This window comes from Paenibacillus glycanilyticus, assembly GCF_023715145.1.
Lineage (GTDB): Bacteria > Bacillota > Bacilli > Paenibacillales > Paenibacillaceae > Pristimantibacillus > Pristimantibacillus glycanilyticus_A.
In genome coordinates this window covers 1-40,761 of record NZ_JAMBNP010000023.1, presented here as the reverse complement: position 1 = coordinate 40,761, position 40,761 = coordinate 1, and the positions used below count along the sequence as shown (strand labels likewise).

At 48.7% G+C, this 40,761-nt stretch carries 37 protein-coding genes, 3 pseudogenes and 1 riboswitch; of the genes and pseudogenes, 31 read left to right on the top strand and 9 right to left on the bottom strand.

Annotated elements, in window-relative coordinates; genetic code table 11:
- The first annotated feature begins 175 nt into the window (after window positions 1–175).
- The 3 genes from M3194_RS30560 to M3194_RS30550 all read left to right on the top strand — a co-directional run bounded on the left by M3194_RS30560 (window position 176) and on the right by M3194_RS30550 (window position 1,276).
- Window positions 176–460, top strand: coding sequence for a hypothetical protein (locus M3194_RS30560; protein WP_251657915.1), 285 nt, complete (start codon window positions 176–178; stop codon window positions 458–460).
- A gap of 108 nt (window positions 461–568) precedes the next feature.
- Window positions 569–826: a DUF1871 family protein gene (locus tag M3194_RS30555; protein WP_251657914.1), complete on the top strand. Its 258-nt coding sequence runs from the start codon at window positions 569–571 to the stop codon at window positions 824–826.
- Between the two features lie 126 nt (window positions 827–952).
- A complete protein-coding gene (locus tag M3194_RS30550) occupies window positions 953–1,276 on the top strand; it encodes a hypothetical protein (protein ID WP_251657913.1) in 324 nt (107 codons plus the stop codon).
- Between the two features lie 403 nt (window positions 1,277–1,679).
- On the opposite strand, the gene M3194_RS30545 is transcribed toward M3194_RS30550, so the two are convergent.
- A complete protein-coding gene (locus M3194_RS30545) occupies window positions 1,680–2,135 on the bottom strand; it encodes a MarR family winged helix-turn-helix transcriptional regulator (protein WP_251657912.1) in 456 nt (151 codons plus the stop codon).
- 108 nt (window positions 2,136–2,243) lie between these two features.
- Between M3194_RS30545 and M3194_RS30540 the strand changes: the two genes are divergently transcribed.
- The 6 genes from M3194_RS30540 (at window position 2,244) to M3194_RS30515 (ending at window position 8,224) form a co-directional block, all read left to right on the top strand.
- Window positions 2,244–3,164, top strand: coding sequence for an alpha/beta hydrolase family protein (locus M3194_RS30540; RefSeq protein ID WP_251657911.1), 921 nt, complete (start codon window positions 2,244–2,246; stop codon window positions 3,162–3,164).
- A gap of 73 nt (window positions 3,165–3,237) precedes the next feature.
- Window positions 3,238–4,230 (top strand): alpha/beta hydrolase family protein, encoded by a 993-nt coding sequence (locus tag M3194_RS30535; RefSeq protein ID WP_251657910.1) that lies wholly within the window; start codon window positions 3,238–3,240, stop codon window positions 4,228–4,230.
- A 151-nt stretch (window positions 4,231–4,381) separates the two neighbouring features.
- Window positions 4,382–4,645 (top strand): group II intron maturase-specific domain-containing protein, encoded by a 264-nt coding sequence (locus M3194_RS30530; RefSeq protein ID WP_311292457.1) that lies wholly within the window; start codon window positions 4,382–4,384, stop codon window positions 4,643–4,645.
- 540 nt (window positions 4,646–5,185) lie between these two features.
- Window positions 5,186–6,865 (top strand): S-layer homology domain-containing protein, encoded by a 1,680-nt coding sequence (locus M3194_RS30525; protein WP_251657909.1) that lies wholly within the window; start codon window positions 5,186–5,188, stop codon window positions 6,863–6,865.
- Between the two features lie 326 nt (window positions 6,866–7,191).
- Window positions 7,192–7,581 carry an IS110 family transposase gene (locus M3194_RS30520; protein ID WP_251657908.1) on the top strand — a complete coding sequence of 130 codons (390 nt, stop codon included), beginning with the start codon at window positions 7,192–7,194 and terminating at the stop codon, window positions 7,579–7,581.
- A 34-nt stretch (window positions 7,582–7,615) separates the two neighbouring features.
- The gene (locus M3194_RS30515) at window positions 7,616–8,224 is read left to right on the top strand and encodes a transposase (protein WP_251657907.1); all 609 of its coding nucleotides are present in this window, start codon (window positions 7,616–7,618) and stop codon (window positions 8,222–8,224) included.
- A 504-nt stretch (window positions 8,225–8,728) separates the two neighbouring features.
- Here the strand turns inward: M3194_RS30515 and M3194_RS30510 are convergent.
- Together M3194_RS30510 and M3194_RS30505 are read right to left on the bottom strand one after the other, a co-directional pair.
- Window positions 8,729–10,270 carry an MDR family MFS transporter gene (locus M3194_RS30510; protein WP_251657906.1) on the bottom strand — a complete coding sequence of 514 codons (1,542 nt, stop codon included), beginning with the start codon at window positions 10,268–10,270 and terminating at the stop codon, window positions 8,729–8,731.
- 65 nt (window positions 10,271–10,335) lie between these two features.
- Window positions 10,336–10,857, bottom strand: a complete 522-nt coding sequence (locus M3194_RS30505) for a PadR family transcriptional regulator (RefSeq protein ID WP_251657905.1) — start codon at window positions 10,855–10,857, stop codon at window positions 10,336–10,338.
- A gap of 237 nt (window positions 10,858–11,094) precedes the next feature.
- Window positions 11,095–11,175: riboswitch (ZMP/ZTP riboswitch) on the top strand.
- Between the two features lie 143 nt (window positions 11,176–11,318).
- Between M3194_RS30505 and M3194_RS30500 the strand changes: the two genes are divergently transcribed.
- The 8 genes and pseudogenes from M3194_RS30500 to M3194_RS30465 all read left to right on the top strand — a co-directional run bounded on the left by M3194_RS30500 (window position 11,319) and on the right by M3194_RS30465 (window position 16,416).
- Entirely contained in the window at window positions 11,319–11,453 is a 135-nt protein-coding gene (locus M3194_RS30500) for a heavy-metal-associated domain-containing protein (RefSeq protein ID WP_397334397.1), read from the top strand.
- Window positions 11,454–11,601: 148 nt separating this feature from the next.
- A complete protein-coding gene (locus M3194_RS30495; RefSeq protein ID WP_311292456.1) occupies window positions 11,602–11,793 on the top strand; it encodes a heavy metal-associated domain-containing protein in 192 nt (63 codons plus the stop codon).
- Window positions 11,780–12,580 (top strand): annotated as a pseudogene (locus M3194_RS30490) (HAD-IC family P-type ATPase); the annotation flags it as partial. The gene M3194_RS30495 and the pseudogene M3194_RS30490, both read left to right, overlap by 14 nt.
- A gap of 17 nt (window positions 12,581–12,597) precedes the next feature.
- Complete coding sequence (locus M3194_RS30485; RefSeq protein WP_251657904.1) at window positions 12,598–13,221, top strand: NAD(P)/FAD-dependent oxidoreductase; 624 nt, start codon at window positions 12,598–12,600, stop codon at window positions 13,219–13,221.
- 15 nt (window positions 13,222–13,236) lie between these two features.
- Window positions 13,237–13,851: a TVP38/TMEM64 family protein gene (locus M3194_RS30480; RefSeq protein WP_251657903.1), complete on the top strand. Its 615-nt coding sequence runs from the start codon at window positions 13,237–13,239 to the stop codon at window positions 13,849–13,851.
- Window positions 13,852–13,889: 38 nt separating this feature from the next.
- The gene (locus M3194_RS30475; RefSeq protein ID WP_251657902.1) at window positions 13,890–14,585 is read left to right on the top strand and encodes a response regulator transcription factor; all 696 of its coding nucleotides are present in this window, start codon (window positions 13,890–13,892) and stop codon (window positions 14,583–14,585) included.
- Window positions 14,578–15,660, top strand: a complete 1,083-nt coding sequence (locus M3194_RS30470) for a sensor histidine kinase (RefSeq protein WP_251657901.1) — start codon at window positions 14,578–14,580, stop codon at window positions 15,658–15,660. The genes M3194_RS30475 and M3194_RS30470 overlap by 8 nt, the downstream gene beginning before the upstream one ends.
- A gap of 162 nt (window positions 15,661–15,822) precedes the next feature.
- Complete coding sequence (locus M3194_RS30465; RefSeq protein WP_251657900.1) at window positions 15,823–16,416, top strand: YdhK family protein; 594 nt, start codon at window positions 15,823–15,825, stop codon at window positions 16,414–16,416.
- Window positions 16,417–16,659: 243 nt separating this feature from the next.
- Here the strand turns inward: M3194_RS30465 and M3194_RS30460 are convergent.
- Both M3194_RS30460 and M3194_RS30455 read right to left on the bottom strand, forming a co-directional pair.
- Window positions 16,660–16,944, bottom strand: a pseudogene (locus tag M3194_RS30460) (multicopper oxidase domain-containing protein); the annotation flags it as partial.
- Window positions 16,945–16,985: 41 nt separating this feature from the next.
- A complete protein-coding gene (locus M3194_RS30455; RefSeq protein WP_251657899.1) occupies window positions 16,986–17,825 on the bottom strand; it encodes a helix-turn-helix domain-containing protein in 840 nt (279 codons plus the stop codon).
- Window positions 17,826–17,966: 141 nt separating this feature from the next.
- Here M3194_RS30455 and M3194_RS30450 point away from each other — a divergent pair, with 141 nt between their 5' ends.
- Both M3194_RS30450 and M3194_RS30445 read left to right on the top strand, forming a co-directional pair.
- Window positions 17,967–21,068: a glycoside hydrolase family 2 TIM barrel-domain containing protein gene (locus M3194_RS30450; RefSeq protein ID WP_251657898.1), complete on the top strand. Its 3,102-nt coding sequence runs from the start codon at window positions 17,967–17,969 to the stop codon at window positions 21,066–21,068.
- A gap of 451 nt (window positions 21,069–21,519) precedes the next feature.
- The gene (locus M3194_RS30445) at window positions 21,520–21,741 is read left to right on the top strand and encodes a hypothetical protein (RefSeq protein WP_251657897.1); all 222 of its coding nucleotides are present in this window, start codon (window positions 21,520–21,522) and stop codon (window positions 21,739–21,741) included.
- 221 nt (window positions 21,742–21,962) lie between these two features.
- Here the strand turns inward: M3194_RS30445 and M3194_RS30440 are convergent, their stop codons facing one another.
- Both M3194_RS30440 and M3194_RS30435 read right to left on the bottom strand, forming a co-directional pair.
- Entirely contained in the window at window positions 21,963–22,652 is a 690-nt protein-coding gene (locus tag M3194_RS30440; protein WP_251657896.1) for a glycosyltransferase family 2 protein, read from the bottom strand.
- Window positions 22,653–22,919 (bottom strand): hypothetical protein, encoded by a 267-nt coding sequence (locus tag M3194_RS30435; protein ID WP_251657895.1) that lies wholly within the window; start codon window positions 22,917–22,919, stop codon window positions 22,653–22,655.
- A 329-nt stretch (window positions 22,920–23,248) separates the two neighbouring features.
- Between M3194_RS30435 and M3194_RS31755 the strand changes: the two are divergent.
- The 5 genes and pseudogenes from M3194_RS31755 to M3194_RS30415 all read left to right on the top strand — a co-directional run.
- Window positions 23,249–23,323: pseudogene (locus tag M3194_RS31755) on the top strand (hypothetical protein); the annotation flags it as partial.
- Window positions 23,324–23,633: 310 nt separating this feature from the next.
- Entirely contained in the window at window positions 23,634–24,707 is a 1,074-nt protein-coding gene (locus M3194_RS30430) for a substrate-binding domain-containing protein (protein WP_251657894.1), read from the top strand.
- A 76-nt stretch (window positions 24,708–24,783) separates the two neighbouring features.
- Window positions 24,784–26,307 carry a sugar ABC transporter ATP-binding protein gene (locus tag M3194_RS30425; RefSeq protein ID WP_251657893.1) on the top strand — a complete coding sequence of 508 codons (1,524 nt, stop codon included), beginning with the start codon at window positions 24,784–24,786 and terminating at the stop codon, window positions 26,305–26,307.
- Window positions 26,291–27,262: an ABC transporter permease gene (locus M3194_RS30420; RefSeq protein WP_251657892.1), complete on the top strand. Its 972-nt coding sequence runs from the start codon at window positions 26,291–26,293 to the stop codon at window positions 27,260–27,262. Before M3194_RS30425 ends, M3194_RS30420 begins: the two co-directional genes overlap by 17 nt.
- Before the next feature lie 158 nt (window positions 27,263–27,420).
- Window positions 27,421–27,762: a hypothetical protein gene (locus M3194_RS30415; protein WP_251657891.1), complete on the top strand. Its 342-nt coding sequence runs from the start codon at window positions 27,421–27,423 to the stop codon at window positions 27,760–27,762.
- A 377-nt stretch (window positions 27,763–28,139) separates the two neighbouring features.
- Here M3194_RS30415 and M3194_RS30410 read toward each other — a convergent pair whose 3' ends face one another.
- Window positions 28,140–29,648 carry a response regulator transcription factor gene (locus M3194_RS30410; protein WP_251657890.1) on the bottom strand — a complete coding sequence of 503 codons (1,509 nt, stop codon included), beginning with the start codon at window positions 29,646–29,648 and terminating at the stop codon, window positions 28,140–28,142.
- 31 nt (window positions 29,649–29,679) lie between these two features.
- Complete coding sequence (locus M3194_RS30405) at window positions 29,680–31,428, bottom strand: sensor histidine kinase (RefSeq protein WP_311292455.1); 1,749 nt, start codon at window positions 31,426–31,428, stop codon at window positions 29,680–29,682.
- Between the two features lie 176 nt (window positions 31,429–31,604).
- Here M3194_RS30405 and M3194_RS30400 point away from each other — a divergent pair, with 176 nt between their 5' ends.
- From M3194_RS30400 to M3194_RS30370, 7 genes are all read left to right on the top strand, one after another.
- Window positions 31,605–32,927 carry an ABC transporter substrate-binding protein gene (locus M3194_RS30400; protein WP_251657889.1) on the top strand — a complete coding sequence of 441 codons (1,323 nt, stop codon included), beginning with the start codon at window positions 31,605–31,607 and terminating at the stop codon, window positions 32,925–32,927.
- Between the two features lie 37 nt (window positions 32,928–32,964).
- Complete coding sequence (locus tag M3194_RS30395; RefSeq protein WP_251657888.1) at window positions 32,965–33,636, top strand: beta-galactosidase trimerization domain-containing protein; 672 nt, start codon at window positions 32,965–32,967, stop codon at window positions 33,634–33,636.
- Between the two features lie 5 nt (window positions 33,637–33,641).
- A complete protein-coding gene (locus tag M3194_RS30390) occupies window positions 33,642–33,854 on the top strand; it encodes a Beta-galactosidase C-terminal domain (RefSeq protein WP_251657887.1) in 213 nt (70 codons plus the stop codon).
- Window positions 33,855–33,872: 18 nt separating this feature from the next.
- Window positions 33,873–34,838 carry an ABC transporter permease gene (locus tag M3194_RS30385; protein WP_311292454.1) on the top strand — a complete coding sequence of 322 codons (966 nt, stop codon included), beginning with the start codon at window positions 33,873–33,875 and terminating at the stop codon, window positions 34,836–34,838.
- Between the two features lie 24 nt (window positions 34,839–34,862).
- Window positions 34,863–35,759 (top strand): carbohydrate ABC transporter permease, encoded by an 897-nt coding sequence (locus M3194_RS30380; protein WP_251657886.1) that lies wholly within the window; start codon window positions 34,863–34,865, stop codon window positions 35,757–35,759.
- Window positions 35,760–35,874: 115 nt separating this feature from the next.
- Window positions 35,875–37,653, top strand: a complete 1,779-nt coding sequence (locus M3194_RS30375; RefSeq protein ID WP_251657885.1) for a type 2 periplasmic-binding domain-containing protein — start codon at window positions 35,875–35,877, stop codon at window positions 37,651–37,653.
- A 326-nt stretch (window positions 37,654–37,979) separates the two neighbouring features.
- Entirely contained in the window at window positions 37,980–39,626 is a 1,647-nt protein-coding gene (locus M3194_RS30370; RefSeq protein WP_311292453.1) for a glycoside hydrolase family 2 protein, read from the top strand.
- Window positions 39,627–40,761: the final 1,135 nt, after the last annotated feature.

Here is a 40,761-nt window from a genome sequence, read left to right as displayed (position 1 = left end):
TTCGCCCCATATTCTACATCTTCTACAACCTTATTCCATTCAGCGGTTGTCTGTCACGAAAGAAAAAGGTTCAAAACCTACGAAAACAAGCGAATTTAAGAGAATAACGATTCTCCATAGAGGGAGGTTAGTTCCAATATATGGTATTATGAGAGTGTGTCAGGAGGTGTGTTACATGACTGTACCAATTGAATTAGATGGAGCAAAAGTTCTGTATTATACTGATAATCAAATTACAAATGACTATGGCTACGTTTTCTATCAAGAACATGAGGAAAAGGTTACTGTAACGGCTTTGGCAATAGCTCAATATGATGGAGACAATCGTTTTTATCTATTTTCATGTGATGTTGATTGGAATGTTATCAGCGATACACTTCACGACTCATTACAAGAAGCAATTGATTGTGTTATCCATTCAAATAACTCGATTATATTATGGAATGCCTCAGATGGTTGAGTTAACGGCGAACAATATTTGAATAGTCGAGTAACAAACTTTATTACATAGTATATTCGGTTGTCTAATGCTTCAAATAAAATGAATTTGAAGAACAGGATGATTACAATGATAGATGATAATATCAAGACAGTTGTAACAAATGCTATTAATTTGTGGAATCCATACGGTTTGTTGCCGCACGCACCAGATGATGAATTTGAAAGTGAAATTAAAAAAGTAATTGAAAGTATTCACGACGTAACCTCTGTTGATGAATTAGGTCATCGGATACAAATGATTTTTGAGAAAAGTTTTGGTGAACCATTTAAAATAGAAAATTGTATGGAGGTTGCCAGGCAAATTTGGTCTAAAACAAAAAGTTGATTGTTGAATTAAATATTACTGAGCTGACGGGAAACGTTAGTTCAGAACAAGGCAAGGATGCCATGTGTTTCTACACAGCAAGCATCGTTGCTGTAGGAGGCGATTATAGTTAAGCCAAAAGAGTTATTGGAAACTTACGACTTACACGATAGCATTGTAGAGCAAATTGAATACTTGCACGATGAGAAAAAGGTTCAATTAAAGCTGGAATTATGCCAGTGGAGAAAAAAACATGATACTACCGAGACCGAAATACAGGAAGGAATAATGACATTTAGTGTTGTAGAATTACTTCAAATTGAACCGCCATCGTTTTTGATTAACAGTAATGAAATTCTTGAGGTAAGAATAAATGCTGAAGATGGGAGTATAGAGTTTATACTTATGGGTTCTCATGATGTGGGAAAGGTCAAAATTCTGTCTCAAGATGTTACTTGGGAAGGGCGCTAAAAGTTCAGCATTTAAAGTTGGCTGAGGAGATTAAGCTATCGGGAGACGTTATTAGATTATGACCATGAGAAAGTTGCCTGCTCTGATTGTCAGCTATATTACGTTTATTACAGCCAGTTATCTTCAATAACCACATAGGAACAAAGGAATTTGTCTACATCTGAAACGCCCATATTGGGCGTTATTTACGTTCTATTTCTCGCCACCTTACGGAACTTGAAGCGTGTATTATAAATTTTCTAAGAGCACCTGCTTGCTTTTAAAGTCAGAGAATGTTGAGGTACCTTGAGGGGGTTGTTTGCTTTTGGAAAACAAAAACCCCTCCATCGTTTTGGTGGAAGGGGCCGGTTTAATTCACGTTTAATATATCTGCTTAGAAATACGTGGTCATGGCGTCGGGACATTATAAGATGCTGCTGGACCCTTTTTTTGTTCTATCTGCCAGCTTCGTAATCGACTCCACGTCTTGAGCGGTTAAGTGATCAAGAAAATGCTTGCGTATGGCCATGGAGACGATGGGACGGGCATCATTTAAAGCTGATTTGCCAATGGGAGTGATGATGACTTGAACACCGCGATCTGTGTCCAGTGGCTTCCTCATCACAAGCTTGCGTTTCTCCATCCGCGTCAGATGATGTGATAATCGACTCTTATCCCAGTCCATGGATTCGGTCAGCTCTTGTTGGCGAAGGCTGCCGTTCCCCAGAAGGTCTAACCGATCCAGTACTCCATAATCGCCCTCTGATAGTCCCGTGTGATCGGACATCTCTTTTATTACGCGACCGAAGATGTTGTGAAAGGAGCCTTTCCACTTATACCATAATTGAATTTCTTCTTCGTTAAGTTTGCTTTTATCCATGTAATCATCATAGCATAGTTGACGCGTCAACTTCAATGTGTTACTGTTGCTAAAGGTTGACATGTCAACCAAACTAATATTGAGAAGACCAAGAAAGGAACATCTATTATGGAAATGAACGTAAGTACGTCTACTCCAGTTATCTCGTTTAAGCCGATAGTGCTGTCAGCCCCAGACCGAGGGGAAGACTTACAAGTGCGGGTATCAGCGCCAGCGACGGGTAGCCAATTGCCAATTATTATTTTCTCGCACGGCTTTGGTTGGTCGATGGACGGCTACGGTCCGTTAGTCGACTACTGGGCTGCTCACGGCTTCGTGGTCATTCAACCTACCCATCTCGACTCGAGGACGCTGAATCTTCCTCCTGACGATTCCCGTACACCACTGGTCTGGCGTTTCCGCGTCGAAGACCTGAAGCTCATCCTTGACCAACTTGATCTTATTGAAGTTTCCGTTCCAGGCCTCAGCGGTCGTCTCGACCGAAGCCGCATCGCCGCATCCGGACACTCCTGGGGAGGCCAAACGGTGAGCATGCTGCTTGGTGCACGAGTCCTCGATGCCCATGGCGAACCGGGAGAGGACATGTCTGACTCGCGGATAAAGGCGGGCGTATTGCTTTCCACGACTGGCCTTGGTGGAGCTGACTTGAGTCCGTTCGCGGCAGAGCGCTTCCCATTCATGAACCCGAGCTTCTCTGATATGAGGACGCCGACTCTTGTGGTCGCCGGGGATCATGACCAATCCCATCTGTCCACTCGGGGGCCGGACTGGTTCACAGATCCCTACTTCCTGAGCCCGGGCAGCAAGAGCCTACTCACCCTCTTCGGGGCAGAACATATGCTTGGCGGAATCTCCGGGTATAACGTAGCGGAAACGACGGACGAGAACCCCAAACGAGTTGCTTTTCTCCGGCAACTCACTTGGTCGTACCTTCGCGATGCGCTCGACCTCGACAATTCCAGCTGGCTGGAAGCCCGCAAAGCTCTGGAGCAGAGTACCAATCCGTTAGGTCGGATTGAATCCAAGTAAGATTGATCAAAACGATCTCAAAGAAGGGACCATCCTAAAAAAAGGATGGTCTTTAAAAAGGAGAGTGTTACTAATGCAGTCGAACCCAAAAGGAAAGCGTTCCATGAGAAATCCGTTCAATGAAGCTGTCGGTATTCTTGTCAACGATCCCACTTCTGTTATAACCTTCAGCCCCGTTGTACTGTCGGTCCCGGGGCGGATTGTGGATTTGCAGATCAAGGTCTCCGCGCCCTCGATGGGGAGTGGCCTGCCCGTGATTCTTCTGTCGCACGGCCACGGGCCTTCGAACTTCGTCTCTTCCCTACACGGCTACGGGCCTCTCGCAAACTTCTGGGCAGCTCACGGCTTTGTCGTTATCCAGCCTACTCATTTGGACTCGAAGGCGCTGGGCCTGCGTGAATCGGATAACCAAGAGGCACCGTTGTTTTGGCGGTCCCGAGCCGAGGACATGCGCTACATTCTCGATTACCTCGACCAAATCGAGGCTGCTGTTCCAGGGCTGGGTGGGCGCCTAGACCGGAGCCGGATCGCCGCAGTCGGGCATTCAATGGGCGGGCATACGGTAGGCATGTTGTGTGGTCAGGGGGTTACTGATCCGGCAGACGGAACGGAAGTGAATTTAGCCGACCCTCGGATCAAGGCTGGTGTACTATTGGCTGCGCCAGGCAAAGGTGAGGACCTCGCCGTGTTCGCAACAGAGCACTACCCGGTCTTGAGGACAACTAGCTTCGCCACAATGACAACGCCAGCCCTCGTCGTCGTTGGTGAGAACGATTGGAGCCCCGCCTTTTCCGATCGCAAGAATTGGCGTTCTGATGCGTATTTCCTGAGCCCCGGCCCCAAATGCCTGCTGACGCTGTTCGGAGCGGAGCACGGGCTAGGTGGGGTGGCTGCGTACGACGCGAAGGAAACGACCGACGAAAATCCCGAACGCGTGGCTACGCTGCGAGCGCTCGTCTGGTCCTATCTCCGCACCGCACTCTACCCTGAAGACACCGCTTGGCCCACAGCGTGTGCCGCCTTGATGGATACGCCTAATCCGCTTGGTATTATCGAATGCAAATGAAGCTTTATGAAGCTCTTGTATTCATTCCCGATTTAGGATAAGAACTTGCATTGATTGCTTCCGTAAAACCAAAGCGGAAACGTCTAAAGCACAAGTTTACTACACGACAAAGCAATGGCTAACAACAAAAGCGGAAGCGCGAATTCGTGAAGTGGTGAAAGAACGACTTGCACCGCCTAGCATGAGAAAGTACTCCTTTAAAGAGCATGTTACATGGTTAAATCCTAAGATCCAAGGCTGGCGGAATTACTACTACACGGCCCATAGCCAAAAGAAACTGGCGAAGTTGGACTGGTACATCTTACAGCGAATAACAAGATGGTATGCCAAGAAACGGCAACGAGCGAGATGGCAAGCATCCTATCCAGAGGTAAAACATCTGGCAACAATGCATAGATTAAAGACGCTCTTGTAATCTGTATGCACATGAAAGACGTTGCGCGGGGGTCTAGAAATGCATCTTGCAAAGGGAAGTCATGTGAGTAGTTACAATGGAAGTGGTTATTCAATGGGAGCAAGTTATTGGGGCAATCAGACAGGAAGTTGTCAAATCAGAGCATCAGGGGCAGTTAATCATCTTAGTGAGTTTATATCAGCGTGGGCTTGAATGCAGCATTGCTCCTTGTAAAGCAGCATCACCTCCAACATTTCAAGTTCAACTATCAAATATATTAAATAGGGGACAATGTTAAATAAGGACAGAAAAACAATGAGATTGCGACGAATAAGATGACCTCAAGAGAATCCGTCAATCTAAGTAAAGAAACTGAATTTTATTAATAAAACTTCTTCTTCTGATCTAGTTACAGTTATTTATTCGAAATGTATAGATAATATAAAGATAGTAATAAATCATTCATCCATTTAAAGGAAATTATATTTTCTGAAACCTTTGTAGTATATATCACGTCTATGGGAATGTAACTGCAAGAATATACTCCAAGAGGTGAAAAAAATGAAAAACTCTTTAAAGATGATTGCCCTATCCACCACCACTGCTGCTCTGTTGTTCGGATTTGCCGGACAAAACATTACATCCGCTGCTTCTCTGAAAGGAACGGCTAAAGAGCAAAACGCAGCTCAAACAGCTGCATTGCTTCAAAATAACCTGTTCGCAGGAACGTCCGGTGCCCAGCTTGAACAATTGCTTCATTCGTTTGGCTTGGACCTGAACTCGTTGCTCAATACTCAGTACTCGAACAATAACGCATGGTACACCAATTTACTTGCCGGGTTCAATAACCCTCATCACCAAATGACCCGCGAGCAGTTCACATACAAGCTCGTAACAGCGATGGAGGCACAAGGAAAGCTGCCTTTGATCAAGCCGGTTGTAACCAAATTTAAAGATCAGGATAAAGTTTCGCCACAATACGCTGCTGCCATCCAACGCGCTTTGTCCTATAAAATCATCAAATTGGATGCTCACGGAAAATTTAATCCGAAAGCCTCTATTTCGAAAGCCGACGCACAGTCAGCTGTCGGCAATGCTCAGAATTATTTGAAAACACATTCTTCTCCGGTGAATCAGGGCAAGAAGATTACGGGAGAGCAAGCCGTTCAATTAATTAAAGAGCTTGTTGGTCCAGAAGCTTCGCTGCAAATCAAGATCGATCCAAAGGCAGCCGTAACTCGTGAATCGTTCACTTATTTGCTGGTGCACACTCTTCAGACGAGTGGTCAATTGCCGATGATTAAAGTCGTTCCAGTCAACGTGAAAGATGCATCTGCAATCGACGCATCGAAATCAGGTGCTATTCAAATGGCACTGTCTCTTGGATTCCTTACCTTGGATAAGAATGGTAAATTCAATCCAAAAGCTTCGCTTTCCTTAGAAGACGCCAGCAATATTACAGCCAGAGCGAAAGCCTACTTGAACAGTCATGGATTAACGCCTAACGATCAAACGTCGATCAAACCGGAGCAAGCTGCTCAGCTGATCAAGCAAGTTGTCGGTTCGTCTCTGCAAATCAAAATCGATACAAACTCTATCGTAACTCGCGAGTCGTTCACCTACCTATTGGTACACACTCTCCAAACGAGCGGCCAACTGCCGATGATTAATGTCGTTCCCGTTGACGTGAAAGATGCATCTGCAATGGATGTTTCGAAATCAGGTGCTATTCAAATGGCGCTGGCTCTTGGCTTCATCAGCTTGGACCAAGCCGGTAACTTTAATCCGAACGCTCAGTTGTCTGTTGCCGAGGCCAAAGAGATCGCAGATAAAGCTACAGCCTACCTAAAGAATCACCAGGTGCCGACCGATGATCGTACGGCGATTACTGCGGAGCAAGCCGTTCAATTGATTAAGCAAGCCGCAGGGTCGAATCTGCAAATCAAAATTAACCCAGAAGCTGTCGTGAACCGTCAGTCGTTCACGTACCTCCTGATTCACACGCTCCAATCGAGCGGTCAGCTGCCGAATTTCAATCTGATTCCGGTGGAGGTCAAAGACGGCAGCAACATCGATATCTTGAACCAAGGCGCAATCCAAACTGCACTGGCTTTGAACATTGTGCAATTGGACGAGCAAGGTATGTTTAATCCGAATGGAGCCCTTCCTCTTGAGGATGCGCAAGCCATGGTCAACCGCGCTATCGAAGTCGTGAAAAAGTTCTCCAACCCAAAAGCATAAGATAGCTCATTAAGTTTTGTTTTTTTTCGGTAAGGGATCCGTTCTTCAACGCACGGCTCGATACACAACCGGCATTTTGGGAACAGCTTTATCAAAAACCTGCTTTATTCACTTTTTGGACAGTTCTAGTTTTCTTTCTGATTTGCTTATTGCTCTCAAGAGAATTTATTAAGTTAGAGAGAATTGGAATGGAAAATAAGTAAGAGTTCCTGACTTGGAAAGTTAAGCTAAACATTCCTGTAGAGCCTAAGAAATGGGCTTTGTAAAAAAAGGAGCGCCTCGTTATGATGGGTTTGTCGACAACACATCAAGGAGGCGCTCTTACTATGAAGTTTAAGCAATCAGATGCTCAAAATCAACGCATTCAACAAATTACCACCTCGCATCTTGTCATAGGAATCGACATGGCCAAAGAAACGCATGTGGCACAAGCTACGAACTTCCGAGGAGTCGTGGTTTCCAAACGACATCTCTCATTCTCAAATAGCATTGAAGGCTTTGAAAAATTGAACCGTTGGATGACAGAGTTACTGCAAAAACAACGATTAAAGAGGCTCATAATCGGTATGGAGCCAACCGGTCATTACTGGTTTAACCTAGCCAACTGGTTATCGGATAAGGGGTTACACGTGGTTATGGTGAATCCAGCCACAACAAAGAGAAACAAAGAAAACCGAGATAACCTTTCCATGCCCACAGGATCTCGAGAACTATAGAGTAGCGGATGTCATTGACGCCTGGAGAGTGCATATGCAGCGAGCTGGTGGCTCAACAGGGATCGAGAAGGCTGCACAACTTATCGCACGAGCAAAATGTAGTGTCGGAGAACAAGCCGCTGCAGAGGAAGCAAAAGCAGATTTAAGACGGCTCATTGAAGAATTTGAGCGTGTAACTACGATGCTTGAACAGATTGAAATGGACATCGAAGTACTGCTTTCAGAGATTCCTATGGCGCAGCAACTTCGTACCTTAAAGGGACTTGGGAAGATCTTCACTGCGGCTATTTTAGCTGGTACTGGGGACCTGAGGCAATATGCGCATGGACGTCAGGTAATGCGTAAGGCTGGTTTAAATCTGGCTGAAAGTTCAACTGGTAGGTGTAAAGGTAAAATTGTTCTTTCAAAGCGAGGAGACTCTGCCTTGCGAAAATATCTCTATCTCGCAACTGTTCAACTCGTTTGGAATAACCCTGTTTTCCGCCATCTGCATGAGCATAATATACAAGAAAAGAAGATAAAAAAGCAGCAATCCATATTTAAGCTCATAGGGATGTTGGCAAGAATTCTAGTCGGTATTGTTCAACGAGGAGAAAAGTTCACGCCAGAGAAAACCGTCTTGACCTGGTCAGAAGCAGCTTAAGTTAGAAGTATCACGTATATTGACTCATTCGCGGGATTTCACAAAGAAAGCACGAGGACCGAGTTCGTTCTCCATAAGGGCTACGACCCGTCCGCTAAACGCTATCGGTCTCCACACCTTGGACAAGTATAACGAAGGAATGTAAGGGCATTGACCCGCATGCCCAGCCAACCACCTCATACGGCATCAACTGCGTTGTTTCCTGAGATGGAGATGATCCAAGGTGACGAAATCCTGCGAATGAGTGAGTATATGTGAGATAAACCTTTAAAAACGAGGGACTGGGAACGTTAGTTTAATGAGAACAGCGGCAGTCTAAGACTTTATTTTTCAGTCTTGGTCCGCCGCTGTTTGATTTTTTGTTCCAGTCTATTACTTAATTTCTGAAGCTAACTATTTTTGACCTCATAAGCCCCGTTAAAATCAAGTTGTTAAGTCTAAAACTTTATTTTCACTGGACAGCAGGGATTTTTCGACATATAGCTGATGAAGCGAAAGCAGGCGTTACGCCGAATGGGTCACGGCAGGCTGCTCTCCGTCCATTTCGGGTTTCTTCTGCAGTCGTGCGCCGCCAACGGTCAAGGCGATAAGCGTGCCGGCGGCCATGACGATGAGCGACAGGATGAACCCGTGACTGATGGCGTTCCCGATGCCGTGTCGCATAAAGGCAAGGAGATCGGCAGGCATTTGGGAAGAGCCACGTAGCACTGTTTCCGGATTGGTCAAGTTCGCCGCCTGTTCAGCGGGAATCTTGAATTTGTCGATAGCCTCTCTCGAAGAGTCTTTCAGGCTCGTGTTGACGAGAACCGCCATGATGGAAGCGCCAATGACCCCGCCGATATTGCGCCAGAAGCCGACAACGGAGGATGAGATGCCGATGTATTTTCGGTCGACGGACATCGCGATAGCGTTCTGTGCCATGCTCATCAGAGGGCCAATGACGCCGAGGCCGAGCAAAATCATGATGCCAATCACCTGCCAGTATGGCATGTGGGGCGAAAGGTTCATGAGCAGCGCGGAGGCGATGACGCCGAGCGTCATGTTGACGGCCATAATCGTTCGAAAGCGGAACTTTGCCGCGAAGAAGCCGGCCAGGATAGCGCCGCCAATTAAAGAAGCCATCATCGGCGTCAGCACGCCGTTGGAATTTGTTTTGCCGAGCACGCTTGTCGCGTACAGCGGCAGGTATGTGATGGCCGAGAACATGATGAACCCTTGGCAGAAGCAGAGGAGACTGGTGCCGAGAACAAGCCTGTTTTTAAAAATCGCGAGCGGCAGCATCGGTTCCTCGGCCTTCGATTCGACCCTCAGGAACAGGATCGCACCGACCGCGCCAAGCGCAAAGAGGCTGATGATTTGCCACGAAGCCCAAGTGTAGTCTTTGCCTCCCAGCTCCAGCGCGAGCAGAACAGAGACGGTTGTTACGACCAGCAGCAACGCGCCGAGGTAGTCGATTCGCGGCTTGCGCTCGGCTTTCGATTCGCGAAGGGCAAGTAGTAGCACGGTCATGGACGCGAGGCCGATCGGCAGGTTGACATAGAAACACCAGCGCCAGCTGAAATGCTCCGAGATGAGGGTACCAAGCTGCGGACCGGCGACGGAAGACAGGCCGAACACAGCGCCCATGACACCGGACAGCTTGGCGGCTTGTTTAGGGTCGCCGAACAAGGTAAAGATAATCGAAAAGGAAATCGGAAACACGGACCCGGATCCGATGCCTTGGATGACGCGGAACCAGATCAATTGATCAATTGATTGCGCCATCCCGCATAGAGCCGAGCCGATCAGGAACAGGGCGATGCCGATGAGATAAAACTTTTTTCGTCCGAACAGGTCGGACAGCTTGCCGAAAATGAGCATCGTGCTTGTTGCCGCAAGCATATAGGCGGTGAATACCCACGAAATTTTATCGAAGCCACCGATGTTGGCGATGACCTTGTTGACGCTGGCGGACACGATGGTGTTGTCGAGCGACGCCATCAGCAGGCCAAGCGCCATGGACAGGACGATCAGTCCCGTATGTCTGGATGCTTTGGATACGGACAATTTTCTCGCTCCTTCGTTTGATTTTTTAATCGGGTCATTGTCTCCTGCGCGTAGCCGCGCCAGTGTTAGCTTTGCTCCGTCAGCTTTCGCAGCGTTTCCTGCAGCGTTCGGGTTTTGGCCGCGTTCAACTCGGCACCGATGTCCAGGCAGAGCGTCTTCGCCGGCGGAAGGCCTGGGGGCAGCTGCTCTTGCATTTGGCGAATCTTCTCGCCGTCCTCCTCCGACTTACGGATCTCGTCGCGGACCCAATCGATCAGCGTGTCGCCGTCCAAGTACTCGCCAAAGAATATCCGAACGAGAAAATCCGAGCGAAACACGTCCTTCTCTATCGGCGATTCCAAATAGGCCTGAAATTGCGCTCTCCCGGCATCGGTTAGCGAATAGACGTTTTTGTTCGGACGTCCTTCCTGAATTACGCTTTCCTTAACGATGAAGCCTTGCGTCTCCAGCTTCGCGAGCGTCGGATAAATCGTGCCGAAGCTGGCGTCGAAGAAAAAGGAAAGCGGCATTTCTAGCATTTGTTTGATTTCGTAGCCGGATCGCGGCTGGCGGTGCAGCAGTCCCAAAATGACATCCTGACTGTTCATGAGTTGTATCGGCCTCCCTGAATATGACGAGTGTATGTTTTGATGGAACTAATATATCGTATTAGTATATATCGAGTCAATATATATTGAGTTGATATATAAAGGGATATTAGTTCAATAATCCAGAAGCAGTTTGCCGCCGCGGCAGATGCTCTTTTTGTCGCTAAGCTGATGGGCAAGATAACCAAAATATCATCTTTACTTCAGTGAATATTCTAACTATAATTACAGTGAACATTTGGTATGTGTGTCTGGCGTAAACGTGGAGACCCACGAGGGAGCACATATTGGCATATGCCGTACGCCTGGGCAGAGGTAAGGGAGAGGTATCCCTTACCTCTGTGTGTTTTAGGAGGTAAGTATGATGGTCCAGAGAGAATGCGCTCGATCTGATTTTTAAAAAGTCGAAATAGATGTGTGCTGGATTACCAATCGGATTCATTCAGTTGGAGGGATTAATAATGAAAGAAGCAACACTGAATGTTAACGGAATGTCTTGCCAGCATTGTATGAATTCTATTGAGAAAGAAATCAAGGAAATCGGTGCTTCTGCTCAGGTAGACTTGAAAAATAACAGTTACAGTGAATTACGATGAAAATACATTGTCGATCGATAAAATAAAAGCATCTATCGAAGAGCAAGGGTATGATGTTGCAGGTTAATTAACTTGGCCACCGCCGGTGGCCTTTATTTTTACCACTTAACATACCCTATGGGGGTATAATAAATATGAGGTGAGAATCATGCAAAGTACAGATGCGCAGCAAAACAAACAAACGACATTGCAAATATCGGGTATGACATGCGCTGCATGTGCAAATCGAATAGAAAAAGGTTTAAGTAAAATGGAAGGCATTACAGATGCCAACGTAAACTTTGCCCTTGAAAAAGCATCAGTAATTTACAATCCCGATAAAGTGAGTATTCTTGGATAAAACAGGAACGGTAACGAAAGGCAAACCTGAGCTTACCGATGTGATCATAACGTCAACCATTTCGGAAGAAGAGTTTCTTATTATCGTAGCTACAGCCGAGAAGAACTCAGAACACCCGCTTGCAGAAGCCATCGTTACTGGTGTACAGGAACGGAACCTAGCGCTATTAGATCCAGAAGCATTCGAAGCTGTGCCGGGATTTGGTATTCGTTCTGTCGTGAGTGGGAAAGAGGTGCTTATCGGAACACGAAAATGGATGGTCTATAATCAGATACAGGCAGATGCGGCTTTTGAGCAAATGTATGCTCTAGAAGAGTCAGGAAAAACGGCAATGCTGGTTGCGATAGATGAGCAATCGCCAAACAGGTTGGGATTGAGCAGGTGCTCGCGGAGGTCTTGCCAGAAGGGAAGGCAGTAGAAATTAAGAAACTGCAGCAGGCTGGCAAAAAAGTAGCTATGGTTGGGGACGGCATCAATGATGCCCCTGCACTGGCAACAGCGGATGTAGGTATGGCCATTGGTACTGGAATTGACATTGCTATGGAAGCAGCTGATGTGACGCTGATGCGAGGTGACTTAAAACAGCATTCCGGACGCTATCTTGATGAGCCAAAAAACGATGACCAATATAAAGCAGAATCTTTTTTGGGCACTTACTTATAACGTGATCGGTATCCCGATTGCAGCAGCTGGTTTTTTGGCTCCGTGGCTGGCAGGGGCAGCGATGGCCTTCAGCTCCGTATCTGTAGTGCTTAATGCACTCCGTCTGCAACGAATGAAATTATAAGAGGGGCGTGGATAAGTTTGGCGTATAAGAAATTTGCAGTATCTCCGGGCTTTGAGGAAGGTGGCTCCCTCTTTAAACCAGAACAACTCGCTATGCTTGGTTCTATAGTTGGAGCTGATGCCAAGATCGAACTAACCACTTTTAAGCAATTGTATATCGAAATGGATGAAAATCGAATTGAGGACGTACAAGTACAATTGAGGCTGGTTGGTTTGGACATTCAACCAGCTGGATTCTATACCAAAAATTTAAATACCTGCAATTTTTGCAGAGGTGCTGCAGATGCCGGATTAGATCTGGCAAAAAGACTGGATCAAGCTATTGCTGGAAAAGAAGTGCCAAGTCCATTAAAAATCGGATATGCTGGATGTGCACTCGGTACCAGTGAACCTTTGCTTAAAGACATCTCAGTTGTGAAAATGAACAAGGTGTATGATGTTTATGTCGGCGGCGAAGCCAAGGGGATAAAAGCCCGTCTTGGAGAGCTTTTCGTTTCGGGAATTCCTGAGGAACAAGTCATTTCTCTTGTTACTCGCCTGATTACGGTCTTTCAAGAGCAGGGCAAAAAGAAAGAAAAGTTTTCAAAATTCGTCGAGCGGATTACAAAAGAAGAATTACAGAAAGTAACTGGACATGGCTAGGAGGCCAAATTGCTTATGAAGAAATGGCTTCTAATTCTCAGTTATATTTTCATGATTATCTTAATCATCCTGTACAAAGAGCAGATTCTTCGATGGCTGCAAGGCGATCATGCCGACCACCTTGCTTTGTTATTTAGTGGGGCTGTATTGCTCGCCTTAATACCTGTCATACCGTATGGCTTAATTGCTGGTATTATTGGAGTTAAATATGGCCCCGTTTGGGGAGGATTTTTCAATGTATTAAGTTCTAGTCTTGCAGCTGCACTCCAATTTATTATGGTGAGGTTCGTGTTCCAGGAACAAGGAAACCGGCTATTGGTTAAATTCAAGCGTATTGACCATTTTACCAAGCTTGTAGAAAAAAATGCGTTTATCGCGGTTTTACTTGCTCGACTACTTCCGTTTGTTCCTGCAGCTTTAGTAAACGTTTATTCAGCAATAAGCCGCATGCGTTTTAGTACCTTTGTAGCAGCAACTTTGATTGGTAAAATACCTGTCATGTTCGTATTTGCTTTCGTCGGCGATCAGTTATTTACCAACCTGGGGAATGTAATATGGACAGTCCTTATTTATATGTTCTTTCTGATAATCGTTTATCTTTTGTATCGGGTTCGAAAGCGTGAAGAGTGAACCGTTTGGAGATCCTTCTTTTTAAGGGGTAAATAAGTTTGAAAACAATTTTGGTAGTGGATGATGAAAGTAAAATTCGTGATGTTGTTGTGTCTTATCTGCAAAAAGAGGGTTTCCGGACGATGGAAGCTGCAACGGGGAGTGAGGCCTTGCAGGCACTGCAACGCACATCTGTTCATCTTGTAATATTGGATCTCATGCTTCCGGATATGGAAGGGGAACAGGTCTGCCTGAAGATCAGGAAGATGAATTCGATTCCTATTCTGATGCTTACTGCAAAGGTCTCAGAAAACAACCGGATAAAAGGATTGTCGGTTGGCGCTGATGATTATTTAACAAAACCGTTTGATCCACGGGAGGTTGTAGCCAGGGTTAGGGCCATCTTGCGCCGAACGGATGACAGTCAACTGCTTGCCGACCGCTTATCCTTTAATAATGGCCATTTGGAAATTGATTCCCTGAAACAAATGGTTTTTTGCAATGGCGAACCCGTTAATCTAACACCGAATGAATATAAGCTGCTGCTTGCTTTGGCCAAATATCCTCAGCGGAATTTTACTCGTGATGAATTAATTGATAAGGTTCTAGGTTATACATTTGAAGGTGATATCCGTACCATTGATCAGCATGTAAAGAATATCCGCCATAAAATTGAGTCGGATCCCAAAAACCCCCAGTATATCGTTACGATTTACGGGTCTGGTTATCGTTTTTCAGGTGCACAACATGAATAAGCGACTGCATACCCGCCTTGCATTCATTATTATTGGTACGGCTGTGTGTATTTTACTTATCTCGACGGTAAGTGTTTTATGGGCAGCACATTACCATATTTCGATGTTCCATGACCAAGCAGCAGGAATGAACCATGATGTATCTCGATTGGATTATCACTTGGAGCAAGCCCTAATACAATCGATCATTTGGACATTCGCCGGTTCAATCGCTCTTGCAATCTTTATAGGTTTTTATATTGCAAAACGAATATCAAAGCCACTTGTAGATATGAAAAAGGCCGCCGAGCATATGTCTAATGGGCAACTCGATATGCGGATAGCTATCAGTGGGGATGATGAACTCGCTGAACTTGGGTTATCGCTTAACGAACTGGCTGCTCAGCTTCATAAACAAGAGCAACTCCGAGTAATCATGACTGAAGATATAGCTCACGAACTAAGAACTCCGCTCGCCACACTTAAAAGTCATATGAGGGCTTTTGAAGATGGGATATGGGAACCAACACCTGAGCGTATCCACGCCTGCTATGAAGAGATTGAACGGCTGACAAAAATGGTAGCTGAATTGGAAGACTTGACGCATTTGGACTCACCGGCGTTTCAATTGGAGCGAAAACAAGAATCATTGAATGTTCTAATCCAACAGGTAGTAGAGATCGTTTCCGCTGCCTACCTTGAAAAAGAGGTGAAACTCTCGTTTCGCTGCAATCAACACATCCTAATTTTTTCCGATTACAATCGAATGACTCAAATATTGGTCAATCTGCTTAGCAATGCTCTTAAATTTACGCCTTCAAATGGACAGGTGCATGTAGAAGCCTATGAAGAAGGACATGATGTGCTGATTCGCGTACACGACTCAGGAAGTGGTATTGAAAATGAAGATATACCGTATATATTTGAACGATTTTATCGGGCTGACAAGTCGCGAAACCGAAGAACAGGTGGTAGTGGCTTAGGGTTATCGATTGTTAAAAAACTAGTCACCGCTCATGGGGGACAAGTGTGGGCGGAGAACAAGGACGGGGCTGTTATTACGATCCGACTTCCGAAAAAATATGACCTTCCTTAGTATTGCTTTTGGTATTCTACATAAGTTCTTCACAAGTACTGGTTACACTTGTTATATGACTTGTGGAGACAATAACACTCTAACAAATCTGAATATGATCCGGTTTGTAAAGGATTTTCTCAACCAAGATACTATTGTTTATCTTTAGGAGGCTAAATCAGAATGAGAAGAACATGGATACTGATAATTGCTGTTGTAATGATTGCAGTATTAAGTGCATGTGGAAAAAACACGTGGAGTTCGAACAATACATCCCCTGAAAATTCCAATATGCAGCATTCCGGAATGGATCATTCCGGTTCAGGTGAAGTACCGACAGGTTTAAAAGAAGAAACAAACCCTACCTATAAACCTGGAAGTCAAGCTGTTATACAAGATGATCATATGCCTGGGATGAAAGGTGCTATAGCAACGATTGTTGGAGCTTATAAAACAACAGCGTATGTAGTGGATTACACACCGAAAAATGGTGGGGAAAAAGTAAGTGGTCATAAATGGGTAATTCAACAGGAAATCAAAGACGCTGGGGAAAAAGATTTACAACCAGGTGCTCAAGTTGTACTTGATGCTGATCATATGACTGGCATGATGGGGGCAACAGCTGAGATTGTGTCTGCTGAGCAAACGACTGTATACATGGTTGATTACACTCCAACAACTGGTGGGGCACCGGTGAAAAATCATATGTGGGTAACAGAAAGTGAGTTGTCACCTTCAGAATCAAAGTCGACTGACATGCAGGGAATGAGTCACTGAAAAAATAGGCAGCCGGACATTATTAAGGGACCCCGTAAAGTCGGACAAATATTTTATGCAACCTGTTGGGCGTGAGTTCGGTATTGTACTGGGCTCATGCCTTAATGTTGACTTGATAGGTTTATTATTGTAGTAATGCAAGTCTGGTTCTACACATTCAAACTCATTAGGAAAAAGAATCTTCGACAAGGGCGGTATAAGGGTGAAGGGGACGGCTAGAAGCCGTCTTCTTCGTTTTAACATTTATTCTGGCATATTTCCAGCGTTCGGATCCGCAACGAAATCGGACTTGTAGTCTGTGTATTTTAAAACGGTCACCATGCCGGCGGAAGCATGATGCAAGTCGTGGCATTCTCCAGGCTTCACATTTAATGTATTCTTGATGATCGAGGATCCTTCTAACGGTTTTCCATTGTTACTTAGGACTTGAAAGAAGTGACCATGCAAATGCATCGGATGATCATTAGTCTTGGAATTGTTCACGAGTCGAACTTTGACGGTATCGCCTTTTTTGACTGTCAGTGAATCCGGTTAAGCAAGATCCTCCTGCCCTTTGCTTAGTTTCTTGCTTATCTGTGGCGGTTACGGATATAACGTCCTGGAGGCATTCCTTCCGATTTCGTAAATTGCTTGGTAAAGGAATAAATATCCCCATAACCAAGACTAACGGCTACGTGTTTAATGGGGAGTCCGGAGAGGAGCATCATTTTGGCCTGTTTCATTAAATGTTCAATGTGGTACCGCTGAGGGGAAACTCCGGTTGTGGCTTTAAATAGCTTCCTGAAATTCTCATAGCCCATATTTACGGCTGCTGCGGCATCCTTAATATCGTAATGGATATCATTGGCGCCGCCGATTAGTTGGCAAGCTTTTGAGATTTTATGATCATTGTGCTCTCTCTGAATATGATGTACGCTGCCGTGCAAACGGATAATAAGTTCTTGAGCTTTCATCAGCAAATAGGGGAGCCTTTCATCTACAGCGGCTTTAAGAGAGTTAAGCAGGGCGGCAAATTCATTCAAAAAATCGCTTGTATGTCGTGTCGGCTGCACCTCTTGGTCGGAATTTATGATGCCTAGCGTTTTGAGGTAATGATAGACAGGATAACCTATGCTGATATAAAACTCGATCCATTCCCCATTCGGCTCGATTTCGGTGGAGTGCATACGATCGGGCAAACGTTGTACCAGATCCCCTGCTTGCATTGTAATAACAGTGCCTTCCTTTGAGATAAATCGTCCGTTGCCTTGCAGGACCAACAAACAGCTGTAATATCCGATCCTGAAGTCATACTGGGAGCGCTCTGCCGTTCTTTTTCTCATAAAGCCGCATGACAAAATGCCCTGGTCGAAATCGTCTCCGATACACCGGTATACGACATCGTTTTCTTTTATAGCATCGAAATTCATATCGTCACCGCACCTACCAAAATGGATAAATGAATTACCAGACCTAACATTTTATATGAAGACTTGTCCTTATATTATAAGGGTATCGACTTTCATAGCACAACCAATTAAGACAATTTATGAGGGGGTTATTCGAAACGTATGAAGCTGAACAGAGACTGGGAGAATCCGCATGTCGCTCACAAGAACCGTCATCCCATGCATGAGCCGTATGGAATATACGAAACCGTGGAACAGGCGCTAAGCGGCGACCGGAGAGCGTCAAAATACGTAAAATGCTTAAACGGCACTTGGAAATTTAAATCGTTTTCATCTCCGGATGTAGTAACTGATGAGTTTTATCATCCTGCATATGACGTGTCCAAATGGGATGATATCCCTGTTCCTTCCAACTGGGAGTTGCTCGGATACGGGAAACCTATATACACGAATATTAAGTATCCCTTTGCGCGGAAGGGGGCGGACTCTCATCACGAAATTCAACTGAAGCAAGATGAATTTGTTTTGAATCCGCCTTATGTGCCGGAGGATAACCTCACCGGATGTTATGTCCTATCGTTCGAAATTCCCGAACATTTTAACGGCAGAGATTTGTTTATCGATTTTGCCGGTGTAGAATCCTGCTTTTATCTGTGGTTAAACGGGAAGTTCGTCGGTTATTCGCAGGACAGCAAGCTTAACGCTTCTTTTGATATTACCGATTACATCCAAACGGGGCAAAACCATTTGGCTGTTCAGGTGATGCGATTCGGAGCCGGTTCTTATCTGGAGGATCAGGACTACTGGCATCTATCGGGTATTTTCAGAGATGTTCTGATTTATGCAAAACCGCGAATGCGAATTCATGATTATAAAATCGAAACGCTTTTCCCGGGTGATTATGACAATGCCGAATTAGCCGTGACGGTTTATCCTAATAATCAAGCAAGCTGTTATGGGGAAGCTCACGTGCGTCTGTCTCTTTATGATCGCGATCGGAAATTGGTTACGCAATTTGAGACGCCGAAGTTTGCGGATTTCAGATCCTACCTGAAAGACAACTATGTGGCGAAAGTCAAACAAACCATTAAGAGTCCCCAATTGTGGAGCGACGAAATTCCTTACCTCTATAGATTGGTATTGGAAATGATCGACCCTGACGGAAATGTCGTTGACATCGAGAGTGCAAATGTCGGCTTCCGAGAAATCAGCATCGATAACACCGGGATATTGAAAATTAACGGCAAACGTCTCATCATTCGCGGAACCAACCTTCATGCATTTTGTCCCGAAACGGGGCGCGTGGTGTCGACGGAGTATATGAGTGAGCAGATCAAGATCATGAAATCGTTAAATATCAATGCGGTAAGAACGAGTCACTATCCGCATGCCGTCGAATGGTACGACCTTTGTGATGAACTGGGCATATATGTTGTGGATGAGGCCAATATTGAGACCCATGGCATCGGCGGCCAGCTCAGCGCATCTCCCGAATGGACGCATGCTTATATGGAACGTGCAGCACGGATGGTGTTGCGAGATAAGAATCATCCCTCGATCATTCTGTGGTCCTTGGGAAATGAGTCCGGTTACGGAGCGAACCATGCTGCCATGTACGGGTGGATGAAGGAATATGATAAAACAAGATATGTTCAGTATGAGTCCTTGAATCCTCCGGCCAATATTTCCGATATCATGGCGCCCATGTATCCTCAGAAGGATTGGATCGTGGATTGCATGACGAGCAGCGATGACTTGCGGCCGTTTATTATGTGTGAATATGCGTACGCGAAAAGCAACAGCAACGGGAATTTCAAGGAATTCTGGGACCTTATTTATAAATTCCCGCGGTTTCAGGGCGGCTTCATTTGGGATTTCCAGGATAAAGCGCTTGCCTTGCATGATGAATCTGGGAACAAAAAATATGTTTATGGCGGCGCCTTCCAGGAAGAGATTATTGATTCCGCGCCCGATATGTGCCTGAACGGCATTGTATTTCCGGATTTAACGCTGAAACCGGCTGCCTATGAAATTAAAAATGTACAAGCTCCCGTCCAGATCGATTATTTTGAACGGCCTTATGATGTTCCCGGTAATAAAAGTTATCGAATTTATAATCATTATACGCATCGGGACTTAAGCCACCTGGACATCGGTTGGGAACTTGTTTGCGACGGGAAGGTTGTGGAAAACGGTACATTACCCCGATTACACACGCCGGCCGGAGCTATCGAAAGACTTCAGGCACCATACGATCCAACCAAGATCTCTGGGGAAGCGTTCCTGAATTTTTATGCTTATCTGAAAGAGGACACCTATTATGCAAATAAGGGAACCTGTATCTATGCATGCCAGGTCGAGTTGAAAGATTCCGTATATAAAATACATACCGGGGATATTCAAAGTGGGAGCCTGGTATATGAAGAAGCTGCGGATCGGATTCATATTTATAATGAAAATACGAACGTGGTCTTCTCGAAAGAAACGGCAGAGTTCATTTCTGTCAGATACAATAATCAAGACTACTTTACGGGCGGAGCGAACAATTTCTATCGGCCGCCAACGGGGATAGACGCAGGTGTGCCTGGTGAGACGCTAAACTATGCAGATGATTGGAGAAGCCTCGGGCTGGACTCCGATCAGAAAGAGATCAAGCGTCTCCGGGTATATGCGGCGCCTGCTTCCGTCAATATTCAGGTTCATGCTCTGTATCATGGATGCATTGAAACACGAACGGAGTATGCGATTGGCGGGAAAGGCATTGAAATTACTAATACTGTCGTGAATAATGCCAATGTCGATACTATACCGAGAATCGGTCTGAGCTTTGCCTTCCCTGCTGCCTGGAAGAGTATCAAATGGTATGGCCGCGGGCCATGGGAGAACTATGCGGACCGTAAAACGGCTGCCTTCGTCGGTATCTACGAAAGCTCTGTTGAAGAACAGCATGTTCCCTACATCGTGCCGGTTGAGTGCGGGGGCAAGGAAGATGTCCGTTATTTGTACGTGTCCGCGGATGACCGCAAGGTAAAAGTTACCTCGGCGGGTCACTTCCATTTTGACATTCATCAGTACAGCATCGGACAATATGACAATGCCGCCTATGAGGACCAGCTTGGCACATCCGATTCTGTTTTCCTTCAAATCGATTACAAACATGCAGGTCTTGGTGGAGATACTGGATGGACCAAAAATATTCACGATGAATATAAAATCGAAAAGGGCATCTATGTATACAAGATCACTTTAGAGATCGTGGATTGAATAGTAGATCCTCGAAAGCGAAGGATAGAAGTGAATTTTTGATAAAGGCACTGGCCAAAGTCAGAGGTCTTTATTGATTAACGACGATTCATTGGCATTGGCTTCTAGTACATCGGATCGGACTCCGCAATGTGCATCAGCGCCTTATTCTGACTTACGGGGAAGGATATGGGCTGAAGACGTGCATAAGCGTATCATCGAGGATAACGAGGCGTTCAAGAAGGAATCCGGCGTTGAATCCTATGTCACCATGGGACTCCACTATGGCGAAGGCGTCAAGGATTCTAGGAACTAGTTAAGATAATTCGCAGCCAAGATCTAGTCCATCGGGATCGGATCGGGTCAGTACGATTTGGAGAAAGTTAAATTCCGTGAGCCTAACTGGCTCGCGGAATTTTTTACTTCCTCGGCCAACTGACGCCTTCCCAGGAATGGTGCTGTACGAGCGAAAATGGGAGGAGTGGCTGGCGAGAACGGATCGATGACTGCCGCCGTATCGTTTGTATTATCCAAAAACGGAGGATCTTTGCTTTTGCGGATGATGTCGGAGCGTCCGGGCAACCTCATAGAGAGAGCGTACCGGCATTTGCTTGCGGAAACGAAGAAGTTGTTGGCGGGAGACCATCGGACACCAATTCGGGGTACCGTTGTTGCTGCAGTTCGAGCTCTTTGAATAAGGATCATAGATCAATGAGAGAAGGGAACCCCTTAGGAGCTCCCTTCCTTCGTATTTGTTACCTCCTCATTTGTTGATACAATGAGCATGAAAATAAAGTTGTAGAGTGCCGGCGGGCATTAAACGGGCAGAATAGTTCCAATAGGCAGCCGGTCAAGTACGACCATCTGCCTTGTTCAACTTCTGAGCAGGATATGTCGGTACGATGCTTCAGCGCACTAATTAACATATCGTTGGAATTCAGTTGTCTTGCGTACGAACCTACACCGTCGCATGTAGCTACGCGTGCTCTTTTTTTGTGTATGGTTGCTCCAATTTTTCCGGCGAATGCAAACATAATGCCGTTTGGAGACGGAGAAGGGATGAAACCCCCGTCGAAGGCAGCGGGAGAGCCATTTTGAATCGGTTCCGGCTTTCCGGTTGGCAGGAAACTTGACCCGGCGCCAAACTGATTTGCGAAACACCAGTGATCCGCCTTTGAGGTGGCGCCTGTATTTCCATTCGCCTCCTCTACGGAACACCATCAGTGCTTTTTTTGCTTCGAAATAGAGGTAGGCAGTGTTCTTGCCGACGATAGAGGCTCTGCCGTGTTTGATTGCACGGGCAGTCTCTCGGAGAAACTTGGGGCCATAATAATCATCGTCATCGAACTTGGCTATGAGGCCATTGTCCGCTCGCTTGATCGCATAATTCAGGCATCTTCCGAGCCGGTATTTCTGAGGTAGCTGATAGACAGTGATTTCGCCCTCAGGGTATTGGCTCGCTCTTTCCCTGTAGACTTCGATATCCATCTCGTCATTGTTTAGAACGATAATCATTTTTTTGTTTTTCCAGAGCTGGCGATCGTAATTATCGAACACATTGTCAATATAAGACGACCGTATCGTGCATGCGATTACGGTAATCATCTAATATTCCTCTCCATTGGACGACGATTGCAGCTTGGCTTCGCGTCGGTTCCAGAGTGTGTTTTGTTTAAATTTGTAGAGCTTCTTGTTGATGACTCTCCGATAAAGCTTCATAAACGCGTCCGTCATGTTTTGTCCGGAGTAGCGCGTTCGGGCGTATCTCCTCAATCTGCGGGCGCTGGGCAGCCGCTTGCGGTTGCGGACCTTACCCCCGTAATTCTTCGGCGGGACAGGAATCGTATTCGTTGAGATTTGTACTATTCTCAATTGTCCCTCAGCTCCTTAAGTCAACGTTTTCCATAGGCGTTCACTGTAGGATATGAGCGGACATCTTCGCGGGGCACGGCACATATATCAATCAAAAATCGTTGGTCAGTACGTACATACAACAACCAACGAAAGAGGCTGCGGTGGGCATTAAACGGGCAGGATAGTTTAATGAATTAGTGAAATATATTAAAAGTGAAATACTTGCAAAGTTGCAAGGGGTATGACACCTATTATTGATAGGTCATTGTTTTGAGGAGTGAAGTGAACTATGTATCATACTTCGCCGGAAACGGCGCTAAAAATGAAAACGGTGGCCAAAGAATACCATAGCGTCGGGTCATCGGCATTCCGTTGGTCTCCTTTCGGACGGCACGGTAATGGCTGTGGGGAGAGTGGACGAAATACTGAAAATCAAAGGAGATTTAAGAGAAATGTTTATTGAATTTGAAACATCTGAACAGACGATGCAGTCATGAAGAAGAAAATCTTGCAAGTCATTCAACAAATTTCATGAATTATATTAGTAGTCAATAAAGGGCCATCCATTATAGGGTGGCCCTTCAAACTTGCCGGAAACCAACCTGTTAGACCATGCCGAAAAGACACGATATAGGAAACCACAATCCCCCTTATCACCCTGACATGATTGTAGTTGTACACGAATACACTTGATTGAGACCAAAGGGAATATATCAAGAATGGAGGGTTGGTATGATTAGAAATCGATTTTCAGTAATGCTGGCGCTCGCGATTCTGGTGCTGTCCGGGTTGGGACTAGCCGGCTGCACGAGCGACGGCTCCGGGAAGGAAATTGCCGTCATGGTGCCGAGCGCGGATCATGGTTGGACGGGGGCTGTTCTGACTTACGCACAGGAGAAGGCGGATGAGCTCAATAAGGACGATGCGGTGAAGGAGAAATTCAAGGTCAAGGTGTATGCAGCAACGGATGTGGAGGACCAAATTAAGCAAGTAGATGACCTCCTGACTAAATCGGGCAGCATCGGCGGCATTGTTATTCTTCCGTACGACAACGGTCTTCAATCGACTCTGGAGAAGATTGCGGCCGCAGATATCCCCTTCGTCCAATTCGACCGTGTCATCTCGAGTCCGATGATCGATGAGAAGGTGGTCTCGAACGTGAAGGGCGACAACGAAGGCATCGGTTATGAGACGGCCAAGCGATTCGTTGAGAAGGGTCTCACCAAGGACGATTATGTCTATGAAATGATCGGAGACAACTCCTCCGTGCCGGAGCTTCGTTCGAACGGATTCAGGGCATACCTAAGCGAGCAAGGCTGGACCAAAGAAGAGATCGACAAGACCGTGGTGAAATCCGCAGCCACCGGCTGGAGCCGCGATACGGGGAAGGAGCTGTTCGAATCGTGGTTCGGCAGCGCCCAGCTTGATACCTCCAAGGAGAATTGGATCTTCACGCACGATGATGAAATCGCTATCGGCGTCCTGGAATCTCTGAACGGTTCAGCCCTTGATGCAGGCAAGAAGGAAGCGTTTCTGAAGCAGCTGAAGGCACTGGGCGCCTCTTCGGGTCTTGCCGAAATGCATGCAATTTTGAAAGACAAACATCAGACCATAGCACGCCCGTCCACATTCGATATCTTTTCGGTAACCTACGATCCGGCTATGATTCAAGAGGCCATGCAGGTAATGACGGACTTCCTCATGAAAAAAGGAACAGTCGAGCAGGATCACGTCATTCCGGTTAAGGTCGTCGATGCCGGCAACGTAGCGGATTTCAAGGCGTTCGGCACGTACGAAGAGAAATAGTACGGTAAATAAACCGCTCATGAGATGATCGTGCTTATGAGCGGATTATCCTAATATACAAGGTGAGTGGGGGCATATGGAACTGCTGAAGATGGACGGCATCACCAAAGCGTTCTATGGAGTTACTGTGCTCGACCGCGTTAGTCTGAGCGTTAACCGGGGAGAAGTGCACGCCTTGCTGGGAGAGAACGGTGCGGGCAAATCCACGCTGATGAACATCCTGGCTGGCGTTCACAGCAAGGATAACGGCCTGATCTCTTTCGACGGCAGGGAGATCACCCAACACAGCATCAAGTCGGCCGAGCAGCACGGGATTGCCTTTGTTCATCAAGAACTGAATATATTTAACGATTTGCGTGTGTACGAGAATGTGTTTCTGGGCAAGGAGCTGACCGGTCCCCTCGGCAGATTGCGAAAGAAAGAGATGGTTGATCAGACAAGCGCGTTGATGGGTAAACTGGGTGTCGATATAGACCCTATGGAATACGCAGGCAGCCTGGATACGGGGAAAAAGCAGCTGCTGGAAATCGCGAAGGTGCTGCAGGGGGAAGCGAAGCTTTTTATACTGGATGAGCCTACCACAGCGCTGAACAACGAAGAGATTGAGCGGCTGTTCTTTATTATCCGAAGATTGAAAAATGCCGGCAAAAGCTTCATCTTTATCTCCCACAAGATGCCGGAGATCTTCCGGATTGCGGACCGCTTCACCGTGCTTCGCAACGGAAAGCTAGTTGTATCGAATGACATCAAGCACACCACGCCGGAGGAAATCGCCAGACATATGGTCGGGGAACGGTATTCATCCGATGTAGGGTATGAAGAGCGCACAGCAGGTGTTGCAATCATAGAGATACAGCAGCTCTCCGGCAGGCGGTTTCACAACGTCAACTTGACCGTGAAGAAGGGTGAAATCATTGCATTTACAGGCCTCGAAGGCGCTGGCTGCTCGGAGCTGCTGCAGACGATCTTCGGCGTATTGCAGCCTCATAGCGGCAGGCTTCTCATCTACGGCCGAAGCCTCCAGCCTCACAGCATCCGAAGCGCGATGAAGTTAAGAATAGCGATGGTTCCCGCGAGCCGCAAGGAAAACTCCGTCATCCCGGACCTCAACCTGCTCGAAAATACTTACCTCTCCGAGCACGCGATTCATTCCAGACAGAAGTTTATATTCAAAAAACGAGAGCTTCAAACCTACGAGGAGTTGAGAAAAAAGCTTGCAATCAAGGCGGGCAGCTATCGGGACATGATCACAAGCTTGTCAGGCGGAAACCAGCAGAAGATCATCCTGGCGCGGTCGCTGCGCACCAACGCGGACCTTATTCTTTTCGACAACCCTACGCAGGGGATTGACATCGGCGCGAAGCACGAAATATATAAGCTTATTCTCGAGCTGGCCAAGCAAGGAAAAACAATTATTGTCAATACACTCGAGATGACAGAGATTCAGAAAATTGCGGACCGTTGTGCGGTGTTTTATCGCGGGACCATTACGGCGATTCTGAACCGGGAAGATATCAACGAAGAACGCGTCATGCTCCATGCGACAAACGCCATTGTTCCGGAGGAGAGGAGTGCGGCGGAGAATGAGCGTCAACTATAAGCATCTGTGGTCCAACTACAACTATATTATCGTCTTTATCGGCATATTCATTGCCTTCTTGTTTACGAATGGCAGCGGTACATCCTGGACCAGCATGACGAATATATTGCTTCACAGCGCTATTCTGGGGACGATTGCGCTCGGAATGGGTTTCATCATTCTTACCGGGGATATCGATCTCTCTGTCGGCTCCTCCTTCGTCCTTGTCGGCGGGTTGACCATTATCGTTTACAACCAAGTGGATAACATCTTTGCAGGGCTGATCATCGCCATTCTGCTCGGAATGGTGTGCGGCTTCATTAACGGCGTGCTTGTTGGCTGGCTGCTGATGCCTTCGTTCATAGTCACTTTGGCAACGATGCTGATCTTTAGGTCGATCTCGCAATATATGATGAATGAGCGGGGTGAAACGAGATACAGCGTGGACGGATCATTATCCAGCTATTCGGCGCTGTTTAAGCTCGGCAATGGAGAATTGTTAACACTCCCCGTCATTGGCATTATTTTTATCTGTATCGCAGTGGCTCTCACGTACATATCGTCCTCTACCAAATTCGGAAAGCGTGTCTATGCGCTCGGAAGCAATCCGCGCGCTGCTAAGCTAGCCGGTATCGATATTCATTGGACCAGAATCAAGGTATTCCTGCTTAGCGGCGCATTGGTGGGATTTGCAGCGTTCCTGAAGATTGCGAAAGATACCTCCTTCGACCCGGCAACGTCCGGTCAGAACTTCGAGCTCTATGCCATCGCTGCCGTTGTCATCGGCGGAATCAGCATGTCCGGCGGGAGAGGGAAAGTGGCGAGTATCGTGTTCGGCACCATGTCATTCACCATGATCGATAAAATCATAACGGCGGTCGGAATGAATGCGTTGTTGAACGATTCAGTAAAAGGGTTGATTCTCCTTGCCGCTGTAGGGTTGCAGATGGTGAAGCGGCAATCAAGGTCGGGGTAGGGAGCGAAGTTGGAGGCCGCTGAAAAAGTCGGAAAAGGTACATTTTCCTTAAATTTAAGGGGAATGTACCTTTATTATTTTAATGTATAACGGCGAAAAGGTTGAAGGGGCGTGGTAATAGGCCATGAGTATAGTATACATTTGAAGGAGGCGGTTAGATGAAAAAACTCGTAATTAGTCATGTTCAGGTTCAGCTCAAAGATTTATTGCAGCTTGTCACATGGGCGGGAGGGATTTCGGTGCAAAACCAACCAAACGGATTTCGTTTGTATTCGACCTGTTATATTTGCAAAAGAGAGTTTGGGGTCTTCGAGATAACTCAAGTTTACGACCGAGTGAAACGAAACCGAACTGCGAGGATTGCATGTACAGGATCGAACTTGAAGCACGCCTTCAGTTCTCTTGAACAATATTATACAAACCTGTCGGGTGACAAGAACTTGATCCCATTTCCGCATTTGACACAAGAACATTATCCCATTCCCGATGGATCACCGTGAATTGAAGAAGGAATGAAACCGCTGTAACCTTCCATGGCTGGAACCCGTTTATAACTTTGCTTCCCTAAAAACCAATATTGTAAGGGATAGAGTATTCATGAAATTCATAAACGCAGATGTTTTACTAGCAATATTGAAGGAAATTATTTTCGCAGGAACTGCGCCACCCTTGGCGGGCTGCAGTGGTAAAGGATGCACTTTCGCAAGTTTGGTAATGATGAAATCCGAAACTCGAAATAGTAACGCGAAAATGAATACCAGTGCGAGGTACTCTCTTTTTAGGGTTTAAGAGAAGAGCTGAAAAATGTGTGGGCGTGCATGAGTTTGCGGTTATGAGGTATATACCCTATAAGTCTAGGCTCAACCACATAATCGCTTTAGTCCTGCTTCGTCTCGTCGTGCCCCTTCACGGTCACCTTATACTCCGTCGGGCTGCACCCTGAATATTCTTTGAACACTTTGGAGAAATAGTGCTGGTCGTAGAAGCAGAGCGCGTCCGACAGTTCCTTGATTTTGATGGTGGGATTCGATCGAATGACCTTGCGCGCCTCGGCGATTTTCAGGTCCAAATAGTACTGCATCAGAGTGGTGTTCGAATGCTTCTTCATCACTCGGCTGATATAGGAGGGACTGACGTGGAAGGCGACAGCCAGATCGTTCATCGACAACGGCGTGTAGAGATTGGACTTGAGATGGGCGTCGATCTTGCGGAACAGTTCGTAGCCGCCCTTCTTGTTCAGCGACTGCTCCTCGGTGAACCGCTGCTCAAAGAGGTCCAGCAGCCCTGCGCAGAAGTCCGTGTAGCTCGGCAGGTCATAGAGCCGCTGCACGCTGGAATGGAACTCTCCATAATTTTTTTCCAAAGACGGGAAAGCATTCACGAGGTGTTCAACAATACGGTGTAACAGCGCGATACGCAGATTCTTCTTGCCCCATTTGGCGAGCTGTTCGGAGAACTGCAAGAGAAACGGCTCCTTCTGCAGCTTGCTGATCATATCGACGTAACGGGCGGCTATCCGCTCCGCATCCTCGGCGGCGTCGGCTGAACGAGAAGTGGAGTGCGCCTCGTCCGCCAGGACAGGCTCCGCGATGGTCATCCGGCTGTCGAGCAGCTCGGACAATGCCTGGCTGCAGCCGGCAAATTCCTTCGGATTCACGGGATAGAAGCGGCCGGCGATCGACGCCGACATGCCGGCTTCCTCTAATGCTGCGCGAATGTCTTCGAGGCGTTCCATCGGACCTGCCTCGTCAAGGAAGGCCGGATCCGTCAGCGTCAGCAGCAGCCGCGGCTTCTTCGCCGCGAACACCCAGAAGGGATGAGGCGCGAATGCCCGGCCCAGCAGGTCTTGAACCTGCTCTGGTTCCCACCCGAGTACGGACGGACAGAAGTATTGCAGCTGCATCATCAGGACAAGCTTCTTGTCTCGGAAGAACTCCGTCCCTAGCATCTGCTCCGGTCCGGCTGCCGGATCGATGATGCCGCTAAGTCCCGTGAATTCCGCCTCATATTCCTCCCTGATCTGGGCAATGACCTTCTCTATGACCTCGATTAAAGCGCTGCGTTCGATCGGCTTCAGCAAGTAGTCGGACACCTGAAGATTGATCGCCTTCCGCGTATATTCGAAATCGTTGTACCCGCTGATCAGGACGGCTTTCAGCCGTGAGTTGATTTTCTTCGCTTCACCGATTAGCGCGAGCCCGTCCATCTTCGGCATACGGATGTCCGTCAGCAGGATGTCGACTTCCAGCTCGTTGAATGCCGCCAGCGCGTCCGCGCCGTTCGAGGCCGTATGTACGATCTGGACCGGCAGCCCCGACGTTGTGATCAGCTCCATCAGATTTCGCATAATCGGCTTGCTGTCTTCCGCGAGAAGAACTCGGTACATGGCCGCTCTCCTCCTTCCCTCCAGGCTAATTTTAGTAGAAATCCTTCGTCATCGACGCGATGATTTGAAGCGTGGCTCCGCCGTTCTCCTCGTTGTACATATTGAAGAACAACCGGTTCCGGTACATCAGCTGCAGCCGGCCCACGGTGTTCACGATGCCCATGCTACCGATCTTCATCGGCTGCTCAGCCGAGCTTTCGGCTTTGATTCGCTCGAGCGTCCGCTTGATATCTTCCTCGGCGAAACCTTGGCCATTGTCGCTGATCTCGATGGCCCACAGTCCGTTATAGAGCTTGATTTTTATCCGGATTCGCCACGGCGGGTCCGTCTGGTCGAAGGCATGCTCGATGCAGTTCTCCACGAACGGCTGAATGACAAGACGAGGAAGCAGAATGGATTCCGCGGCGGGGTCCATGTCGATCTCCCATTCCAGATCGTCCTCGTACTTCTGCTGGATCAGCCCCAGGTAATGCTTTGTATGCTCGATCTCATCCCGGAGCGTCACATGCTGGTAGGGCGAGCTAACGATATACCGCAGGCTTTCCGAGAGGTGCTTGCACATCTCGGTCACGACGTTCATGCGGTTTTCCTGCGCGGCGATGCTGATCAAATACAGCACGTTATGGATAAAATGCGGCGCGATCTGCGCCTGCAGCGCCGAGTTCCTCGCCATGACCTCCTCGTGAAGGGCCAGCTTCTCCCGTTCGATGGAGGACTGCAGTCGTTCGAGCAGCTCGCGGAAGGCCTCGTTGAACAGGAAGAATTCGTTGTTGAACAACCGGCTGTCCGTCTTCAGGCTCAAGTTGCTGTAGCTGATCTGCAGTACCTGCCTGCGCAGCTTGCGGATCGGAAGGACCAGACTCTTGGACGTAAAATAAATATACAGGAAGCTGAACAAGGTGAGCGAGACAAACAGGATAACCGCGATATTCCGGACGGAGTTAACCGAGCCGAGCACGGATTCGCGCGGAATGACGGTATATACGGTCCATCCGGTATGTGAAGACTTATAATAGGCAATATAGTGGCTCTGCGAATCCGTGTAAATGCCCTGCTCCTTCGCAGCGGGCCGAATATTGCCGCGATCCTTCTCGAAGTCGCCGCTGCGGGACTGAATCACCAGCCCGTCCCGGTCATCCATCACGTAGACGGAGCCAAGATTTCCCGCATCGGACAGCTTGCGCAAGTCGGTGTCGTCCATCAGAATGGACAGATAGCCGTAGACGGTGCCGTTGATGTCGATAATGGAGCGGATGAACGATACGGGCAGCCCTTCTCCGGAATGGATCAAATAAGCGCTGGTCTGAAGCCGGCGCCTCCACTCGAAGTCGGCCAGCACCGGCTTGAGGGGCGGCGGCGCTTCGTAACCGATATACGTAGCGACTTCCTCGCCCTTGAGACCGTAGATGACGATATCGCGAATGTTCTGGCTGGGCCCCACGGCTTGAAACATAATGTCGCTGAGTACCCGGTTCTGGTTCAAGGCTTCTGTGCTCTGGGACTTCTTCGTAAGTGCGCCGAACGAGAAGATCGCGCGGTTCGAGAGAATGCGCTGCGACAGCTGGTTCTGCGTATCGATATAGTCGTCGAGACGCTCGGAGATCATCGCCGTCGCCAGCAGCGTGTCTTTGATCGTTCGTTCCTTGGTCGGCTTGATGACAAGCAGGTTCGTAAAGACCAGGAAGCTGCCGAGAACCAGCGCGAGCAGCAGGCTGAAGATCACGATCAGCCTGCCGCGGAGGCTGAACTGAGGCCGTTTTCTTAAGAACGAACGGATCACCGGCAGCAATTCCTTTCTGGAAGAGTCTTGAGATTTATCACCAAATATAGCACTGACCGGCTTGTTAGGCAACCGATGGCGGTTCATAATAATACACATAAAGAGTCAACCACGAACATGTACGCTGATACTCGGCTGGCTTTATAATTCAAGTGACACTGCGGAGGGGTTTCATCGTGAGAAACCAATGGAGAAGACTGGCCGAAGGCTTGCTGTTAGGAGGAATGCTGCTGGGTTCTGCAGCATGCGCCAGCCCCGGAATACAAGAGTTGAATTCGTATGTAGTGCCGCCGGGTCAAGTGGGGGACGATCCACAAACCATCGAACTGGCGATGACCAAGAGCTCGAAGAACGCCATCTTTGTCTCCGACGCGGTGACGAGCGAATTCGAGAAGCAGACGGGAATCCGCGTCAAGCTTCAGCTGCTGCCCACCGAGCAAGTGTCTTCCGTGCTCAAGACCAAGCTGGCCGTCGGTGAGGCGCCGGACCTGATCTTGTATAACTTGAATACAGCCGCTTTCGAGCTGAACCTCGAGAATAATTTCGAGGCCCTTGACGGCGAACCTTGGGCTCCCAGGCTGGTGAGCAGGCAGCAGCTATCTTATAACGGCCGTATGTACGGCTTCCATCTCACGCAAGACGCCGGGCAGCAAGGGATCGTTTATAATAAGAAAATTTTCCGTCGCCTTGGCCTAAAAGTACCGCAGGATTTCGAGGAGCTTCTGAAGGTATGCGAGGCCATCAAATCTGCGGGCATCACGCCATTCTTTATGCCCTTCAAGGACGCATGGGCGACCGAGCTATGGACAAGCTCCGCCTTCGCCGATTATGCGAAGAAGAACGACCCGATGCTATGGTCCGATATCAATGCGGGCCGGAGAAAGTCCGCGGACATTCCGGCGTTAACCGCGATTACGCAGCAGCAGTACGACCTCTATAAGCTGGGCTATACGAACGGCAACGTTCTAAGAGATAGCTACGATATGGCGGTCGATAAATTCATTGGCGAGGAAGCGGCCATGATGACGATGGGGGACTGGTTCATCGCCGACGTCCTCCAGAAGGACCCGTCGATGGACCTCGGGCTGTTCCCGGTCCCCTATGCGAGAGGGGCGGATCTGGCGATCAGTCCGCTTGGGGGCCAGCTGTTCATCCCTAAGAAAGCGAAGCATATGGCCGAAGCGAAGCGCTTCCTCGAATTCCTGGCTTCGAAGAAAGTGGCACAGGAGATTATAGACCGTAGCAATTTTATTTCGAATCTGCGCGATGTTGCGACTCCTGAGCAGCCGGCTTATAAGCAAGAGATCTTTGATCGTTATATCAAGCCGGGGCGGACGGTGATGACGGCCGCTTCCAGCCAGACCGTAGATCCGGGAGACAAGTGGAAATATTTGCAGGAAATGTTCGCGGGCGGGATCACGGCTCATGAAGTGTGGGTCAAATGGGATAAACGCTTCGAGCAGCTGATGAAAGAGAAACAGGCGCTGGGCTTCTGGTAAACCGCATGTAGGATAGCTGTTACAAGGGGGAATAGGCATGAGAATCAGAATGGACTACTATCCCGAATGGGACGCAGATGAGATGTGGGAGGCCGATGCAGGCCGGATGAAGGAGGCTGGCGTCTTCATGGTCCGAATCGGCGAGTTCGGGAGCCAGATCCAGCCGCATATCGAAGACGGCTTTCAGTACGAGAGCATCCTGAAGTCCTACCACGGCGCGCTTGTCCTGCTGGGAGCGGGTACGGACGTGCTGCACTGGACGGAGCCTCTTGACGGCTACAAGCTGGAGGTGGCGCCGTATCTGTACCTGATGGACGAAGAAATCACCGCGAAACTGAAAGCGTTTGCGGAATCGGGAAGCACACTGATTTTGACGTGCCGCAGTGGTATCAAGAATCTTAATAATACCGTTTGGCCGATGGAGGTACCGGGACCGCTGGCCGAATGCGCGGGCCTGATCGTGAAGGATTGGGACGCGCTTTTCTCGGACACGGTGCCCGTGCAGATGAATAACGGCAAAACGTATCTCTGCTCGCAGTGGGCCGACATTATCGAGCCAGCCGGAGCCGAACCGATCGGCTGGTACTGCTCGGAGTATTATGCCGGCAGAACAGCCGTAACCGTCAACCGGGCCGGCAGCGGGTCCATCTATTACACGGCGCGAATTTCGGGCAGGACTTCCTGGCCGACCTGTTCGCCGGCATCCTGAATAATTTGAATATTCCGTGTATTCAAGGGCTGCCGGAAGGGGTGCAGGCTTCCGTTCGTCGAAGCGGCGATGCCTCTTATCTGTTCCTGACCAACTTTACGACTTCCGACCAGGCGATCGTGCTGGACCGGGCGTACGAGAGTATCCTGTACGAGGGAATCGCGACCGAACGCATTTCACTGAAGCCGTTCGGCGTCGACATTTTATCATACTGCTAGACAAGGAGAGGTTCCGAAGTGTCCAATACCATTCAAGCGCAATCCGGACCAGGCGTAGTGCCGGTCAAGAAGCGGTCGTTCGAAATCCGTAACAAATATAAGCTATTCCTGATGGCACTGCCGTTTCTGGTACTGGTCTTTATATTCTCCTATTTGCCGCTGTACGGCTGGATTTACGCTTTCTATAACTTCCGGCCGGGCATCCCGCTGGCCGTGTCCGACTTCGTCGGTCTAGAGTGGTTTAGATCGATATTCGGCAATCCGACGCAGAGGGCGGAAGTGCTGCGCGTCATGCGCAATACGATGGCTATGAGCTCGCTGAATATCTTGGCCTCCGTCCTGCCGGTCATCTTCGCCATCTTCATGAGCGAGATGCGGTCGCAGCGCTTCAAGAAGTATGTCCAAATTCTGACCACGCTGCCGAACTTCATCAGCTGGGTCTTGGTCTACTCGTTCGCCTTCATGTTGTTCTCGGTGGATAACGGGCTTGTGAACCACATTCTAATCAACCTGGGTTTCATCGACAAAGGGATCGGCTTCCTTGCTTCCGATAGCCACACATGGCTAAAGATGGCGCTGTGGGAGCTGTGGAAGGGACTCGGATGGGGAGCGATTCTGTACATCGCCGCGATCGCGGGGATCGACCAAGAGCTGTACGAAGCCGCCCGGGTGGACGGCGCAGGCAGGTTCCGCACCATCTGGAACATTACCGTACCGGGTATTATGCCAACGTATTTCGTCCTGCTGCTGCTGACGATCGCCAACTTCATCAACAACGGCCTGGAGCAGTATTTCGTCTTCCAGAATGCGATCAACAAGAGCCATATCGAGGTGCTTGACCTCTACGTTTATAACACCGGCCTGGTCGGCAACAACTTCTCGTTCGCCACCGCGGTCAGCATGCTGAAGTCGGCCATCAGCATCATCCTGCTGTTCTTCGCGAACGGAATGTCCAAATTGCTTCGCGGCGAGAGCATCATTTAATCCGGTCAGTAAGGAGAGACACGTATGCAAAAGAAACTTAACACGGGTGACGTCGCGTTCCATACCGTGAACTACATCGTCTTCGCACTCATCGCGCTGCTCTGTATTTTTCCGTTCTATTACTTGTTCATCAATACGATCAGCAACAACGACTTAAGCAGCAGGGGACTGATTACCTTCTATCCGAAGGAGATCCATTTCAGCAACTATTCGCAGGTGCTGAATCTTCCGAACTTCATGCATTCCGGATTCATATCGCTCAGCCGGACGGTCATCGGCACGGCGGTATCCGTATGCGGAGCAGCCTTCCTAGGCTTCCTCTTCACCAAACAGGAGATGTGGGGACGGAAGGTATGGTACCGGTACCTCGTCATCACGATGTACTTTAACGCTGGGATTATCCCATGGTACATGACGATGCGAACCCTGCACCTGACGGACAACTTCCTGGCGTACATTCTGCCGGCGATCGTCTCGCCGTTCTACGTCATCCTGGTCAAGACGTTCGTGGAGTCGATTCCACTGGCGCTTCAGGAATCCGCCCAGATCGATGGCGCGGGCTATTGGGTCATCTTCACCCGGATCATATTCCCGCTGATCACGCCGATTCTGGCGACGATCGCCATCTTCTCGGCCGTTTCGCAATGGAACTCGTTCACCGATACGCTGTTCCTCATGTCCAAGGAGAAGTTCTTCACGCTGCAGTACGTGCTTTACAAATATATGAACGAGGCGTCCTCGCTGGCGGCTATCGTGCGGAACTCTTCGGGGGGCCAAGGACTCGACTTGGCCAACATGCAGACGTCGACCTCGATTCGGACGACCGTGTCCATGATCGTCGTGCTGCCGATTCTGCTGGTCTACCCGTACTTTCAGCGTTTCTTCGTCAAAGGGATCATGATCGGGGCGGTGAAGGGATAACCTTCCGCCCCGGCTCCTCTGACTTTATAGAAAGGAGTGAGGCCCGCCTTAGATTTACCCTAAGCTTGTTGTTCGAAATGAGGTTTCCACACAACCAAGGGAGGTCTTGTAAAACATGGCTAAAACGCTTACAAAAGTGAAACTCGTCGCGGCCGCAACTGTTCTGATGATGGGAGTAGCGGCTTGCAGCAACGCAGAGAATGCGGGCAATGCGGATACGAATGCAGGCGGCAACGCGGCAGCAGGTGCCGGAAACGCTAACGCATCGAAAGAAACGTATCAGATCGAGGTGCTCTCGCAACTCGCGAACTTCGCCGGCACGCAGGGCGGCTGGTACGGCAAGATCCTGAAGGACAAATTCGGTCTTGAAATGAACATTACGGCTCCGAACCTCGCGGGCGGCGCAGCGAAATTCGCGACGCTCATGGCATCGGGCGACCTTGGCGACCTTGTCGTGTTCGGCAATGACGGCCAAGAGTATCGTGACGCCATCAAGGCGGGCTTGCTGCTGGATTGGACGAAGGACGGCTTGCTCGAGAAATACGGCAAAGACATTCTTGCAAACGTTCCCCAAGCGATCGAGAAGAACAAGAAGAACTTCGGCGACGGCAAAGCGGTATACGGCGTCGGACATGATGCATCAAACATGCCTTCCGGCCCTTCCGAAGGCAACACGATGACATACCAGATCGATATGCGCTGGGATCTGTACCAGAAGCTCGGCAACCCGAAGATGACGGAGATGGAAGACATCCTGCCTGTTCTGAAGAAAATGCAGGAGCTGGAGCCGAAGAGCGATTCCGGCAAACCGACTTACGGCCTCTCGCTGTGGGGCGACTGGGACGGCAACTACATGACGCTCGCGAAGCAGCCGGGAACCATCTACGGTTATGACATTTCCGACGGCTTCAACCAAGGCACGCTGCTTGAGATTTCCGCGAACGAAGAGAAATATCAAGGCATCCTAGAAGACAACAGCTACTACCTGCGTTCGTTGAAATTCTACTACGACGCCAACAAAATGGGCCTCCTGGATCCGGACTCCATGACCCAGAAGTTCGATGACGTCGTCAATAAGTACAAAGACGGCCAAGTACTATTCTCTTGGTTCCCTTGGCAGGACAGCGCTTACAACACGCCTAACCACACGGATGCGGGCAAGGGCTTCGCGATGGTCGGCATCGGCGCGCAGAAAATCTACTCCTACGGTTACTCGCCGTTCGGCAGCAACCGCGTCTGGGCGATTGGCGCCAAGGCGAAGCATCCGGAGCGGATCATGGAATTCATCAACTGGCTGTATACGCCGGAAGGCATGATGACGACGCTGAACGGACCGGAAGGCTTGACGTGGGAAATGAAGGACGGTAAAGCCGCACTGACCGATTTCGGTAAGAAAGCGCTGAGAGACACGTCGCAGCAGGTTCCTGCAGAGTTCGGCGGCGGCACGTACAAGGACGGTGCTGCGCAAATCAACAACACGACGCTGAAGACGACGACGACGAACCCGAATACGGGAGAGCCGTACGACTGGAATATGTGGTCGTCTGTGCTGAAGGATAACCCGAACCCGGTTGAGAAATCGTGGCGCGAAGCAACGGGTGCCCTGACGCCGAAAGAATTGCTGACGAAGAACAACCAAATCGCCGTCAACAATGCGGTTTCCTCGACGGAAGCACCGGCGGTTATGGACACGATGCTGTCGCAGAAGCTGAGCCAAGTCGGTGCGGTCATCAAGGAATACTCCTGGAAGATGATCTACGCCAACGACGACGCGCAATACGACCAGCTGAAGAAAGAAATGATCAAGAAGGCGAAAGGTCTCGGCTATGACGAGATCATCGACTGGACGGTCGAACAGACGAAGAAAGTATTCGAGCTGCGCAAGCAATCGTAATCAGACATGGGCTGCCGCCCGAATCGACCCGGTCGGTTCGGGAAGGCAGCTTCTTATCAATTTAGCGCGCCTAGCCGATTTAGGCACAACTTGCAGGTGAATGTCCGGTCGAGGTAGGAGCTAAGTCAAATTTTCAAAGGGAGCGCAGGCATGACACCGACGCAATACCGCGAACAGAACCGAAACGACTAACGAAGTGGAACGTTGCAATACAGGAGTGAGAGATTCAACATGCCTTGAGCGGCACGAGTGCATGGCACACGGAAGGACGGGAAACGGGAATGATCAGATTATTCGAGACACATCATATTAGGTGGGTAAACGAGTTGGACGGTTTATGGGATTTCGCACCACTTCCCGGAAACGAGGAGGGTACCGGTGAATATCCTTACAGGCTTGTCGTCCCCGGCTGCTGGGAACAGCATCCGGAGCTCGCCACGTATCGCGGGCGGGGCGTCTACAGAAGGATGATCCGGATCGATGAAGCGGTCTCCTTGCGATTGGCGTTCAAGGGCGTCAGCCATACGGCCAAAGTCTTCTTCGACGGGAAATTGATCACCGAGCATTATAATGCTTATACAGCCTTCACGGCCAAAGTGCGAGGCGTTCAGCCAGGGCTCCACGAGCTGCGTGTCGAGGCGGACAATTCGTTCGGCGAAGCGTCTTCCTTGCATGTCCCGAACGACTATTACACGTACGGCGGCCTGATCCGGCCCGTCGTGCTGGAGAAGATCGGCGACTGCTATCTAGAAGACATAAGGTTTATCCCGTCTTGCGACGAGTCCGGCTGGAGCGGAGAAATCACGGCCGCCGTGTGCAACGATTCACCTCACGCTAGGACCGTTCATCTTCGGGGGACATTAGGGCAGGAAATCTTGGATTTCGGTTCGATTACGCTGCTGCCCGGTCCCGGGAAGGTCACGACGGTAACGCGTACGTTTCGTTTCGCGGACGTTATCCCTTGGTCGGGCTCGACGCCTCGGCTATACGAGTTGCAACTGGAGCTGATGCTGCAGGGAGTGGCGGAGCCCGTGGACGATTTGGTGGAAAGGGTCGGCTTCCGGGTCGTCCACGCACGGGAGGGCGCGATTCTGCTCAACGGCGAGCCCGTCTTCCTGAAGGGGTTTAATCGTCATGAAGATCATGCCTTGGCCGGACCTTCGCTGCCACTTTCGCTCATGGTCGGCGATCTGGAACTCATGAAGGGAATGGGTGTAAACGCCGTCCGAACAAGCCATTATCCGAACGATGAGCGCTTCCTGGACCTGTGCGACGAGCAAGGATGGTTAGTCTGGGAGGAGAATCACGCCCGCGGCCTCAGCATCGAACAGATGCGTAATCCGAACTTCATTTCGCAATGCGAAGCCGTCAATAACGAAATGGTAACGCAGCATGTTAACCACCCGTCGATCATCCTTTGGGCGATTCTGAACGAGTGCGCAAGTGATATGGAGGAAGGACGCGAGCATTACCGTAGACAGCTGGATCAAATCCGCAGGCTAGACTCCAGCCGTCCGCTTACCTTCGCCTCGCATCACCGCGAGAAAGAGAAATGCTTCGATCTCGCGGACGTCGTCTCCGTGAATTTGTATCCGCAGTGGTATACGGATGATGACCCCGGCGAATTATGCGACCGAGCAAGGGCATGGGCGGACGAACTCGGCGGCAAAGGGAAGCCGATGATCATCAGCGAGTTCGGAGCGGACGGCTACTACGGCTTTCGTTCTCCGGCCCGGGTGAAGGGCTCCGAGGAACGACAGGCAGACATCCTGGAGCTTAACCTGGTCGCCTACTTGAAGCGCCCGTATTTATCGGGCTTGTTCATCTGGCAATTCTGCGATTGCAGGGTCACAGAAGCAACCGGATGGCTACTCACCCGCGCGATGACAAAAAACAGCAAAGGTGTAGTCGATGAATATCGCCGGCCTAAGCTGGTTTGCGACGTGGTGAGGAAGTATTATATCGGTCAATAACAGCGCGGCAAGTCTGAATCGCTCGCGCCGACGAAGTGGGACAGAAAGGAGCTGAAGGAGCGGTTGCTGCTTCAGCTTTTCTTTGTTGTCTATTGCACGATACGCCCGAGTGACGGTGAAGTTGTGAAAGGGCAACAGGCAGCGAATAATAGAGGAAGAGGCGATCACCGAAGTCGAACGGAAAGACAAGGGAGCGCGTCGCCGTCCACGCTCGGCCATATTCGACTTCTAAAAGCAGCCTCAGAATCCATCCTCCTATTTCCTGCTGCTTTCGGTTTACTTCTTGATGGCCAGGAACGCGTCGATTTGGCGCTGCTTCTCCTACATGATTTTATCAGCCGGCTTTCTTCATTTCATTGTTCATCTTGTTCAAAGAATATCGTCTTAAGCGCGCGTTTACGCCAATGGGTGTGGCCATGAAAGTTTATGAAAATCCATCAATCGAAATAAACATTATCTGAATACATGGATCGATATGTGTCTAGGCTTAGAATATAGTCGATACTCGATAACACACAAAAATAACCATCGCTTGTTGCGATGGTTATTTTTGTGTGAATCTGAATGAAGGTAAGGAGTTTGTTTAGTAGCCCAATGGGTAACTGTCAGACGACAACAACATTTATACAATCGAAGTCGCATATATTGCGGCTTTTTATTTTTTGATAGAAGTTCTTGTCGTGAGCTCAAGACAAGAATTTCTATACAAAGCCGTATTAGGACAAGAACTTCTATACAAGGCCGTGATCCCCAAAAACATCAGATCGAGTTATTAAAAAACTACCATGAAAGAACGAACTAACTTTAATGCTCTTTGGTGCAAATATAGATGCATGGATACGAAAGGGCAGGATAACGTAGAAATTTAATAGAAATCTAAACGCACAGATAATTCTTCTGGCGGAGGTATGAAATGAACATACCTGCTCAATTGGACGGTGCAAGGGTGATAATATATATAGAAAATGATGTGAACCGTACCATCACTAAAATGAATCCGCTGCAGCTTTTGTTGAAGTAAAGGGCAGCATTCCTATAATGAAGAAATACGAGGTTTGAGAAACAAAAAGACTCCTTGGTATGATGTATGAGGGTCCCAGATGCTCGCCAGCGACCGGATCCAAATACAAACCAA

Coding starts and splice junctions, on each gene's coding strand:
- M3194_RS30560 (WP_251657915.1), top strand. CDS start 176: ATGACTGTACCAATTGAATTAGATGGAGCAAAAGTTCTGTATTATACT.
- M3194_RS30555 (WP_251657914.1), top strand. CDS start 569: ATGATAGATGATAATATCAAGACAGTTGTAACAAATGCTATTAATTTG.
- M3194_RS30545 (WP_251657912.1), bottom strand. CDS start 2,135: ATGGATAAAAGCAAACTTAACGAAGAAGAAATTCAATTATGGTATAAG.
- M3194_RS30540 (WP_251657911.1), top strand. CDS start 2,244: ATGGAAATGAACGTAAGTACGTCTACTCCAGTTATCTCGTTTAAGCCG.
- M3194_RS30535 (WP_251657910.1), top strand. CDS start 3,238: ATGCAGTCGAACCCAAAAGGAAAGCGTTCCATGAGAAATCCGTTCAAT.
- M3194_RS30525 (WP_251657909.1), top strand. CDS start 5,186: ATGAAAAACTCTTTAAAGATGATTGCCCTATCCACCACCACTGCTGCT.
- M3194_RS30520 (WP_251657908.1), top strand. CDS start 7,192: ATGAAGTTTAAGCAATCAGATGCTCAAAATCAACGCATTCAACAAATT.
- M3194_RS30515 (WP_251657907.1), top strand. CDS start 7,616: ATGCAGCGAGCTGGTGGCTCAACAGGGATCGAGAAGGCTGCACAACTT.
- M3194_RS30505 (WP_251657905.1), bottom strand. CDS start 10,857: ATGAACAGTCAGGATGTCATTTTGGGACTGCTGCACCGCCAGCCGCGA.
- M3194_RS30500 (WP_397334397.1), top strand. CDS start 11,319: ATGAAAGAAGCAACACTGAATGTTAACGGAATGTCTTGCCAGCATTGT.
- M3194_RS30495 (WP_311292456.1), top strand. CDS start 11,602: ATGCAAAGTACAGATGCGCAGCAAAACAAACAAACGACATTGCAAATA.
- M3194_RS30480 (WP_251657903.1), top strand. CDS start 13,237: ATGAAGAAATGGCTTCTAATTCTCAGTTATATTTTCATGATTATCTTA.
- M3194_RS30470 (WP_251657901.1), top strand. CDS start 14,578: ATGAATAAGCGACTGCATACCCGCCTTGCATTCATTATTATTGGTACG.
- M3194_RS30465 (WP_251657900.1), top strand. CDS start 15,823: ATGAGAAGAACATGGATACTGATAATTGCTGTTGTAATGATTGCAGTA.
- M3194_RS30455 (WP_251657899.1), bottom strand. CDS start 17,825: ATGAATTTCGATGCTATAAAAGAAAACGATGTCGTATACCGGTGTATC.
- M3194_RS30450 (WP_251657898.1), top strand. CDS start 17,967: ATGAAGCTGAACAGAGACTGGGAGAATCCGCATGTCGCTCACAAGAAC.
- M3194_RS30445 (WP_251657897.1), top strand. CDS start 21,520: ATGGGAGGAGTGGCTGGCGAGAACGGATCGATGACTGCCGCCGTATCG.
- M3194_RS30440 (WP_251657896.1), bottom strand. CDS start 22,652: ATGATTACCGTAATCGCATGCACGATACGGTCGTCTTATATTGACAAT.
- M3194_RS30430 (WP_251657894.1), top strand. CDS start 23,634: ATGATTAGAAATCGATTTTCAGTAATGCTGGCGCTCGCGATTCTGGTG.
- M3194_RS30425 (WP_251657893.1), top strand. CDS start 24,784: ATGGAACTGCTGAAGATGGACGGCATCACCAAAGCGTTCTATGGAGTT.
- M3194_RS30420 (WP_251657892.1), top strand. CDS start 26,291: ATGAGCGTCAACTATAAGCATCTGTGGTCCAACTACAACTATATTATC.
- M3194_RS30415 (WP_251657891.1), top strand. CDS start 27,421: ATGAAAAAACTCGTAATTAGTCATGTTCAGGTTCAGCTCAAAGATTTA.
- M3194_RS30410 (WP_251657890.1), bottom strand. CDS start 29,648: ATGTACCGAGTTCTTCTCGCGGAAGACAGCAAGCCGATTATGCGAAAT.
- M3194_RS30395 (WP_251657888.1), top strand. CDS start 32,965: ATGAGAATCAGAATGGACTACTATCCCGAATGGGACGCAGATGAGATG.
- M3194_RS30380 (WP_251657886.1), top strand. CDS start 34,863: ATGCAAAAGAAACTTAACACGGGTGACGTCGCGTTCCATACCGTGAAC.
- M3194_RS30375 (WP_251657885.1), top strand. CDS start 35,875: ATGGCTAAAACGCTTACAAAAGTGAAACTCGTCGCGGCCGCAACTGTT.